The organism is Paraburkholderia fungorum (assembly GCF_902833645.1).
Lineage (GTDB): Bacteria > Pseudomonadota > Gammaproteobacteria > Burkholderiales > Burkholderiaceae > Paraburkholderia > Paraburkholderia fungorum.
Window position 1 is genome coordinate 1 of the sequence record NZ_CADFGE010000022.1, and the last position, 57,671, is coordinate 57,671.

Annotated in this window: 50 protein-coding genes and 1 riboswitch (1 of these 51 running past the window's edge); of the genes, 21 read left to right on the forward strand and 29 right to left on the reverse strand. The window is 62.0% G+C overall.

Going from position 1 to position 57,671, the window contains the following annotated elements; genetic code table 11:
- The 6 genes from HWX91_RS40080 to HWX91_RS40105 all read right to left on the reverse strand — a co-directional run.
- The coding region (locus HWX91_RS40080; RefSeq protein WP_176035694.1) for a hypothetical protein at positions 1-265 on the reverse strand (265 nt) is incomplete at its 3' end.
- Positions 262-690, reverse strand: coding sequence for a response regulator (locus HWX91_RS40085; protein ID WP_028200359.1), 429 nt, complete (start codon positions 688-690; stop codon positions 262-264). The genes HWX91_RS40085 and HWX91_RS40080, both read right to left, overlap by 4 nt.
- Before the next feature lie 20 nt (positions 691-710).
- The gene (locus tag HWX91_RS40090) at positions 711-1,343 is read right to left on the reverse strand and encodes a response regulator (protein ID WP_028200360.1); all 633 of its coding nucleotides are present in this window, start codon (positions 1,341-1,343) and stop codon (positions 711-713) included.
- Between the two features lie 183 nt (positions 1,344-1,526).
- Positions 1,527-2,099, reverse strand: a complete 573-nt coding sequence (locus HWX91_RS40095; RefSeq protein WP_028200361.1) for a ferritin-like domain-containing protein — start codon at positions 2,097-2,099, stop codon at positions 1,527-1,529.
- A gap of 85 nt (positions 2,100-2,184) precedes the next feature.
- Positions 2,185-2,346: a DUF1328 domain-containing protein gene (locus HWX91_RS40100; protein WP_006052455.1), complete on the reverse strand. Its 162-nt coding sequence runs from the start codon at positions 2,344-2,346 to the stop codon at positions 2,185-2,187.
- 94 nt (positions 2,347-2,440) lie between these two features.
- The gene (locus HWX91_RS40105; RefSeq protein WP_028200362.1) at positions 2,441-2,617 is read right to left on the reverse strand and encodes a DUF1328 domain-containing protein; all 177 of its coding nucleotides are present in this window, start codon (positions 2,615-2,617) and stop codon (positions 2,441-2,443) included.
- A gap of 268 nt (positions 2,618-2,885) precedes the next feature.
- Between HWX91_RS40105 and HWX91_RS40110 the strand changes: the two genes are divergently transcribed.
- The gene (locus HWX91_RS40110) at positions 2,886-4,331 is read left to right on the forward strand and encodes a sensor histidine kinase (protein WP_042277336.1); all 1,446 of its coding nucleotides are present in this window, start codon (positions 2,886-2,888) and stop codon (positions 4,329-4,331) included.
- Between the two features lie 231 nt (positions 4,332-4,562).
- Positions 4,563-4,697: an entericidin A/B family lipoprotein gene (locus tag HWX91_RS40115; protein WP_012433647.1), complete on the forward strand. Its 135-nt coding sequence runs from the start codon at positions 4,563-4,565 to the stop codon at positions 4,695-4,697.
- Between the two features lie 255 nt (positions 4,698-4,952).
- Here HWX91_RS40115 and HWX91_RS40120 read toward each other — a convergent pair whose 3' ends face one another.
- A complete protein-coding gene (locus HWX91_RS40120; protein ID WP_028200363.1) occupies positions 4,953-5,750 on the reverse strand; it encodes a DUF4397 domain-containing protein in 798 nt (265 codons plus the stop codon).
- 200 nt (positions 5,751-5,950) lie between these two features.
- Between HWX91_RS40120 and HWX91_RS40125 the strand changes: the two genes are divergently transcribed.
- Positions 5,951-8,050, forward strand: a complete 2,100-nt coding sequence (locus HWX91_RS40125) for an NADPH-dependent 2,4-dienoyl-CoA reductase (protein WP_028200364.1) — start codon at positions 5,951-5,953, stop codon at positions 8,048-8,050.
- A gap of 117 nt (positions 8,051-8,167) precedes the next feature.
- Here HWX91_RS40125 and HWX91_RS40130 read toward each other — a convergent pair whose 3' ends face one another.
- From HWX91_RS40130 to HWX91_RS40150, 5 genes are all read right to left on the reverse strand, one after another.
- A complete protein-coding gene (locus tag HWX91_RS40130) occupies positions 8,168-9,097 on the reverse strand; it encodes an EamA family transporter (RefSeq protein ID WP_028200365.1) in 930 nt (309 codons plus the stop codon).
- A gap of 367 nt (positions 9,098-9,464) precedes the next feature.
- Positions 9,465-9,713, reverse strand: a complete 249-nt coding sequence (locus HWX91_RS40135; protein ID WP_028200366.1) for a pentapeptide MXKDX repeat protein — start codon at positions 9,711-9,713, stop codon at positions 9,465-9,467.
- Positions 9,714-9,834: 121 nt separating this feature from the next.
- On the reverse strand, positions 9,835-10,638 hold the full coding sequence (locus tag HWX91_RS40140; protein ID WP_028200367.1) for a molybdopterin-dependent oxidoreductase: 804 nt from the start codon (positions 10,636-10,638) through the stop codon (positions 9,835-9,837).
- Positions 10,639-10,681: 43 nt separating this feature from the next.
- Entirely contained in the window at positions 10,682-11,320 is a 639-nt protein-coding gene (locus HWX91_RS40145) for a cytochrome b/b6 domain-containing protein (RefSeq protein ID WP_028200368.1), read from the reverse strand.
- Between the two features lie 45 nt (positions 11,321-11,365).
- Entirely contained in the window at positions 11,366-12,208 is an 843-nt protein-coding gene (locus tag HWX91_RS40150; protein ID WP_028200369.1) for a DUF1223 domain-containing protein, read from the reverse strand.
- Positions 12,209-12,737: 529 nt separating this feature from the next.
- On the opposite strand from HWX91_RS40150, the gene HWX91_RS40155 reads away from it, so the two are divergent.
- From HWX91_RS40155 to HWX91_RS40180, 6 genes are all read left to right on the forward strand, one after another.
- The gene (locus HWX91_RS40155) at positions 12,738-13,148 is read left to right on the forward strand and encodes a GreA/GreB family elongation factor (RefSeq protein ID WP_028200370.1); all 411 of its coding nucleotides are present in this window, start codon (positions 12,738-12,740) and stop codon (positions 13,146-13,148) included.
- A 154-nt stretch (positions 13,149-13,302) separates the two neighbouring features.
- A riboswitch (TPP riboswitch) is annotated at positions 13,303-13,421 on the forward strand.
- A 181-nt stretch (positions 13,422-13,602) separates the two neighbouring features.
- Complete coding sequence (gene thiC, locus HWX91_RS40160; RefSeq protein ID WP_028200371.1) at positions 13,603-15,534, forward strand: phosphomethylpyrimidine synthase ThiC; 1,932 nt, start codon at positions 13,603-13,605, stop codon at positions 15,532-15,534.
- 294 nt (positions 15,535-15,828) lie between these two features.
- The gene (locus tag HWX91_RS40165; protein ID WP_028200372.1) at positions 15,829-16,041 is read left to right on the forward strand and encodes a glycine zipper 2TM domain-containing protein; all 213 of its coding nucleotides are present in this window, start codon (positions 15,829-15,831) and stop codon (positions 16,039-16,041) included.
- A gap of 264 nt (positions 16,042-16,305) precedes the next feature.
- Positions 16,306-16,836 carry a hypothetical protein gene (locus HWX91_RS40170; protein WP_028200373.1) on the forward strand — a complete coding sequence of 177 codons (531 nt, stop codon included), beginning with the start codon at positions 16,306-16,308 and terminating at the stop codon, positions 16,834-16,836.
- A gap of 262 nt (positions 16,837-17,098) precedes the next feature.
- A complete protein-coding gene (locus HWX91_RS40175) occupies positions 17,099-18,697 on the forward strand; it encodes an L-lactate permease (RefSeq protein WP_028200374.1) in 1,599 nt (532 codons plus the stop codon).
- Positions 18,698-19,053: 356 nt separating this feature from the next.
- Entirely contained in the window at positions 19,054-19,980 is a 927-nt protein-coding gene (locus HWX91_RS40180; RefSeq protein ID WP_042277340.1) for a DMT family transporter, read from the forward strand.
- 872 nt (positions 19,981-20,852) lie between these two features.
- Here the strand turns inward: HWX91_RS40180 and bamC are convergent.
- Positions 20,853-22,085 carry an outer membrane protein assembly factor BamC gene (bamC, locus tag HWX91_RS40185; protein WP_028200376.1) on the reverse strand — a complete coding sequence of 411 codons (1,233 nt, stop codon included), beginning with the start codon at positions 22,083-22,085 and terminating at the stop codon, positions 20,853-20,855.
- 476 nt (positions 22,086-22,561) lie between these two features.
- Here bamC and HWX91_RS40190 point away from each other — a divergent pair, with 476 nt between their 5' ends.
- From HWX91_RS40190 to HWX91_RS40200, 3 genes are all read left to right on the forward strand, one after another.
- Positions 22,562-23,026: a DUF2844 domain-containing protein gene (locus tag HWX91_RS40190; RefSeq protein WP_028200377.1), complete on the forward strand. Its 465-nt coding sequence runs from the start codon at positions 22,562-22,564 to the stop codon at positions 23,024-23,026.
- A gap of 60 nt (positions 23,027-23,086) precedes the next feature.
- Complete coding sequence (locus HWX91_RS40195) at positions 23,087-24,379, forward strand: DUF3443 domain-containing protein (protein WP_028200378.1); 1,293 nt, start codon at positions 23,087-23,089, stop codon at positions 24,377-24,379.
- A 150-nt stretch (positions 24,380-24,529) separates the two neighbouring features.
- Complete coding sequence (locus tag HWX91_RS40200; protein WP_042277333.1) at positions 24,530-26,395, forward strand: glycosyl transferase family 1; 1,866 nt, start codon at positions 24,530-24,532, stop codon at positions 26,393-26,395.
- Between the two features lie 215 nt (positions 26,396-26,610).
- Here HWX91_RS40200 and HWX91_RS40205 read toward each other — a convergent pair whose 3' ends face one another.
- Positions 26,611-27,162: a hypothetical protein gene (locus HWX91_RS40205; protein WP_028200380.1), complete on the reverse strand. Its 552-nt coding sequence runs from the start codon at positions 27,160-27,162 to the stop codon at positions 26,611-26,613.
- 297 nt (positions 27,163-27,459) lie between these two features.
- Here HWX91_RS40205 and HWX91_RS40210 point away from each other — a divergent pair, with 297 nt between their 5' ends.
- The 3 genes from HWX91_RS40210 to leuA all read left to right on the forward strand — a co-directional run bounded on the left by HWX91_RS40210 (position 27,460) and on the right by leuA (position 31,152).
- A complete protein-coding gene (locus HWX91_RS40210; protein ID WP_028200381.1) occupies positions 27,460-28,113 on the forward strand; it encodes a cadmium resistance transporter in 654 nt (217 codons plus the stop codon).
- A gap of 127 nt (positions 28,114-28,240) precedes the next feature.
- Positions 28,241-29,110 (forward strand): class I SAM-dependent methyltransferase, encoded by an 870-nt coding sequence (locus HWX91_RS40215; RefSeq protein WP_028200382.1) that lies wholly within the window; start codon positions 28,241-28,243, stop codon positions 29,108-29,110.
- Between the two features lie 323 nt (positions 29,111-29,433).
- Positions 29,434-31,152 carry a 2-isopropylmalate synthase gene (leuA, locus tag HWX91_RS40220; protein ID WP_028200383.1) on the forward strand — a complete coding sequence of 573 codons (1,719 nt, stop codon included), beginning with the start codon at positions 29,434-29,436 and terminating at the stop codon, positions 31,150-31,152.
- Positions 31,153-31,547: 395 nt separating this feature from the next.
- On the opposite strand, the gene HWX91_RS40225 is transcribed toward leuA, so the two are convergent.
- The 8 genes from HWX91_RS40225 to HWX91_RS40260 form a co-directional block, all read right to left on the reverse strand.
- Entirely contained in the window at positions 31,548-32,324 is a 777-nt protein-coding gene (locus tag HWX91_RS40225; protein ID WP_028200384.1) for an amino acid ABC transporter ATP-binding protein, read from the reverse strand.
- Positions 32,324-33,001 (reverse strand): amino acid ABC transporter permease, encoded by a 678-nt coding sequence (locus tag HWX91_RS40230; protein ID WP_028200385.1) that lies wholly within the window; start codon positions 32,999-33,001, stop codon positions 32,324-32,326. The genes HWX91_RS40225 and HWX91_RS40230 overlap by 1 nt, the downstream gene beginning before the upstream one ends.
- 22 nt (positions 33,002-33,023) lie before the next feature.
- Positions 33,024-33,806 carry an amino acid ABC transporter substrate-binding protein gene (locus tag HWX91_RS40235; RefSeq protein WP_028200386.1) on the reverse strand — a complete coding sequence of 261 codons (783 nt, stop codon included), beginning with the start codon at positions 33,804-33,806 and terminating at the stop codon, positions 33,024-33,026.
- 353 nt (positions 33,807-34,159) lie between these two features.
- Positions 34,160-35,611: a dihydropyrimidinase gene (hydA, locus tag HWX91_RS40240; protein WP_028200387.1), complete on the reverse strand. Its 1,452-nt coding sequence runs from the start codon at positions 35,609-35,611 to the stop codon at positions 34,160-34,162.
- Positions 35,612-35,711: 100 nt separating this feature from the next.
- Positions 35,712-37,223, reverse strand: coding sequence for an NCS1 family nucleobase:cation symporter-1 (locus HWX91_RS40245; RefSeq protein ID WP_028200388.1), 1,512 nt, complete (start codon positions 37,221-37,223; stop codon positions 35,712-35,714).
- 117 nt (positions 37,224-37,340) lie between these two features.
- Complete coding sequence (gene preA / locus HWX91_RS40250) at positions 37,341-38,669, reverse strand: NAD-dependent dihydropyrimidine dehydrogenase subunit PreA (protein WP_028200389.1); 1,329 nt, start codon at positions 38,667-38,669, stop codon at positions 37,341-37,343.
- A 67-nt stretch (positions 38,670-38,736) separates the two neighbouring features.
- A complete protein-coding gene (locus HWX91_RS40255; RefSeq protein WP_028200390.1) occupies positions 38,737-40,086 on the reverse strand; it encodes an NAD(P)-dependent oxidoreductase in 1,350 nt (449 codons plus the stop codon).
- A 108-nt stretch (positions 40,087-40,194) separates the two neighbouring features.
- Positions 40,195-41,475: a Zn-dependent hydrolase gene (locus HWX91_RS40260; protein WP_028200391.1), complete on the reverse strand. Its 1,281-nt coding sequence runs from the start codon at positions 41,473-41,475 to the stop codon at positions 40,195-40,197.
- A 302-nt stretch (positions 41,476-41,777) separates the two neighbouring features.
- On the opposite strand from HWX91_RS40260, the gene HWX91_RS40265 reads away from it, so the two are divergent.
- Positions 41,778-42,542 (forward strand): TetR/AcrR family transcriptional regulator, encoded by a 765-nt coding sequence (locus tag HWX91_RS40265; RefSeq protein WP_028200392.1) that lies wholly within the window; start codon positions 41,778-41,780, stop codon positions 42,540-42,542.
- A gap of 93 nt (positions 42,543-42,635) precedes the next feature.
- Here HWX91_RS40265 and boxA read toward each other — a convergent pair whose 3' ends face one another.
- From boxA to HWX91_RS40285, 4 genes are all read right to left on the reverse strand, one after another.
- Positions 42,636-43,874: a benzoyl-CoA 2,3-epoxidase subunit BoxA gene (boxA, locus tag HWX91_RS40270; protein ID WP_028200393.1), complete on the reverse strand. Its 1,239-nt coding sequence runs from the start codon at positions 43,872-43,874 to the stop codon at positions 42,636-42,638.
- Between the two features lie 58 nt (positions 43,875-43,932).
- Entirely contained in the window at positions 43,933-45,360 is a 1,428-nt protein-coding gene (boxB, locus tag HWX91_RS40275) for a benzoyl-CoA 2,3-epoxidase subunit BoxB (RefSeq protein WP_028200394.1), read from the reverse strand.
- Between the two features lie 107 nt (positions 45,361-45,467).
- On the reverse strand, positions 45,468-47,138 hold the full coding sequence (gene boxC / locus HWX91_RS40280) for a 2,3-epoxybenzoyl-CoA dihydrolase (RefSeq protein ID WP_028200395.1): 1,671 nt from the start codon (positions 47,136-47,138) through the stop codon (positions 45,468-45,470).
- Between the two features lie 117 nt (positions 47,139-47,255).
- Positions 47,256-48,248 carry a helix-turn-helix transcriptional regulator gene (locus tag HWX91_RS40285; RefSeq protein ID WP_028200396.1) on the reverse strand — a complete coding sequence of 331 codons (993 nt, stop codon included), beginning with the start codon at positions 48,246-48,248 and terminating at the stop codon, positions 47,256-47,258.
- A 184-nt stretch (positions 48,249-48,432) separates the two neighbouring features.
- On the opposite strand from HWX91_RS40285, the gene HWX91_RS40290 reads away from it, so the two are divergent.
- The 4 genes from HWX91_RS40290 to HWX91_RS40305 all read left to right on the forward strand — a co-directional run bounded on the left by HWX91_RS40290 (position 48,433) and on the right by HWX91_RS40305 (position 53,062).
- Positions 48,433-48,912, forward strand: a complete 480-nt coding sequence (locus tag HWX91_RS40290; protein ID WP_028200397.1) for a DUF4863 family protein — start codon at positions 48,433-48,435, stop codon at positions 48,910-48,912.
- Positions 48,913-48,920: 8 nt separating this feature from the next.
- Complete coding sequence (locus tag HWX91_RS40295) at positions 48,921-50,519, forward strand: 3,4-dehydroadipyl-CoA semialdehyde dehydrogenase (protein WP_028200398.1); 1,599 nt, start codon at positions 48,921-48,923, stop codon at positions 50,517-50,519.
- A 108-nt stretch (positions 50,520-50,627) separates the two neighbouring features.
- Positions 50,628-52,217, forward strand: a complete 1,590-nt coding sequence (locus HWX91_RS40300; protein WP_028200399.1) for a benzoate-CoA ligase family protein — start codon at positions 50,628-50,630, stop codon at positions 52,215-52,217.
- An 8-nt stretch (positions 52,218-52,225) separates the two neighbouring features.
- Positions 52,226-53,062, forward strand: a complete 837-nt coding sequence (locus HWX91_RS40305) for an alpha/beta fold hydrolase (RefSeq protein ID WP_028200400.1) — start codon at positions 52,226-52,228, stop codon at positions 53,060-53,062.
- Between the two features lie 48 nt (positions 53,063-53,110).
- On the opposite strand, the gene HWX91_RS40310 is transcribed toward HWX91_RS40305, so the two are convergent.
- The 3 genes from HWX91_RS40310 to HWX91_RS40320 form a co-directional block, all read right to left on the reverse strand.
- Positions 53,111-54,481 carry a GntT/GntP/DsdX family permease gene (locus tag HWX91_RS40310; RefSeq protein WP_028200401.1) on the reverse strand — a complete coding sequence of 457 codons (1,371 nt, stop codon included), beginning with the start codon at positions 54,479-54,481 and terminating at the stop codon, positions 53,111-53,113.
- An 80-nt stretch (positions 54,482-54,561) separates the two neighbouring features.
- Positions 54,562-55,680 (reverse strand): porin, encoded by a 1,119-nt coding sequence (locus tag HWX91_RS40315; RefSeq protein ID WP_028200402.1) that lies wholly within the window; start codon positions 55,678-55,680, stop codon positions 54,562-54,564.
- 157 nt (positions 55,681-55,837) lie between these two features.
- A complete protein-coding gene (locus HWX91_RS40320) occupies positions 55,838-57,040 on the reverse strand; it encodes an aminotransferase class V-fold PLP-dependent enzyme (RefSeq protein WP_028200403.1) in 1,203 nt (400 codons plus the stop codon).
- A gap of 118 nt (positions 57,041-57,158) precedes the next feature.
- Here HWX91_RS40320 and HWX91_RS40325 point away from each other — a divergent pair, with 118 nt between their 5' ends.
- On the forward strand, positions 57,159-57,671 hold the 5' portion of the coding sequence (locus tag HWX91_RS40325; RefSeq protein ID WP_081833264.1) for an IclR family transcriptional regulator. Its footprint extends 375 nt past the window's final position; 513 of the gene's 888 nt are visible here — the first part of the coding sequence; it begins with the start codon at positions 57,159-57,161; the stop codon falls past the right edge of the window.

Below are 57,671 nucleotides of genomic sequence, written 5' to 3' on the forward strand. Positions count from 1 at the left end.
CGGCCGGCAACATGCCGCCCGCCGAATACGAAGTCACCATGCAGAAAAAGTGGAAAGCGGAAAAAGTGTCCAGGATTACTTGACCACCACATGCCGCCCCGCACAGGGGCAACGCTAATAGACCGATAACAAAGCAAGGAAAGGCCAAAAGACCAACACCAGACCAGACCACTAACAAATCAAGAAAAGCCCAAAGAGCCAGACCAACAAAAAAAAGCGCCGCGAAGGCACCCCCTGCCGGGCAGGCAAAAAACCCTTCCTTCATCCAGCGCCCCGCGCAAACGCATACTCATGTAATGCATCAACAACCCGATCAAACTCAAACGACTTGTCGTAAAAGTGCCGAACACCATACTGCTCACAACGCTCCCGATAAGCCGGCAACGCATGATTCGTCAACACGGCAGCAAAAATCGAATCGATCATCCCCTCGCGCTGCAAGTAAGCAAGCACCGGCACCCCTGACCCTCGCTTCAATTGCAAATCCACAATCACCGCATCAAAAGCTTCGTCGATCAACAAAGCAATCGCCTGATCGGCAGAATCCGCATACGCGGCCACCTGCAACAAACCCGACGCATCGATAGCCTCCACAAGGCTCCTGCGGATCAGCGGCGAATCCTCAATCAGCAGCACGCGCAACGGCGCGCGACCGGCTGGATCAACATCACGGTTCGATTCGCTGTTCATCGGCGTATCTCGATCGTCCACTATTCGATCAAACCATTCTTGATCGCGTAATAAGTCAGATCGGCATTGTTAGCCAACCGCATCTTCTCCAGCACGCGAGCCCGATAAGTACTCACGGTCTTCACGGACAAGTGCAATTCCTCGGCAATGTCGGTCGGAATCTGTCCCGCCGCGAGCTTGCAGAATATCTGGAACTCTCGCTCGGATAACGCTTCGTGCGGCCGCCCCGCCGCAGGCTTGTCGAGGTTGTCAGCCAGCGTGTCGGCCACCGCCTCCGACAGATAACGATGCCCCCGCGCTACCGCACGGATCGCCCGCACGATCTCCTCAGGCTCGCAGTCCTTGTTCAGGTAGCCGTTCGCACCCGCGCGCAGCAGGTTGATCGCATACTGACTCTCCGGATAGCCCGACAGAATCAACACGCCCTGCTCCGGCCTCACCTGCCTGATAACACGCAATGTGTCGATGCCGTTCTTGTCCGGCATCGCGATGTCGAGCAACACTACGTCGAACGCCTGCTGCCGTACGAGGCTGATGGTTTCGTCGCCGGTAGCGGCCTCGGCCGCAACGCACATATCCGGCTCGTCAGCGACGAACTGCCTGAAACCGCCTCGGACGATCGCATGGTCGTCAGCTATCAAAACTCGAATCATCGGTCTGGTGTCCCTGCTAAAGGATTGCTCCAATGCAGACATTGTAATGATCTCCGGCAATGCCTCCACCGAACAGGCAAAGCCGCAGCGGTAAATACCGCGGGCGGCGCCCGCGCCGGAAAACCTTCAGACCTTCCGGCGCCGACCAACACCAACCATCGCCGCCCGCTTCTTAACCACGTTTTACTCGCGGCCCTCGAGCAGGTCGGCCATATCGTCGGCATGCTCTTCTTCAACCGCGAGGATTTCCTCGAACAGACGGCGTGTCGTCACGTCCTTATCGCCGAGATAGCGCACGATCTCGCGATACGTATCGATCGCGATACGCTCGGCAACCAGGTTCTCGCGGATCATGTCCGTGAGATCGCCGCCTTCCTTGTACTCCGAATGCGAACGCGTCTTCAGACCGTCCGGGGCAAAATCCGGCTCGCCGCCCAACTGCACGATACGCTCGGCGATACGGTCGGCGTGCTCCTGCTCTTCTGCCGCATGCTCCGCGAATTCCGCCGCCACGGCCTCGGAGTTGATGCCCTTGGCCATGAAATGGTGCCGTTTATAACGCAGCACGCAGACAATTTCAGTGGCCAGCGAATCATTGAGCAGTTTCAGCACCGTGTCACGGTCAGCACCGTAGCTTTGCGTAACCGGGCCATCCGACATATGCTTGCGCGCGTCCTCGCGGATCTTCTTCAGGTCCATCACGAACGGATCGCTGGATTGAGAGGCTGCGCCCTGAGCGCCAGAAGATTTCGTCATTGAGGTTCTCCTTTATCCGGTATGGGGAACTGCGTATCCCGCACGAATCGCGCCTGATACGCCCGTTTAAGGGAAGGCTATTCGTCTACGTTCGAAATACGCCGAGCAGCAGCGTGACCACGAACACGACAAGGAAGATGTAAAACAGGATCTTCGCAATTTCCGCCGCACCCGCTGCGATACCGGTAAAACCGAACACAGCGGCAATGATCGCAATCACGAAAAAGACAATGGCATAGTGAAGCATGGCGATTCTCCTTGTAGATGCCTGCGAAAGAGACTCTGAGGCGAACTGGAACGAACCCGAAGCGAACCGCTCTCCGGCCCGCTCGGGAGCGGCGCTAATCGACAATTTTCTTCGTCACCACGAAACCGAGAACGAGGAACACCACGCACAGAATCACGAACACGACAAACAGAAATTTCGCAATCGCCGCTGCGCCCGCCGCTACGCCGGTAAAACCGAGCAGCCCGGCGATTATCGCCACGACGGCGAAGAACAATGCCCATTTCAACATGATGGCCTCCTCCAGAATCAGTCAATGAACGATCAGGTTCATCCTATCGGTCGTCGACAGTCGGCGCATTCCGACATGCTCCGTTTTTCGTGTGAGAATCCGCTTACATGGAATTACGGCAGCGTTACGCTGATTGCATCGGACGAGGCGCACGGAAATTGCGGCTCGGCAAGCGAGGCCGGCGCGATGCCGGCGCTCTTTTGCCTGGCCCCATGGCCGTTAGACCGATGCCCCATCCAAGGAGTCGAAGGTGCCGTACGCGTCGAAAATGCAGAAACTCCCGGCCGCAGCGCGATTGAGCGGCTGGATGCGCAACCGCAGTTGGGCAATCGCGATGACCGTGGCCATTGTCATCACGGTGGGGGGACTCGTGATTCTCGAAACCGCCCGCGAGCGCATTGCCGCGGAGTACGAAACGGCGCTCGAAGCACGCGACGTCACCGTGCAACTCAGTACGCTTGCGAGCCAGCTGTCCCGCCTGAGCGCGCATCAAAGCGATTTTCTTCTGACGAAGCAGGAGGTGGCCGCTCAGGGTTTTTGCGCGACCGCCGGGCAGATCCGGCAGAACGAACAACAACTGGGCAAGTTCTATCGCAGCGGCAAGGCGGATAGCGCCGAACTCGCGAGCTTCACGCAGATTGCCGCGTTGATCGACGCGCGCATCGGCGCCGGCGCCGCTGCGTTGCAACGCGCGGCACCGCATCCGCTGGATCTGTCTGCCTGCGGCAGCGCGAGCACGGCCAATCCCGCCGACGCCGCGTTGGTCGACAGCACGCTCACACTGCTGCGCGACAACGAGGAACGCCGGGCACAGCACGCGCTCGATGCAAGCCGCGCCGACCAGCGCATCTCCACGCTATGCGCGGCCGGCTTGTCCGCGCTGAACATCGTGCTGTTCATTCTGCTGTTTCGCAATCTCGGCATCCAGATGGACAGGCAGGTGCGCGTGCAGCGTCAACTGATCACGCAACAGGAGGAACTCGACCAGCTCGTCAACGAACGCACGCGTCAGCTCGAAGCGCTAGGCTGGCACTTGCAGGCCGTCAGCGAAAACGAGAAAACGCAGCTAGCACGCGAACTGCATGACGAACTCGGCGCGATACTGACCGCCAGCAAGATGGATGTAGCCTGGGCCCATCGCAAACTGAAAGACAACCAGCCGGACATCGCGGAGAAACTGAAGCGCGCGCTCGCCAATCTCGATCAGGGTATTGCGCTGAAACGGCGCATCATCGAAGACATGCGGCCCACCGTGTTGACGAACTTCGGCCTCGTCACCGCGCTGCGCACGCTCGCCGACGAAGCCGCGCAGCGCAACAACTGGGCGCTCGAATCGCATTTGCCGGCCGACGACATCCAGCTCGACGAGCAAACCGAAATCGCCCTCTTTCGCGTCGCGCAGGAGTCGCTCACGAACGCCGCCAAATACGCGCGAGCGTCGAAGGTGTCGATCGCGCTACAGGTCGGCGACGGCCAGGTGGCGCTGCATATCGCCGACAACGGCGTCGGCGTCACGGCCGCCGATCTGAAGCGCACCCACACCCACGGACTGCTCGGCATGCGCCAGCGGGTCGCCGCGCACGGCGGACGCTTCGATATTCAACGCGGTGTGCCGAGCGGCACCGACATCCATGTGGTGATGCCGAGTGTCAGCACGGCTACGCCGTCGATGGATTCGCCTGCATCGCCGCCATCGGAAACACCTATCCAGTAAGGCTTCTAGTGGCATCGAAGTGGGCGTGTAGGAGTGCTCCGACGCAAACACAGGATCGCGCCTACAACAAAATCGCAGCTCAACTGACAGCGCTGCCCACGCCCTTTTTTTAACATGCAATCAGACCGGATCGACTGGCGCGAGCCACGGTCGGACGATAGCTAGCCGGGCTAGCGCGCGCCCTCCAGAACGGGCACGTCAACCGATGCATTCTCGACAAGGAGAACTCTCATGAACCGACTGATCGCTTTGCTTCTCATTGCGGGAACGGCCGCTCTTGCGGGTTGCAACACGATGGCGGGAGCCGGGCAGGATATTTCGAAGGGCGGCAACGCCATCACGAATTCAGCCGAGCAGGCGAAGTAAGCTAACGACAACTCAAGGATGACCGGCGCCTCGCGGCGCCTGGGATGCCGAATCTCCATAGCCCGTCGCGGGAAACCGCGGCGGGCTTTTTTTGTCGCCGGATGCGTAAACAGGAACAGCGATCCACTCGCGTGGATCGCCGCTATACCTCCCATGGACTGCTGCTCGCTGCATGTGCCGTGTATGCCATGCAGCAAGCCGCTTCGGGAGCCTGCCGGGCTTTATAGGCCTTTTTATAGGCCTTTTATTAGCCTCTTACTGGCCCGTAAGCGTGTTCGTCAATTCGACGCTCGGCGTGCCGGTATTGCCGTTTTGCGCGACCAGCAGATGGATCTGCCCCGGTACGAGCTGGCTCAACGTGCCGCCGATCGGCACCGACGTCACCAGCCAGTCGGCGTTGTTCGACAGCGAGAAGGCCGGCGACTGGAAGATCGGCGTCTTGCTGCCCGCCACCGTCGCGATCAGCACATACTCGCCGCCGGACACGTAGATCGAATCCTGGCCGCTCGCCGGCACCGCATTCTTGAACGACACGCCCGCCATAGTCGGGCTGACGCTGGTGATGTCGGTGTTGGTCGATTGAACCAGATACAGATCGAGATTGGTCGCGTTGGCCGACGCATTGAAGCCACGCAGACGCGCGCTATTAGACAGCAGGCCCTTGTCGAACGGATCGTCGATCAGGCCGATATCCGGCGCGGCCAGGCCAGGCAACGCCAGCACCGTGTACTCGTGACCCTTGGCCACATCGGGGAAGTTACCGCTCGCCAACGCGGTCGTCGTGCCGGTGGGCGCATACGCGACCGTGGTCGAACCGGTGTTGATGTTGGTCAGGTTCGTGACACCCTTATAGCCGATGTTCGTCTGTCCCGACGGCGCGGAGCCGTTCACGAGAAAGTCGACCGACGGGCCACTGGGAATGGCATGGATGAAATGGATTTCGGGATTTGTCAGCCCGAGTTCCTTGCCTACGTCGCTGGTGCCGCCACCGCCGCATGCGCTCAAAATGGATGTAACAGCGACTACAGCCGCCATGGTTCGGATCATTTTCATTGTGTTCACCTCTCTGTGTCGAGCCCGCGGCCCGTGCATCCGGCTAGAGCAAAGCACGTGCCGCAGGGCCGGACAGGAGGCCGATGGCCGAATAATCCTTTACGGAGCAACGCGTTACGCGGATTAGAATTTTTCTTCGGATAGTTGGTGTGTTCGGCAGTGTATTGTTCGCGCACAACCCATACTTACACGGTCCCTGCATGTCTTACCAACACTTACTCGCCGAGCTCGACCTCGGCTTCACCCGTTTGCGCAACCGCGTGGTGATGGGTTCGATGCACACCGGCATGGAGGACCGTTTCTGGAATTACCCGAAGCTGGCGGCCTATTTCCGAGAGCGTGCGAAGGGTGGAGTCGGTCTGATCATTACAGGCGGAATCTCGCCGAACCGCCAAGGCTGGCTGCTGCCCTTCGGCGGCACGCTGAATTCGGTGTTCGATTTGCGCAATCACCGCTTGCTGACCGAGGCCGTGCATGCCGAAGGCGGCAAGATCGCATTGCAGATCCTGCATGCGGGACGCTATGGGTACCAGCCGTTTGTCGTGTCCGCATCCGCGCTCAAATCGCCGATCTCGAAGTTCAAACCGCGCGCGCTCACCGAAGCCGGTATCGCCCGGACCGTGCGCGACTATGCCCGCTGCGCGCGCCTTGCCCAGCGCGCCGGTTACGACGGCATCGAGGTCATGGGCAGCGAGGGCTATCTGCTCAACCAGTTCCTGTGTCCACGTACGAACCGGCGCTCCGACCGCTACGGCGGCAGCATCGAGAACCGTATGCGGCTCGCGCGCGAGATCGTCGAGCGCGTACGCGCGGCATGCGGCGAACGTTTTATCGTGGTGTACCGGCTTTCGCTGATCGATCTGGTCGAAGGCGGCAATACCTGGGAAGAAACCGTGCAGGTCGCCCAGGCGCTCGAAGCCGCCGGCGTGACGATGTTCAACACGGGCATCGGCTGGCATGAAGCGCGGGTGCCGACCATCGTGACCTCGGTGCCGCGTGCCGCGTTCGCCGCGCTGAGCGCGCGCCTGAAGGCTGCGGTCAAGGTGCCGGTCATCGTATCGAACCGCATCAATACGCCCGAAGTCGCCGAGGCACTGCTCGCCGAAGGGGCGGGCGATCTGGTGTCGATGGCAAGGCCCCTGCTCGCCGATCCCGAATTCGTAGTGAAGGCCGCCGAGGGACGCGCGCACGAAATCAACACCTGTATCGCCTGTAATCAGGCCTGCCTCGACCACACGTTCAAGAACCAGCGCGCGACTTGCCTCGTGAATCCCCGTGCGGGACGCGAGACCGAGCTGATCTACCGGCCGGTTTCGAGCCCGCAGGCAGCGCGTTCGGTTGCGGTGGTCGGCGCCGGGCCGGCGGGACTTTCCGCCGCGACTGTTGCGGCTTCGCGCGGCCATCGCGTGACGTTGTTCGATGCGAGCGCTACCATCGGCGGCCAGTTCAATCTGGCGATGCGCGTGCCCGGCAAGGAAGAGTTCAGCGAGACGATCCGCTATTTTCAGAGCCAGTTACAGCGGCACCGCGTCGACGTGCGGCTCGAAACACGCGTCGATCCGGCGCTGCTTGCCGCAGGCGGCTACGACGACGTGATCGTCGCCACGGGCATCGTGCCGCGTAGCCCGGCGATTGCCGGCATCGACGGCGCTAACGTGCTGTCTTATGTGGACGTATTGCGCGGCGCGCCGGTGGGACGGCGTGTCGCGGTGATCGGTGCGGGCGGGATCGGCTTCGACGTCAGCGAATTTTTGCTGCATCGCGCCGGCGACCCTCTGCCGATGCCGCGCGATACCTGGCTCGACGAATGGGGTGTCGATCTCACGGTCCAGGAACGCGGCGGCTTGAAAGCGCCGGCGCCCGCGCAGCCGGTCCGCGAAATCTGGCTGCTGCAGCGCAAGCCGGGCAAGCTCGGTATGGGGCTCGGCAAAACCTCGGGCTGGGTACATCGCGCGACGCTGGCAAGAAACGGCGTGAAGATGCTCGGCGGGGTGTCGTATCTGGAAATCAGCGAACGCGGCTTGAAGATCGCGCGCGAGGGTGTCGAAGAATGGCTCGAAGTTGACACGATCGTGGTGTGCGCGGGGCAGGAATCCTTGCGGGAGCTGGTGCCGGAAACTGCCGCTCAAACGGCGAGTGGATCAAGCGGCTCGAATGGGGTCAACAGCGGAGCCGGCGTTAAAGCTTCGAATGACGCGAACGCTGCGCGCTATCACGTGATCGGCGGCGCAAAGGTGGCAACCGAACTGGACGCGAAACGCGCGATTCGCGAAGGCGCGGAAGTGGCGGCGTCGCTCTGAAGCGAGGAAACGCGGTGGAACGCGACGAGGGTCGACGCGTTCCGATGCTGCGAAGCGCGCCGAGACTGAACATAGGCGCACAGGCGGCGGGCTACCTGAACAGCCCGCCGTCTGTCTTCAGGCAAGCCCCTTCTTCCGGTAATCGAACCAGAAAGACAACCCCACGCTAGCCAGAATCACGATTGTCGCGATGACCGTCGAGTGGGTGACCGGTTCGCCGAGCAACAACGCGCCGAGCGCCACGGCGACCACCGGGTTCACGTACATGCAGCTACTGGCGATGATCGGACTCGTATGCCGGATCAGGAAACCGTACGCGACGTAGGCGGCCATCGTGCCGATCAGCATCAGGTAGACGAAGGCCAGCACCGGCAGAAAATGCACTTCCATCATCCGCTCGCCGGACACCCAGGCGACCATCGTCGACATCGCGCCGCCGAGACCGATCTGCAGCGACGTCGATAGAAACAGGTCCGAGGGCAGTTTCAGCCGGCCGGCCAGGTGCGCGCCGCCGGCCCAGAACAGCGCGCCGCACAGGATCGCGAGGCTGCCGCCCGCCGATCCCGGCGCGCTATCGCCGTGACTCAGGATCGCGATGCCCACCAGCCCGAGGCCGACCGCGAACCACTCGCCCCGGCCGATCTTGCGCCCCGCCACCGCCGCGATCACGGTCGCGAACAGCGGCACCGTCGCGACCATCACGGCCGCGGTGCCGGTGCCGACGGTGCGCATGCCGTAGGCGAGCATGCCGCTCGACAAACCGACCAGCATCGTGCCGACCAGGCCCGCATTGCGGATTTCAGCGGCGCTCGGCCAAACCGGATTGCGGCGCACCGCGAAAATGAAGAGCCCTACCCCGGCAAACAGATTGCGCAGCCCCGAGAGCAGCAACGGCGGAAATGAACCAAGGGCGACGTGCACGGCGAGATAGGTCGAACCCCATACGAGATAAACGACGGCGAGCGCGAGCGCGATCTGTCCGTTGCGGGACTGCGGCAAACGGATCGGAAAACCACGCGGAAAACGGCTAGGGAGTTGCGGCGACATGCGTTCAATCCGCCCATGCCGCTCGAGGTGCTGCGCCCCCGCTGAAGACCCGGTGGCGGGATGGCGGACACCGCATCGGCGATGCGGTCTGGCGGGCGAGGCTGGCGGACATGTCGGTGGAACGGAAAGACGATAGATGGCCAATGGGGCCACAACGCCGCGGCGGTCGAAAGGAGTCGATCCGCGGCTAACACGCGCCAAATAACGGGCGCGACGCCGCATTATGCAGTAAGCGCCCACCGCACCGCTTGAAAGAATCGTAACTTTTTTGCGTACTTGCAACAGAAAAGCCGGGGACGCATCCCCGGCTTTCGTTTTGCGTGTGAAACCGGCGCCCGAACTATGCGACCGGCATCGTCGGCAACACTCAGTTGGCCATCGCGCCCGATGCCTCGTGCTTCATGCCCATCGCGTCGCCGCTCTTTTTCATCTTGTCGTGCTTCATCGTGTTCTTCTTCATGTGGTCTTTGGACATCGAATCTTTCGACATGGTGTCCTTGGACATGGTGTCCTTGGACATGGCGTCGTTGGACATCGCGCCGCTTGCCTGAGCGAACGCGGCGCCGCCGCTGGTCAGGAGGGCGACGGCCATTGCTGCGATTGCGAACTTTTTCATGGGAAACTCCGTTTCGTTATGGATGGTGAATCTAAGCCGGCGTCCAGCGGACGCCGGGGTACTTCCGACGCTTCTGCCGCCCGGGGTCGCGCGTGCGGACCGGCACGCGCCGACCCGCGCGTCAGGAGCCTCCGAACCAGTTGTAGCCTTGGTCGACCCAATAGCCGCCAGGGTACGTGTTGGTGACGAACATCTCGACGATGTGCTTCGGATTCTTGTAGCCGAGCTTGGTCGGCATGCGCAGCTTCATCGGGAAGCCGTATTTCGCGGGCAGACGCTCGCCGTCATACGAGAAGGTGAGCAGCGTTTGCGGATGCAGCGCGGTCGGCATGTCGATGCTTTCGTAGTAGTCGTCGGCACATTTGAAGCCCACGTACTTCGCGCTCGTGTCCGCGCCGATGCGCCGCAGAAAATCGGCAAACGGCGTGCCGCCCCAGCGGCCGATCGCGCTCCACCCTTCCACGCAGATATGCCGCGTGATCTGCTCGGCATGCGGCAGCGCGTACAACTCAGGCAAAGTCCAGACACGCTGACCGGTAACGAGGCCGCTGATTTTCAGCTTGTAGTCGGAGGCGTCGACGTCGGGCACGTCCTCGATACCGTAGAACGCGTTGAACGGAAACGGCCGCGTGATCTGCGCTTCGGTGTAGGTCGGCGCAAGTTGCTTCGGATCGAACAGCGCGGCCTGCGCGCGGTCGTTCAGACGCGACACGGCCGTGAGGAATGCGTTGACCGAATCGTTGTCGGTCAGCGAGCAGCCCGTCAGCATCGACAGGCCGCCGAGCGTCAGTAGCCGCTTGCCGAACAGGCGCCGCGACGGCATCGCGAGTTCGCGCCGGGCGTCGATCAGGATCGACTCGCGGTCGAGCTTGTCGTCAGGCATCGAAGCGGGCTTTCGATCGGCTCTGGATTCAGGTTTGAACATGATTCGATATCCTTAAATCTTTGCGTATCCGTGGATTGACCGCTTAGCGTCCGCGCAGCATCGCCAGCAGCGAACGCGGTACGAGCGCCACCATCACCAGATGCACGGCAATGAACGCAGCCATCAGCGACATGGCGCAGAAGTGCACGATACGTGCGTTGTCGTAGCCGCCCATCAACTCGCGCAACAGCGGAAACTGCACCGACTTCCAGATCGCGAGACCCGAGAGCACCAGCACGATCAGATCGCAGACGACAAACAGATAGGCCAGTTTCTGCACCGCGTTGTAGACGCGCAGATCGGCGTGCGAAAGCTTGCCGGTCAGCGCGGCAACGAAGTCGTGCAACACGGCACGGGGCGAAACCGGCAGGAACTTGCGCACGAATCGCCCGCTGACCAGGTTCAGCGCGAGATACAGCAGGCCGTTGAAAACCAGCAGCCACATCGCCGCGAAGTGCCATTGCAGCGCGCCGCCGAGCCAGCCGCCGAGCGTGAGCGCCGTGGGAAACGTGAAGCTTTTGAAGATCGGCGACGCGTCATAGATGCGCCAGCCGGACAGCATCATCACGATGGCCGCCAGTGCGTTGAGCCAATGCGTGATACGCACCCACACCGGGTGAATCGCGCCGCTCTTCGGCGTCGCGGGCGGAGCGGTGTCGCTAAGAGCATGAGGCGTTGCCATGAGAATCTCCGATGAAATGAGAAGCGCTGCGAGGTTGGCGCGCGATCAGTGGCAGGCGGCCAGTTCGCCGACCTGCAACACATCGCCGGTCGCGGCGTTTTCGACGAAAGCGACAACGCCGAAGGTGTCGGCGGGCGCGTTGGCGTCGGCATCGTCGATGTGGAGATCGCGGTGGATTTGCGCACGGCCGGCAACCAGTGGCACGGGGCCGATCCATTGCCGCACGACGCGTTCGTGATGCAGCGTGGCGCCGTTGTTTTCCCCGGCTTTGACCTGCGAGTTCAACGCGTTCTGATAGAGCGCGACGTAGGCATTCAATGTGCCGCTGGCGTCGGCCGCCTTGCTGGTGAATTGGGCGTCGACATTGAACGCGCCCTTCGCCTGCGGTTTCAGTTCGAGCGCGACATTCGCATGGGCCGGTTCGGCAACAAGCTCTTCGATGCGGCTCTGAAAACTGTCGCGTTGCGACCAGCCGCGCAATTCACGGCCCGATACGAAGACCTCGGGCGTATAGATCGTGTGGCCGCCGGCGAGATCGGTCAGGGTTTGCTGACGTTCGGTGAAGCGATGCTGCGAAAAGCGGTCGGTCCAGCCGAGGCTGTTCCAGTAGTCCACGTGTAAAGCCAACGGCACGATGCTTTGGGTCGCACCGCTGTTTTTCCATTGGCTCAACCAGTTGTCGGCCGGCGGGCAGCTGTTGCAGCCTTCGCTGCTGTAAAGCTCCACAAGCGCCACGCGGTGCGACGGGCTGTGCGACGCGCATACGGCACCGGCTGCGGTTGCCAGACCGCTGGCAACGAGGGTCGTCAGCGCGACGGCCAGCGCGATTGCGCGGTTGATATCGCGGCCGGCATGCCGGGTGGCGTGGCGGGTTCGTACGGTTCGCATGGCGTGCTCCATCAGGATCTGCACGTTTGTCGAACGATGAGACCACTTATGACAGCCAGTTCTGATATTTATTTTAGTTCGGGTAGCCGCCCGCGGTGCCGGCCATTTCATGCTGTCCTCGAACAGATCCATGCGATTCGGCCATGCCGCGCCTTGCCCGCACGGCCTCTGCGGGCCGCGCTTAAAGAGACATGGCGGCCCGTGCTAACATTCACCTTTCGGTCGCGTCGATCAAGCTTTCTTTGCGGCGCGTCCTACCCCAACCCTTTTGTTATCCGCCGGCAACCCCAATGCGTTTTCCGTTCTCCCGTGCTCTCACCCGTTTGCGCCCCCGCCGCGCAACCGGCTGCGCGCGCGCGGACATCGCGACGCCCCACGCCGGCCAGCCGTCCCGAACGCTCCCGCTTCTCGCCGCCCGGCGCCCGATCTGACGCAGCTCCCTCCATTACCGGAGCCGCGTTGTCGGGCTCCGGGCTGATCTCATCCGCACGCAGTCCCTTTACATGCAGATCGAATTGGAGAACCCGTCATGAAAAAGACGAAAACCTGTTATCTCACCGAGCTCGACGTCGCCCGTCTTGAAAAGCATGCGGCCGCGCCCGGCGCCGAAGCCAAATTGCAAGACATGCTCGACGACGTGCTCGAGCGCGCCGTGATCGTCGAATCGCGCGACATTCCCGCGAACGTCGTGACGATGAATTCGCAAGCCACGCTGGTGGACGAAACCAGCGGCGAGCAGATGACCTGGACCGTGGTCTATCCGCCCGACGCGGATTTCGCTCAAGGCCGCCTGAACGTGTTCTCGCCGGTCGGCCTTGCACTGCTCGGCGCCAAGCGCGGCGAACGCATCCGCTTCACGCCGCCGAGCGGCACGGAGAAAGTGCTGAAGCTCGAAAAAATCCTGTTCCAGCCCGAAGCCGCCGACGACTTCACGCTCTAGGCAACACGCATTCGCGACGCAGAACTGCTGCGCCGCATCATTCCCGGCAGCCCTTTCACCATAAGAATAGAGCGCGGCTGACCGGTGTTATCTCCGCTATCTGACTTTTTCAAGACGGGTTGCCAAGCAACGCCCGGGCGGTGTATCGTGTGCGCTGCTAACGCGGGGGTCCTGCGTCGCACGGAGGTTGGAGGTCCGTGTTGCGTGGGTGAGAAATACCCTTTGAACCTGATCTGGATAATGCCAGCGCAGGGAAGCGTACGGATTTCGCAGCTGGTCTACCGTTTCATCTCTCGCGAATCCGACAACTTCCATCTCGTCTCCTGCTTAGCCGCCCCACACCTGGGAAACCGGGGGTCGGCGCCAAAGCGCCAACTCTCGTTGACCGCAACAAGTTGCTTGGGACCGGAGTAAGGCGATAACGCGCCGATTCTGGTCGACAGAGGAGATACGCATGAACGCCAATCCGAAGTTTCTTTCCGCCGACGCCCACGTCGACGCCGCCGCTGTCGCCCCGCTGCCGAATTCGCGCAAGGTCTACGTGACCGGCTCGCGGCCCGACATTCGCGTGCCGATGCGCGAGATTTCCCAGGCGGATACGCCGGATAGCTTTGGCGGCGAGAAGAACCCGCCGGTCTACGTCTACGATACGTCGGGCCCCTACTCCGATCCGGAAGCCAGGATCGACATTCGCGCCGGCCTGCCCGCGCTGCGTCAGGCGTGGATCGAAGAGCGCGGCGACACGGAAGCGCTTACGGGCCTGTCGAGCGACTTCAGCCGCGAGCGCGCCGCCGATACCGCTACTGCCGATCTGCGCTTCAAGGGCCTGCACCGCACGCCGCGCCGCGCAATCGCCGGCAAGAACGTCTCGCAGATGCACTACGCGCGCAAAGGCATCATCACGCCGGAAATGGAATACATCGCGATTCGCGAGAACCAGCAACGCGCCGCGTATCTGGAAAGCCTGAAAACAAGCGGTCCGAACGGCGAAAAACTCGCCGCGATGATGGGCCGCCAGCATCCGGGTCAAGCGTTCGGTGCGAGCGCATTCGGTCCCGACGGCCTGAAGGAAATCACCGCGGAATTCGTGCGCGAGGAAGTCGCCCGCGGCCGCGCGATCATCCCGAACAACATCAACCACCCGGAAAGCGAGCCGATGATCATCGGCCGCAACTTCCTCGTGAAGGTGAATGCGAACATCGGCAACTCGGCGGTGACCTCCTCGATCGGCGAAGAAGTCGACAAGATGACGTGGGCGATCCGCTGGGGCGGCGACACGGTGATGGATCTGTCCACCGGCAAGCACATTCACGAAACGCGCGAGTGGATCATCCGCAATAGCCCGGTGCCGATCGGCACGGTGCCGATCTATCAGGCGCTCGAAAAGGTCAACGGCAAGGCCGAAGACCTGACGTGGGAAATCTTCCGCGACACGCTGATCGAACAGGCCGAACAAGGCGTCGATTACTTCACGATTCACGCGGGCGTGCGTCTGCAATACGTGCCGCTCACGGCGAAGCGCATGACGGGCATCGTCTCGCGCGGCGGCTCGATCATGGCGAAGTGGTGCCTCGCGCACCATAAGGAAAGCTTCCTGTACGAGCACTTCGAAGACATCTGCGAAATCATGAAGGCGTATGACGTGGCCTTCTCGCTCGGCGACGGCCTGCGTCCCGGCTCGATCTACGACGCCAACGACGAAGCGCAGCTCGGCGAACTGAAGACGCTCGGCGAACTCACGCAGATCGCGTGGAAGCACGACGTGCAAACGATGATCGAAGGCCCGGGTCACGTGCCGATGCAGTTGATTAAGGAAAACATGGACCTGCAACTGGAATGGTGTGACGAAGCACCGTTCTACACGCTAGGACCGTTGACCACGGACATCGCACCGGGCTACGACCACATCACGTCGGGCATTGGTGCAGCGATGATCGGCTGGTTCGGCACGGCGATGCTCTGCTACGTCACGCCGAAGGAACACCTGGGCTTGCCGAACAAGGACGACGTCAAGACCGGCATCATCACGTACAAGCTCGCCGCGCACGCCGCCGATCTGGCGAAGGGCCATCCCGGCGCGCAGGTGCGTGACAACGCGTTGTCGAAGGCACGTTTCGAATTCCGCTGGGAAGATCAGTTCAATCTCGGCCTCGACCCGGACAAGGCGCGCGAATTCCACGATGAAACGCTGCCGAAGGATTCGGCCAAGGTCGCGCACTTCTGTTCGATGTGCGGCCCGCACTTCTGCTCGATGAAGATTACGCAGGACGTACGCGAGTTCGCCGCGCAACAAGGCCTCTCCGACGACGACGCGCTGAAGAAAGGCATGGAAGTGAAGTCGATCGAGTTCATGAAGAAGGGTGCTGAGATCTATCAGCGGCAGTAAGGTGGGATCGTGGGCGCGTTAGCATGCGCCCGCCATCGAGACCTTCCGCAGCACCGCACTGCAGCACCGAAGCCCGCCACTGGCGGGCTTTTGCGTTTCTGCGCGGCGGGCACGCCGCATGCTGACAAAAGGGAAACATTTGATTACGAAACCGACAATCCACTGACAAGCTCACACATCTGGATACGGATTGCGGCGATAAGATCAAGTGTAAGGACGGCATGATCCGTCCATTTACAGGCAACCCCTATTTACAGGCAACCCCTTCCAGACACAATGAACGGAGTCAGCATCATGAAATCGATTCGTCAACTCGGTGCGCTCGCGACGATCGTCGCTGTTGTCGCAAGTCTTTCCGCGTGCGACAACATGACGACCCGGCAACGCGATACGGTGATCGGCGCCGGTGTCGGCGGCGCCGCAGGCGGTCTGATCGGCGGCAATGCCCTGTCGACGCTGGGTGGTGCGGCGGCAGGCGGCATCATCGGTAATCAGGTCGGCAAATAAGCGGTAAGGAGGCGTTCTCGATACGACGGCGCACGGGGCCAACTGTTTCAGCCCATCATGAAGAACGAAGCTACACGCAGCAACGAACCGGCGGGCGCGGCACATCGTAAAGGCGACCGGCGCCATGCCGGCCGCGCCGAACAACGTTTTTGCAATGACGTGAAATAAGCCGTTACGGTTTTGCAATCCTGCGAACGCGACGGGGGCGTAAGCTCAAGGCAATACGCCCCGCATGGCGGCGTCGGTTTGCAACAGGAGCGCGTCATGAAGTCCCGCAACATCACCACGCCTGGCATGATCGGCCAGCCACTGCCGCGCCGTTTCTCCTGTATTTCACACACCAGGCTCGCGCTCAGCGCAGCAGTCAGCGTGCTGACGCTGTCCGGCTGCTACTACCCATACGGTTACTATCCGGGTGGCTACTATCCGTATTACGCCACGGTCCCCGCCACTACAACGCAACAGGACGTGCAGGTCGGCCCGCCTGATCCACAGGCGGCACAACTGACGCAGCAATCGTCGGCGCAGCAGCAAGCCCAGCAGGCGCAAAACGCGCAGCAAAATCCGCCGCCGGCTTATACCGTTGCTGCCGCCCCGCCCGTCTACGTGGCGCCGGCCTACCCCGCCTATCCCGCCTACTATCCGCCGGTGTATCCCGCTTATTACGGCTACCCCGGCTGGTACGGCCCGTCAGTCTCGATCGGCGTAGGCTTTGGCGGCTATTGGGGCGGCGGCCATGGCTACTGGGGTGGCGGACATGGCTATTGGGGCGGCGGACACGGCCACTGGCACTGAAGCTCCTCCGTCTCGCGTTCGTCGCGCCGCAACGATCCCCGCTCACAGGCCCCCGGCGCGGCCGTCTCTCGTTCGCCCGTACTTACCCTTCTTGACGCTTCCCAACCGGGCTCTATGCTTGGGAAAGCCACACGCAGTACTTGTTTAAATAAGCGACCCGGCGCGTCCTGTATGCGCCGCCGGCGCCCATCCGTCCTGCCAGAGCGACGCGCCCCGCAATGCGTAGTCCGCGTCGATTTCGAACAACAACGAAGGAGACGTGATGTTTCACCAACTACTCACTCCAGTCGGCAATTCGCTATTGCTGTCGTTCCTCGTCGCGGCCTTGCCGATCATCGTCGTGTTGCTGTTGCTCGGCTGGGCCCGTCGGCCGGCCTGGCAGGCGTCGCTCGCGGGCCTGATCGTCGGGCTGATCGTGGCGATCTTCGTCTGGCAGTTCCCGGTCGGACTCGCGGCCGCCTCAGTGGCCAACGGCGCGGTGTTTGCGTGCTGGCCCGTCATGTGGATCGTGTTCACCGCGATCCTGCTCTACAACATCTCGCAGCGCTCGGGCCGCTTCGCCGCCTTTCGCATGTGGATGATCGATAACCTGCCGAACGACCGCCGCGTCGTGCTGGTGGTGATCGGCTTTTCTTTCGGCGCGCTATTCGAAGGGATTTCCGGATTCGGCACGCCGGTCGCGATCACCAGTTCGCTGCTGATCCTGCTGGGTTTCCCCACACTCGAAGCACTCACCTTCACGCTGATCTTCAATACGGCGCCGGTCGCGTTCGGCGCGCTCGGTGTCCCGATCACAGTGCTCGGCGCGGTTACTCACCTGCCGGCAGACTCGCTCGCCAAGATGGTCGGACGGCAGTTGCCGTTTTTCGCGTTGCTGCTGCCGTTCTACGTGATCGGCGTTTATGCCGGCTTTCGCAACATGCTGCGCGTCTGGCCGGTGCTGCTGGTGTCGGGTGCAAGCTTCGCGCTGACCCAGTTCATCACGGCGAATTACGTCAACTACAGTCTGACCGACGTGCTGTCGTCGTTGGTTTCGCTGATCCTGACGATCGCGTTCCTGCGCGTATGGAAGCCCGCCGTCGATCCGAAGTTCGCGATCAACATCGATCGCGTGGGCGAGGTGCGCGGCAAGATCAGCGGCGGCCAGGGCTGGTATCCGTGGATCATCGTCTCGGCGGTGGTGATCGTCTGGACCATCGCCAAGATCTTCCTGATCGGCGACGTCAAGGTTCCGTGGCCGGCCCTCGACAAGGCGGTGTACATCACCCTGTACAACACACCGTACGGCGCGATCTGGGACTTCCAGCCGCTGGCCACCGGCACGGCGATTCTGGTCGCCGCCATCATCACGTCGCTCGTGACGGGTCTCGGGATCGGTGAATTTGGCAAGGCCATTGTCGACACCTGGGTCCAGACACGCATCGCGATTCTGACCGTGGCGACCATCGTCGCGCTCGCCTATCTGATGAACTACTCGGGGCTCACCTACACGCTCGGGCTTGGGGCGGCGTCGGTCGGACCGTTCTTCCCGCTGATATCGGCGTTCCTCGGCTGGGTGGCCGTGTTCCTGTCCGGCAGCGACACGTCGGGCAACGCGTTGTTCGGCAACCTGCAGGTGGTAGCGGCCCATCAACTGAACCTGAACCCGATCCTGATGGCGGCGACCAATTCGTCGGGCGGCGTGATGGGCAAGATGATCTCGCCGCAAAACATCTCGACCGGCGTGGCGACGACCGAACTCAAAGGCAAGGAGGGCGTGGTGTTCGCCAAGACCTTCAAGCATTCGATTCTGTTGACGGTCATTCTCGGCGTGCTGGTGTGGGTGCAGCAGAACTTCCTGCAAGGGATGATTCCGCACTGAGGCAGGCATTCGAGCCGCGCGAGGCAGCATGGGTGGTTGCCGCCGCGCGCGGCGGGATCCGTTTGCGGAGCTCGCCGCAGCATCTGCGCGGCCGCAAAATAACTCATGCTCAAAGGGCGCCAACCGCGGCAGGGTTGGCGGCGCCTTCTCTTTCATCCCTCTCTCATCGCAATTTTTCTCACATCAGCGTGAGAATTGCTCGTTTTGCGGCCGGCTCGTTCGCGCTTAGCATCACGATAGCCCGACGCCGGCCTCTCCCCGCATCTTGCTGTTTCACTCCAGCCTGAAACGTTTTGCGCAATCGCGCTGCTACGATGTCCATGCGTCTCGACTCTACCGCGCGCGACGCCACGATAATGAATACCAGAAACCTGCTCCAGTTGCTGATCCTCGCCGCCCTATGGGGCGCATCGTTCCTCTTTATCCGCGTCGGCGTGACTGACTTCGGCGTCGCGCCGCTGATGGCGTTGCGGGTCGGCATCGGCGCGGTCTTCCTCGCCATCGTGCTGGTCGCGCGGCGGCCGCTGCAGCAGTCCGCAACGATCCTGCGCCGTCACGCCTTCCCGCTGTTGGTGGTTGGCATTCTGAATTCGGCGGCGCCGTTCTGCCTGTTCGCGTATGCCGAGCTGACGCTGTCGGCGGGCGTGACGTCCGTGATCAATGCGACGACACCGCTGTGGGGCGCACTCGTCGGCTTTCTATGGCTGCGCGATCGCCTGAGCGCGCTGCGCACCGCCGGGCTCGTGATCGGCTTTCTCGGCGTCCTGATGCTGGTGTGGGATCAGATCGCCGCACCGAACGGCTCGGCCGCCACTCCGCTGAGCACCGCGCTCGCGGCCGCCGCGGCACTCGGCGCCACCCTGCTGTACGGCATCGCCGCCAATTTCACGAAGCGCCACCTGACCGGCGTCGACGCGTTGACCGTCGCGACCGGCACGATGACCGGCGCCACCATCGTGCTGCTGCCGCTCGCCGTCATCTACTGGCCGGCCGCACCGATCTCGCTGCACGCATGGGGCGCGGTCATTGCGCTGGGTGTCGCGTGTACCGGTGTCGCTTACATGCTGTTCTTCCATCTGATCTCGGTGGTCGGGCCGGCACGCACGATTACCGTGACCTTCGTGATTCCGGTGTTCGGCATTCTGTGGGGTACGCTGTTTCTTGGCGAAACCGTGTCGCTGGGCATGCTGGAAGGCTGCGGCGTAATCCTCGTCGGTACCGCGCTCGCCACGGGTGTAATCAAGCGTCTGCCCTGGACCGGAGCGCGCCGCGCCGACACCTGAAAACCGCCTCGCGCGACGCCTGCCCTGGCGTCGCCGCTTTCCCGTCCCGCCCCGTGCCGCGCCGTTCGCCGCCCCGGCAGCCTGGCATCTCATTTCAACGACCCAAAAAAATAGCCCGCACTCCGTTGGAGTGCGGGCGAAACCGTCGCCCTACGAGGATAGGCGACGGGGCCACCGAGGCCGCGCGCCACGCGCGCCGGCCATCATCGGGCTAAGCACCGGTTCGTTCGCCGGTGCTGAAAAGGTCCGGGGCTCGCTGTTTCGCAACTCGCCGCTGACTCACGTCATTCATGTCGAATGTTACGAATCCGGCCCCATGAGTCTTTAAGAGCAGATTGCGTGCCAGTTACGCAGTTTCACGAGAAATCGCCCGCAATCTATTGATTATTATTGTTAATTTTTGCGCCGAAAGGGATGGGAAAGGATTGGCGGGAGGGGTTTTGCGAGTTACGTCACCGGGGTAACGTCACGTTACATGCGGCCGCACAGTGGCGGCCGCGCGAGCCCGCTTCATACGTTTGAAGCGGGCCGACCATCACGGCGCCGGCCATTTCGTGCGATGCGACGCCCTATGCCTGACCCGCAGACCCATTGGCCGCCGCGTCTCGCGCGGCGCCAGCGCGGCCCCGCACACAAGCGCCAGGATGAGCAGGCTCGCTGCCCACATCCAGTAAGGAATCACGTCGAACATAGCCATCTCCCCGTTGAGCGCCGGTTCATACCGGTGTTTCAGACAAGAAGCAAAACACGTGCGCGTCATCAGGGCGTCTGAACGGCTTGCGGGACAAGAGGCTGCGCGGTCATAAAAAAACCCGCCCGGGCTACGCACCGGGCGGGTTTTCTGACAGCGTTCGCTGCTTGCTACGAATCGGTCAGTGCAACTGGTCGACCATCAGGCTCATGATCTGCTTGGCCTGCGGACTTTCATCGATCGCGCCCTTGCTGTCGACCACGGCCACGCGGGTCTGGTCAGGCGTTACCGCGCGGACGTTCACGAGATACTGCTTGGCGACCTTTTCCTTCTTGCCGTGGAACACCTGGCTCCAGAAGCCCTGTTCCGCCGAGCTCAGATCCTTCGGATCGACGTAGCGCACGAAGTACAAACCGCGGCTTGCATCGCGATCGTCAACCGTGAAGTTGCTGCGGTCGAGCGCAAGGCCCACACGCAGCCACGCACGGTCATACGGCTCGCCGAGCGTCAGCTCGGTGGACGAGAACTGTGCCGACGTGTTGTTGCCCGAGTCGTCCGGCATTGGCTGTTGTGCCGACAACGCGACGTTCTGCGCCGCATTGGCCGCAGCCGCCGACTTCGCACCAGCCGTAGCCGCGTTCGGCGCAGCTTGCGCCCCCGCCGGCGAGAGATCGGCGCTTTGCGTATCGGCCGGCTTCGCACGCGAATCGGCCAGCGCCAGCGCCGCCATCAGCCGTTTCAGATATTCCTGTTCGAGCCCTGGATCGTTCGGCTTGGCTTCCCACTTGGTCGAATCGTTGTTAGTGCCGGTGATCGCCTCGCGCATGCCCTTCTGGCTGATGAACACATAGGTGCCGCCGTTCGGCGCTGCTTCGAGACGCGTACGGTACTTGTTGCGCTCGGAACTCACATAGCTGTTGCCCATTGCCTTGGACAGCGTGTTGCGGATCAGGCCGTCGTTGATCTGCGCGTGGGTTTCGTTCCAGTCCGTTTCCATCACGCCTTTGTCGCGCTGGTCGACCACCAGCAGGAAGCCTTGTTCCTGCCAGAAACGGCGGATTTGCGCCCAGGCCTGGTCGGGCGCCTTGTTGTCGATCACGAGCCAGCTTTCGGTGCCGTCACGCTGGATGTGCATGCCCTTCACCGGCGGCACGACCGTCAGGGTGTTGGCAGCGGGGGCTTGCGCCTGGACCTGCTTGAGCGTGGACAGCGAGGTTTCGCCGCCTTGCGGGGGCAACGAACGCTGATCGGACGTCTCATCGATCATGTTCGGCGGTACGGCAAGTGACACTTGCTTCGACTTGGAGTCGCTTTTGTAGTCGATTTTGGTCGGCGACGAGGTGCCGCAGCCGGCGACCAGACCGCCTGCCATCAGCATTACTGCAAACCGCTTGGTAAGACGAAGATCAGTCATGTTCGAGGAATCCTTCCGCTACGCCACGGCAAGTTTCCGTGGATCAACCCAACATTTTACCGATCCCGGCGAGACATGTGCAAAAACCGGGGTTTGCTCACGAAATAGGCAGCACGCCGCCGGCACATCCCACCTCGCGGCGAACGGCCCGGATACCGGTGGATCGCTGCGCGGCGCAAGCCTGCGGCTAACGAAAATCGCCCCACCGGGCGGTGGCGACCCACCCCTCCAGGCGCGAATTTAACAGTTCACAACACTTCTCAAGCACTTGTAGGAAGTGCCCTACTTTATTGTCAGACCTTTGTTTTAAAAGACACTTTTCGCGCTTTTCACATCCTATTTTTGAGATCAACCGCCGCGCCGCATCGTGCTTCTGATAACGATCAGGAAACCTGAGTGTTATCTTGAATTGGACATCTCAATAAGACTTGAACGGTCCCAGTGTTTCGGGCTCTCCAATAGCGAGGCAGGTTGCCATGCGAATTCCCTGTTTTTCACCGGCCTTCGCCATTCGCACCGTGATGGCTGCCCTGCTGTGTTTCGGCACAGGCGCGCGCGCCGAATTGGGCGGCACGATGCCCATCCCGACGGACTCGACCGGTGCCGCGCCGCAAACCTTGCTGAACGGCGCCTTACGCCTGCGCACGCTGACCGATGCGGGCAATACCACCATCAACGAGTACGCCACCAGTACTGGCCAGATCATCGCCTACACGTGGCAAGGCCCGACCATGCCGGATCTGCGCGCGTTGCTGGGGCCGTACGCCGGCTCCTACCGCACGGGCGCCGCCGGGTTGGCGCCGGACGGCAATCTGCACGCGTCGCGGGTGGTGCGCCCCGACGTGATCGTGGAATCCGGCGGTCCGATGCGTGGCTATGTGGGTCGCGCGTGGCTGCCGGCGGCCTTGCCGCCCGGCGTCGCCGCCAGCGATTTGCGCTGAGTTTGCGCCGCATCGCACGCAATCAAGAAAACGCTTCGACGATTCGACTGCCGGAAAATCATGAATACCTCTTCTCATCTCCACGCCCTGCTGCTCCTCAGCGCGGCGCTCGCCGGTTGCGGCGGTGGCGGCGGCAGCAGCAGTACCGACTCGTCACAGGCAGGGGCAGCCAGCCCGGCCAGCAGCCCGGCCGCCGCCCCGTCAGGCGCCTCGTCAGGCGCCAGTGCACCGTCCGCGGCGCCCAATGCCGGCACGGGCACGAACGTGCCGCAGTCGAACACGCCAAACGTTCAGCCGATCGCAGTCACTACGGCGCCGGGTCTGACGCGCAATATGCTGACGACCAGCGTCACCGTCTGCCAGCCCGGCACCAGCAACTGCGCGACGATCGACAATATTCAGGTCGACACCGGCTCGCAGGGCTTGCGGATCCTCGCCTCCGCACTGCCGGCCAGCCTCCCGCTCGCAGCGCTGAGTTCGGGCGGCGGCTTGAGCGGTGAGTGCGCGGTATTCGGCGGCGGCTATGCGTGGGGCTCGGTGCGCAGCGCGGACGTGCGCATGGCCGGTCAACTGGCCGCCTCGATTCCGATCCAGTTGATCGCCGACCCCGCGCTGCCCACGGTGCCCAGCGGCTGCGCCGGTTCCGGCCCGTCGATGCTGAGCGTCGCGAGCCTGCGCGCCAACGGTATTCTCGGCGTCGGCCTATTTGCGGCCGACTGCGGCAGCGGCTGCGTCAATACCGCTTTGCCCCGGTGGTATTACAGCTGCGACAGCAGTGGCGCCTGCGTCGCGACTACGCAAGCGCTCGCGCAACAGGTCACCAATCCAGTGAGCCAATTCCCGCTCGACAACAACGGCGTGGTGATCGACCTGCCGGCAATCGCCGACGCGGGCGCGGCCAACGTATCGGGTTCGATGATTTTCGGCATCGGCACCCAGGCGAACAACACGCTCGGCGGTGCAAGTGTGCTCACGGCCAATCCGCAGACGGGTTACGTAGCGACCAGCAGCGCCGGACAGACGTATGCGCTGAGCTACATCGACAGCGGCTCGAACGCACTCTTCTTGCGCAATACCCAGTTGCCGCAGTGCGGCTACTGGTATTGCCCGGGCTCGACGCAAACCGCAAGCGCCTCGATCATGGGTACCGATGGCGCGTCACATACCGTGTCGTTTGCGATCGGCAATTCGAGGGCGCTGTTTGCATCCGCGAATAACGCGTTCAACAATCTGGCTGGAATCGCCAGCAATAGCTTCGGCTGGGGGCTGCCGTTCTTTTTTGGACGGCGGGTCTATACGGCGATCGCGTCGCGCGCCACCTCGGCCGGCCCGGGTCCGTATTACGCGTTCTGAGTGCTTGATATCAAATCGGATTTTCGCGCGCGGAAAATTCCGCAATCATCATCCACGACTTAATTGATACGCCCCGACTGCAATAATCATCGTTTCTGGCTAACGCCATCTCAATATCGTTAGTCCTGCATAGCTAATATTAGTCAAACGATGGAAACCACTTTTTCACTCGACCATTTCGAGCAACTCGTCTACACGCAACAGCATGTTCAGGCCTCGCTCCAGCTCGTCACCCTGCTCGCACGCCTCCAGCAAACGCGCGGCGAGCTGGATGAAAGTTTCCAGGCCTCGGGTCTGATCGACCTGTCTCCCGAAGAGCAACGTCAACGTTTCTGCACGCGTCTGACGAGCGCGGTGTCAACGCTGTTCGCCGACCCGGACTTTCAGTTGCCACCCGCGTGCTTTAAATTACTGCTCACGCTGCACGAATGGATTGGCCTGCTGTTCTCGGCCACCGCGTCAGGCAATGCGGACCACGTCGCCCGTTACCTGAATCCTCGTGGCCCGGCGAACGCCCAGTTTCTGCCGGGCGACAGCTTCATTGAGAAGCTATGCGTGCTCTATTCGACCGAGTCCGAACTGGAACTCGACTTTGCCGCCCTCTGGGCCTACGACAAAACCCTCGCGGCCTCACTCGCGCTCGTTTTATTGGCGCCGGTCTCCAAGGGCACCCCGAGCGCGCATCTGAAGCGCGAGGCGCTGCTGGAGTGGCTGCCGGGCAAACTGCAGCAAATCGACGACCTCGACGACCTGCCCTCCGCCGTGCTGCACAACGCCTATATGTTCTGCAGCTATGCCGATACGCCGCGGCGCCATGCGATCAAACAGGACATCAATGTGCTGGTGCGCCGCAAGCTCGCGCAACTCGGCCTCACCGACCTGCCCAAGCTGCCCGCACCGAAACGCACGCCCGCCAAGGGCAAATCGCGGCGCGGCAGGAAGCCCGTGATGCTAGTCATGCTCGAGTGGTTCACCGGCGCGCATTCGATCTACCGCACGCACTCGCGTACGCTCGAAGCCGCGCGCGAACATTTCGAGGTGGTGGGCTTCGGCTTCGATTACGCTGTCGACGAAGCGGGACGGAAAATCTTCGACCGCTTCATCGAACTGAAGGAGCCGGAATACATCGGCGAATGCCTGAAGACGATTCGCGACTTTGCCGAGGCCGAACAACCGGACGTGCTGTATATGCCGAGCGTCGGCATGTTCGTGCTGACGGTATTCATGTCCAATCTGCGCATTGCGCCATTGCAGATCGCCGCGCTCGGCCATCCGGCCACCACGCACTCCGACAAGATCGACTACATCAGCGTCGAAGAGGATTATGTCGGCGACCCTGCCTGCTTCAGCGAACAGTTGATGAAGCTGCCTAAAGACGGACAGCCGTATCGGCCGTCCGTCGCGCTGCCGGACATCGTCGCGCGGATTCCGCCGTCGCGCGAGACACTGCAAGTCGTTGTCACGGCCAGCGCGATGAAGCTCAATCCCGGCTTTCTCGACGCGTGCCGTGAGATCGGTACGCGCGCCGTGACGCCCGTCGAGTTTCACTTCATGACGGGCGTGCCCTCAGGTCTGCAGTTCCATCATCTGCGCAACGTCGTCGTGCGAGCGGTGCCAGGTGCCGTCGTACATGACTTTCATGGCTACGCTGAATATCTGGCGCGCGTCAATCAATCCGACCTGTTCCTCAGCCCGTTTCCGTTCGGCAACACCAACGGTATCGTCGATGCTTTGACGCTCGGCTTACCGGGCGTATGCAAACGCGGGCCCGAGGTATTCGAGCAGATCGACGGCGCGCTGTTCGAGCGCGTGGGCATGCCGTCGTGGACCGTCACGGACAGCGTCGAGGCTTACATCGCCACGGCCGTGCGCATGATCGACCAGCACGACGAGCGCACTGCATTGCGGCAGCGCCTGATCGATACACACGCCGTACAGCGCTGCTTTGAAGGGCGGCCGCAGGCATTCGGCGAAAGTGTGCTGAAACTGCTGGACAAAACGAAAGCCGCCTCATGAATGGGGCGGCTTGACGGTTGGCCGGGGGCTTGACGGTTGGCCGGGGGCTTGAGGGTTGGCGGGGGGCTTGACGGTTGGCCGGAGCTTGAGGGTTGGCCCAGAGGATGGCCTGAGGGACGCATCGACACTCGTCCGGCGCCAGCGGAATCGGAATCGGACCTTACGCGTTGTGCACAGCATGAAGTACCCGGACCGGCCGGACCGCAATTGCCTTGTTACTCGGTGGCTTCGCTGGCCGGATCAGGCGGCGAGGCCAGCTTTGCCGGCGCCAACCAGCTGAACAAGGCCAGTGTCGAGCCGTGGAACGTGCATTCGGCGGCCGCGGCCGTGGTGGTCTTTTTCGGCTTCACCGGCTTCACCGAGGTCACGACGGCGCTCGAAGCGGCCATAGCGTCCGAAGCCACGCCAGCCATCGCGCTCGACGCAGCCACAGCGCCTGAGGCCGCGGAAACCACCGAAACGGCGGACGCCCCGTGCGCACCGGAGGCCGGACGCGGCGCCTTCGCCGCCTGTGCGGCGGAAGCGGCCGCCGAAGCCGCAACCTCGGAGGCCGTCACCACATGCTCGATCGATCCTTCGACAACCACCCGCGAACCATCGATGCCGACGCCCTTGTGGCTGACCTTGAGTGTATCCGGCGACGATTCAGCCAGCTTGCTTCGCATCAACTGCTCGCATGCATCCGAGTTCTTGTAGACGGCCGTGCAGGCCGCCAGCAAAGCGGCAGCGGTCGTCATGCAAGCGATAGAGATAATCCGAATCTTCATTGATGTTCCGTTTTTCAAGCCGTCGGCAATTGTAGCTTACGGGCTGACGGGCCGGCATTCCTCCAGCCATGAAAACGGCTCAGGCGCGACACGGCACAGTACGCAGACGCATCGAGCCCAAGACGCACACATCGCGCCGGACAAAGAGACGGCTTGACCACAACGCCCGGCATCGGCATCGTGTTGACCGGCCCCGTGCCCGCGGCGCGCTGTTGTTTTCGCTGTTTCTCCGGCTGAAGCTGCTTCGCGGGTGCAGATCCGTTTTTCCACCGTGATTGACCCGCTTCCCTTTCCCGCATGCTCAGCCTTGCCCTGCTCTCGGTGGCGGCCTATGCCGCCACCAATATCGACAACCTTTTCGTGCTGCTCGCTTTCCTTGCGGAAGCAGGCGGCCAGCGGCGACGCGTGATCACCGGCCAGTTCGCCGGTTCGCTCGCCCTGATTGCGGGGGCGATGCTGTTTGCCGCGCTGCTGGAACGGTTACCCACCGGCTACGTCGGCCTGCTCGGCATCTTGCCGATCGGCGTGGGAGTGAGCAAAGCCTGGACGCGCTTTCGGCCCGGCAACGCGGATCGCGAGATCGAGGCGCGCACCGTCGCGCGCACGAATGCACCGGCCAGACCGACTACTTCGACCAAGGCAGCTTCGTCCGGCGCCGGCTCGTCATGGTGGACCGTGGCTTGCGTCGCGCTCGCCAACGGCTCTGACAATGTCGCCGTCTATGTGCCGTTGTACGCAAGTCATTCGCATAGCGAGGGCATGTTCATCTCGCTGATCTTCGTCGTCATGATCGGCATCTGGTGCGCGGGCGCGGTCTGGCTGGTGGAGCATCCACTGCTGGGCGCGCCGATCCGGCGCTACGGTACCGCATTGCTGCCGCTGATCCTGCTGATGATCGGCGTCTCTGTGATCGTGGAAAACGATACGTTGCGGATTGTGTTCGGAATCTGAACCGGGCGTGGGGCGGGTGTGGAACAGGCGTGGGGCGGGCGATGCGGTCGCGGCAAATAGCGTCAGCGCATATCGTTATGCCGATTGGCGATTTCTTTCCGGGCGGATCGCACCCGATAATGAGCCCATGAACCTCTACCCCACGCCCCAGGCTCGCACACTGCGCGCCACACTCGCAACCCTGAGCGCAGCGCTATTGCTGGCCGCCTGCGCCGCCCCGGCCACGTCGAACTCTTCCACGGCGGCCGATTCCGCCGCGCTCGATGCGGCAATCTCCGGGCCACAGCGCAGCGACAGGAACCGTGCGCGCGATATCTACCGCCATCCGAAAGAAACGCTGCAATTCTTCGAAGTGGCGTCGTCGCAAACCGTACTGGAGATCGCGCCGGGCGGAGGCTGGTACACGGAAATACTCGCGCCCTATTTGCACGACCACGGCAAACTGTACGAAGCCCAATACGACAGCCCGGACGCCGCATCGGCGGCCGAAGAACAGGCCGGCCGGGCCTTTTTCGCCCAAAAGTTGGCGAACGCGCCCGCCATCTACGGCAATGTGGTGGTCGGCACGCTGCGCGCCGGCCAGTTCAGTGGTTTTCCGGCCAATGGCAGCGTCGACGAGGTGCTGACGTTCCGCAATATCCACAACTGGATCAAGGACGGCGAGATCGACGCGAACCTGCGCGCCTTCTACACGGCACTTAAACCGGGCGGCATTCTCGGTGTCGAAGAACATCGCGCGGCGCCGGGCACCTCCCTGCAACAGACCATCGACAGCGGCTATGTGACCGAAGCCTATGTCATCGAGCACGCCCGCGCGGCAGGGTTCGAACTGGCCGCCCAAAGCGAGGTGAACAGCAATCCGCGCGACACGAAAAATTATCCGAATGGCGTATGGTCGCTGCCGCCCACGTATAAAGGCCATGACGTCGACCGGGCGAAATATGCAGCGATCGGCGAATCGGACCGCATGACCTTGCGTTTCGTGAAGCCCAGGTGACGGGCTTGCCGCGCTCGGGTTTCAGAGCGGCCCCGGCTCCATAAGCCCCTCCGGCCGGCCCACGCCTAGGCGCGCTCCGCTTGACGCGATCTCAATAGTATGTTCTTATTGCCCACTATGTACCGCGCCCAGACCACCCTATCGCTACTACTAGCCCGCTCTACCGGGCTAGGTCTGCTGCTGCGCGCTTCCATCTGAAACACCCGAAGCACCGCTCAATTCCCCAGTAACTGACCCAGCCCCGGTTTCCGACCGGCGGCCATGCTTTTGTCTGTTCGTCGTCCGGTCGACACCCAGGTTGATCGATCCCAAGGATGATGAAAATGTTGAAAAACCCTGCTACCAAATATCGCTCGTTCAAGCCCATCAACTTGACGGACCGCCAGTGGCCGTCGCGCAGCATTACGCGTGCGCCGATCTGGATGAGTACCGATCTGCGTGACGGCAATCAGGCGCTGTTCGAGCCGATGAACGCGCAACGCAAGATGCGCATGTTCAAGACGCTGGTGCAGATCGGCTTCAAGCAAATCGAAGTCGCGTTTCCGTCTGCGTCGCAAACCGACTTCAATTTCGTCCGCGAGTTGATCGAAGGCGGTCATATCCCCGACGACGTTACGATCGAAGTATTGACGCAAGCCCGCGACGACCTGATCGAACGCACCTTCGAATCCTTGCGCGGTGTACCGCGCGCCATCGTCCATCTGTACAACGCCACCGCGCCCGAATTCCGCCGTATCGTATTCGGCCTCGACAAGAGCGGCGTGAAAGAACTCGCACAGAATGCGGCGCGCACCATGAAGCGTCTCGCCGATGCCGCGCCGGAAACCCACTTCACGCTGCAATACAGTCCGGAAGTGTTCAGCGGCACCGAACTCGAATTCGCCAAGGAAGTGTGCGACGCGGTGTTCGATATCTGGCAGCCGACGCCCGACCACAAAGCGATCGTCAACCTGCCCGCTACCGTGGAAATGGCGACGCCGAATGTCTACGCCGACCAGATCGAATGGATGCACCGCAATCTTGCGCGTCGCGATTCGTTGATCGTTTCGGTGCATCCGCATAACGATCGGGGTACCGCGGTGGCTGCCGCGGAGCTGGCTGTGATGGCTGGAGCGGATCGGATCGAAGGCTGTTTGTTCGGCAACGGCGAGCGCACCGGCAATGTCGATCTCGTGACGCTGGCGTTGAATCTCTACACGCAGGGCATCGATCCTGAACTCGACTTTTCGAATATCAATGAAGTCGCGCGTACCGCCGAGGAATGCACGCAGTTGCCGGTGCATCCGCGTCATCCGTATGTCGGCGATCTCGTGTTCACCGCGTTCTCCGGTTCGCATCAGGATGCGATCAAGAAGGGTTTTGCTGTGCAGAAAGCGGATGCGATGTGGGAAGTGCCGTATATGCCGATCGATCCGAGCGATCTCGGTCGCACCTATGATTCGGTGATTCGCGTGAATAGTCAGTCCGGTAAGGGCGGGATTGCCTACTTGCTCGAGCAGAGCTATGGGGTGGTGCTGCCGCGGCGCTTGCAGGTCGATTTTAGCTCTGCTGTGCAGCGGTTTACCGATGATAGCGGTCAGGAAGTTACACCCTCGCAGATCTGGGAATTGTTCCAGCAGGAGTATGTGCGTAGTTCTGCGCCGATTCACTATGTTGGGCATAGTCTGTCTGAGCACGATGGGCGGGAGCATATCAAGCTCACCGTCGAGATCAATGGCTCGCGGCGCGTGCTGAATGGCGAAGGGAATGGGCCGCTTGATGCGTTGATGCACGCGATTGGTGTGCCTGTGCGGATTCAGCACTATGAGGAGCGGGCTTTGACTCAGGGTGCCGATGCTCGTGCTGTGGCTGTCGCAGAGATGGCGGGGGCTGATGTGGTTGGGAGTGCTTTTGGAGTTGGCATCGATGCCAACCTTGTGACGGCTTCGATTCGGGCTGTGATTAGTGGGGTTAATCGGGCTTATGTGAGGGCTGGTGCTGAGGCACAAGGGCGGTTTTTTGATGTTGCGTTGAGGGATGATGTGGAGCGGGTGGTGGTTTGATTTATCGGTTCTGGCCTTTGGTGTTTAGCCTTTGGCCTTTCCTTGCTTTGTTCGTGGTCTATTAGTGTTGCCCCTGTGCGGGGCGGCACCTACTTTTCTTTGCCTACCGCAAAGAAAAGTAGGCAAAAGAAAGCGGCTTTACACCGCTAGCTCATAAGCGGGTCCCCCGCACAGCCGCGGTAGTGGTGCATCTGGAATCTGTCTCCTCGCACATTCCACCTCAGTGACAAAGCAGTCATACCTCCCGACTCGCACTGCGCGCTCGCCGGAAAGGTCTGCCAGCAAACCGGTCGTTGCCGGTTTCGTGCTGTCGTATTTTTTGGGGCGCTTCGGCGCCCCGCTTATTTTTTACCGGTGGCTGATTCGGGCGTTCTCGTTCTGGTTTTGCCCCCCCGTCAGCCTCCCTGCGCTGTCCATTCGTCCGGCAAGCTGTGCGTCAGCGTCGACACAAAACGCTCCGTCTCCCGTTCGCCCGGCCGCATGAATATGTCCCTCGACGGACCCGCTTCTACCACCACACCATTGCTCAGAAACACCACGTCTCGCGCAATCGTCGCGGCAAGCCGCAGGTCATGCGTCGCCATCAACATCGTCATGCCTTCTGTGGCCAGTTGCTTCAGAACATCCACCACCTCCGCTGCGAGGCCAGGGTCGAGCGCCGATGTCGGCTCGTCGCACAACAATACCTCCGGTGAGGGTGCCAGCGCGCGTGCAATGGCGACCCGCTGTTGCTGCCCACCGGACAGCGTCGAAGGCCATGCGTCCGCCTTTTGCGCAATGCCAACTTTCTCGAGCAATTCGTCCGCCCGTAAGCGCGCCCTCTGCTCGTCCCACTTCAGTACGGTCAGCAAACCCTCCATCACGTTCTGCCGGACCGTCAGATGCGGAAACAATTGGAAATTCTGGAACACCATGCCAGTGCGGCGGCGAATCGTTAGCACCGTCTCCCGCGATGGCTTGTGGTCCCGGCTGAATTCAAGGCGCTGGTCGCCCAGCTCAAGTGATCCGGACTCCGGAATCTCCAGTAGATTCACGCAGCGCAACAACGTACTCTTGCCGCTGCCGGACGGCCCGATCAGCGCAGTCACATTGCCCGGCTCAAGTTGCAGGTTCACTGAACTCAGTACGCGGTTCTCGCCGAAGTACTTGTCGATGTTCTCCAGTCGAATCATCAGTTGCTCGCCTGAAAAAGTGCGTGTCGGCCGAACTTCCGCTCGAGCCGCACTTGCGCCGACGACAACACCGAACTGAACACGAGATACACCAGTGCCGCTTCGGTGTACAGAATCAACGGCTCATACGTTACCGAGGCAATCCGCTGCGCCGCCTGAAACACCTCGGGCACAGTCAGCACCGCGGCAAGCGAAGTGTCCTTCACCAACGCAATGAACGAGTTCGACAACGGCGGCAACGCAACCCGCGCCGCCTGCGGCAGGATCGCCCGGCGCAGCGCCTGCTCCCGCGTCATCCCCATCGAATATGCCGCTTCCCACTGCCCCTTCGGAATCGACTCGATCACGCCGCGAATGACCTCCGAGTTATACGCGCCGACATTCAGCGAGAAACCGATGATCGCCGCCGTCAATGGGTCAAGCACAATGCCCACGTTCGGCAGTCCGTAGAAAATCACGAACAGTTGCACCAGTAACGGCGAGCCTCGGAACAGCCACACGTAAAAGCGCACGCACGCTATCGCCCAGCGCGGTCCAAATAACCTGACTAACGCGACGGTGAACGCGAGGACGATTCCAATCGCAAACGATGCCAGCGTGAGCGGCACGGTAAAGACCAGCCCCGCATACAGCAGGGGCCACAGCGACTGCGCCATCAGATGCAACCATGCCGGCATGATTCAGACTCGCGGGTAGCGCTTATTGGGAAACGTCTTTACCGAAGTACTTCTCCGAGATCTTCAGGTACGTGCCGTCTTTCCTCATATCGGCAAGCGCCTTATTGATCGCCGCCTGCAAATCAGGACTGCCCTTGCGGATCAGCACCGCGGACTTGTCGCTGCTGTCCGCCGACGTATCGAGCGCGGCGATCTTCACCTTCGCGTCCGGCTTGTGCTTCTTGAAGTCGAGGAACGACAGCGAATCGTTGACGGTCGCGTCGACGCGGCCCGACGTCAACAGGTCGATCGATTCGTTGAAGCCCTGCACGGGAATCACATCCGCGCCGTGCGCGGCCGCGATCTTGCCGAAGTTGCTGGTCAACGTATTCGCCGACTTCTTGCCCTTCAGATCGTCAAACGTCTTGATCGTGGTGTTGTCCGAACGCACGATCAGCGCCGCGTGCGAAGTGATGTACGGGTCCGAGAAATCGTATTTGGCTTTGCGCGCGTCGGTGATCGCAACCTCGTTGATCACCGCATCGTAGCGGTTCACGTCGAGGCCGGCGATCAGGCCGTCCCACTTGCCTTCGACGAATTGCGGCTTGACGCCCAGGCGTTGTGCGATCGCCGTGCCGATCTCGACGTCGAAACCCGTGAGCTTGCCGGATTCATCGTGGTACGTGAACGGCGCGTAAGTGCCTTCGGTGCCGATCTTGAACACGCCCGCGGACTTGATCTGCGCGAGCTCGTCAGCAGCGAATGCCGGGCTCAGGGCTACCGCTTGCAGCAGTGCGATCAGCAGAATGGAACGAATCGACTTCATCAGGTGGCTCCGTAAAGTGTGCTACGTCGTTTGCATGGTTTGGTGTGCGGCATTCCGCCGGCGTCCAGGCCGGACAGAGTGGGCGGACTGTAGCAAACGGTCCGCGTTTTTACAAAGGATCAGGTTTCCGATCAATATGCGCGTGCGTGCTAAGCGAACAGCCAGAACATCTCATGCAACGTCGAATTCGGCTTTACAGCAGATATTGAAGACGCGGCATGCATCGCACCACGGAACACGTGCCGCACGCCATCGGGGAAAACGCGGGAGGGGTGTCGCCGCGGCGAACGCGCGGCGTCGAAAAGGGTCGGTCCGGGCGGCTCCGGCAAGCCGCCCATGAGATTGCAAACGGCTTACCGTTCCACCGGATGCGGCTCCTTGCGCTTGTTGGCCACCCGGATCGCATCGAAATAAGCCGGATTCGGCGGGCGCTTCAGATAACGCCCGGCGCCACGCACGGCCCGCAACTCGCCATCGGTCCATGCCAGCGCGCCACGCGTGAGCGTGTGCATCGCCACGCCCTGCACCGTCATTCCTTCGAACACGTTGAAGTCGACCTTCTGATGATGCGTCTTCACCGAGATCGTTTTGCTGGCCGCCGGGTCCCACACGACCAGGTCGGCATCCGCGCCCACCTGCACCGCACCCTTGCGCGGATACAGGTTGAAGATCTGCGCGGCATTGGTCGACGTGATGCGCACGAACTCATTCGGCGTGAGACGCCCCGAATTCACCCCGTGATGCCACAGCACGGCCATGCGATCTTCAACGCCGCCGCAGCCGTTCGGGATCTTTGTGAAGTCATCGCGCCCCATCGCCTTCTGCGACGCACAGAACACGCAGTGATCGGTCGCGGTGGTGTGCAACTGCCCTGCCTGCAGCCCCCGCCACAGCGATTCGCGATGCTCCGCGGAACGGAACGGCGGGCTCATGACATGCGCTGCGGCTCGGGTCCAGTCGGGATCGCGATACACGGCTTCGTCGATCACCAGATGGCCCGGCAGCACTTCGCCGAACACGCGAAGGCCTTCGCTGCGGGCGCGCGCAATCGCGTCGACCGCATCTTTCGAGGAGACATGGACGATGTAGACTGGTACGCCCAGCACCTGGGCGATGCGTATCGCGCGGTTGGCAGCCTCGCCCTCGACTTCCGGCGGCCGTGACAGCGGATGCGCCTCCGGGCCCGTAAAGCCTTTTGCCAGCAACTGACGCTGCAACTGAAACACCAGTTCGCCGTTTTCCGCATGCACGGTAGGCAGCGCGCCGAGTTCGAGCGAACGTGAAAAGCTGTTCACCAGCACTTCGTCGTCGGCCATGATCGCGTTCTTGTAGGCCATGAAGTGCTTGAAACTCGACACGCCATGTTCGTGCACCAGGGTGCCCATGTCGCGATAGACCGAATCGTCCCACCATGTCACCGCGACGTGAAAACCGTAATCCGCCGAAGCCTTCTCAGCCCAGCCGCGCCATTCCTTGAACGCCTCCATCAACGGCTGCTTCGGACTCGGGATCACGAAGTCGATGATGCTGGTCGTGCCGCCCGATAAACCCGCGGCCGTACCGGTATAGAAATCGTCGCTGGCCGTGGTGCCCATGAACGGCAATTCCATGTGCGTATGCGGATCGATGCCGCCGGGCATCACATACTGCCCACCCGCATCGACGATCGTGGCGCCGGCCGGCGCTGCCAGGTCCGCTCCGATCTGCAGGATCGTGCCGCCATCCTGCGGGTCCGCACACAACACGTCCGCACGATACGTGTCGTCCGCGTCGATAATCGTGCCGCCGCGAATCAGGGTCGTCATGTTGCCGCCTCCTTATGAACTGCTGGTTTCGGTGCTACGTATTACCTATTTCGTCTGCTGCGCGCCTGGTTCATGCGCATGCATTCAAGCATTCGTCCACTCACGCACTCGCCACGCGCGCGCTCGGCCCCTTGCTCAGCTTCATCCATGCGCTGTATACGATCGACGCCAACGCGAGCCCGACAAACCAGGCATAGGTATAGAGCGTATTGAAAACGGCCGGAACGTTCGGGAACGATGCCGGAAACGCGGTATGCAAAAAGCCGGGCAGATTGGGCAGCACGCCGATCACAAGCGCCACCACCGCACCGATATTCCAGCCGCCGGTGTAGCTGTACTCCCCGTGCTCGTCGAACAGTTCACGCGCGTTCAGGCGCGTGCCGCGAATCAGGAAATAGTCAACCATCAGAATGCCCGCCACCGGACCGAGCAACGCCGAGTAGCCGACCAGCCAGGTGAAGATATAGCCCTGCGTGGTGGCGAGAATCTTCCACGGCATCATCACGATGGCGATGGTCGCGGTAATCATGCCGCCGACGCGGTATGAAATACCCTTGGGCCACAGGCTCGAAAAGTCATAAGCCGGGCCGACGAGATTCGCCGCCAGATTGCAGCACATCGTATCGAGCGTCAGGATAATCAGTGCAAGGCCGACGCCGATGCCGGTCATCCGGCTCGTCAGGTCGATCGGGTCCCAGATCGCCTTGCCGTAGATCACCACCGTCGCCGAGGTCACCACCACGGAGATCACCGAGAGCAGCGCCATCGGAATCGGCAAGCCGATTGACTGGCCAATCACCTGATCGCGCTGCGTCCTGGCAAAGCGGGTGAAGTCGGGAATGTTCAGCGCCAGCGTGGCCCAGAAACCGACCATCGCAGTGAGACCAGGCCAGAAAGTCACCCAGAACATGCCCTCCTTCTTGCCGCCGGGCACGAACTGCGACGGCGCCGACAGCATCGAGCCGAGTCCGCCTGCCTTCGAGGTCGCCCACCACACCAGCGCGATACACATCACGATCTTGATCGGCGCGGACCAGCTTTCGAGCCAGCGGATCGAATCGGTGCCGTGAATGATGAAGTAGATCTGCAGTGCCCAGAACACCAGGAAACACGCGAGTTGCGCGAGCGAGATGTCGAGAAACGGCAAGGCCGCGCCGTGCAGCGCGTTGCCGGTCAGAATGTTCAACAGCGTGTAGATCGCGCTGCCGCCAAGCCATGTCTGAATGCCGTACCAGCCGCACGCGACGATCGCCCGCAGCATCGCCGGCAATTTCGCGCCTTGCGTGCCGAACGAGGAGCGCACCAGCACCGCGTAGGGAATGCCGTGCTTCGCGCCTGCATGCCCGATCAGCAACATCGGCACCAGTACGATCAGATTGCCGAGCAGCACGGTCGCCACCGCCTGCCACGGTGACATGCCTTCCTCCGTCAAACCGGCCGCAAGCATGTATGACGCGATGTTCATCACCATCCCGACCCAGAGCGCGGCAAAGTGATACCACCGCCACGTACGCTGCGCGATGCCGGTGGGCGCGAGGTCGTCGTTATAAAGACTGCTGCCCTGCGCGCCGGCCGCAAACTGCGGATCGACGGGTTGCGCTGTCTGCTTCATCGAAAGATCTCCACTGATCGTTGAGGCCCGCGCGGCTTCTGATGGCGCGTCGGGCCTTGGGAAAACACCAGGTTCAGTACAAGCGCTGCGTTTCCTTTCTTACAGATAGCCCATGTTTCAGGCTGCCTTTGCGGCATGAGCGTGCTCGACCGCTTCAGCCGCATCCGACGTGTCGCCTGCTCCAGCATTGACCCGCGCAGGGTTGTTCGGATGCGTGGTCCAGTTCGCGTACTCGCCGCTGTCCACCCGCTCCATCGTGATGCACTGCTCGACCGGGCACACATGCATGCACAGATTGCAGCCGACACATTCGGAGTCCATCACTTCAAAATGCCGAACGCCATCTTTTTCTTTCATGATCGCCTGGTGAGCCGTGTCCTCGCAGGCGATATGGCAAAGGCCGCACTGGATGCACTTGTCCTGATCGATGCGCGCCTTGATGTCGTATTTGAGGTTCAGGTATTGCCAGTCGGTGACGTTCGGTACCGCACGGCCGCGAATGTCGTCGAGCGTCGCGTAACCTTTCTCGTCCATCCAGTTCGAGAGGCCATCCGCGAGATCGGAGACGATGCGAAATCCGTAATGCATCGCCGCGGTGCAAACTTGCACGCTGCCCGCGCCGAGCACCATGAATTCGGCCGCATCGCGCCACGTCGAAATACCGCCGATGCCGGAGATCGGCAGATTCGGCGTTTCCACGTCGCGTGCGATTTCTGCCACCATATTCAGCGCGATCGGTTTGACCGCCGGTCCGCAGTAGCCGCCGTGCGTGCCTTTGCCGTCGACCATCGGCAACGGCGACATAGCATCGAGATCCACCGCGACAATCGAGTTGATCGTGTTGATCAGGGACACGCCGTCCGCGCCGCCTTTATAGGCCGCCCGCGAACCGAGGCGGATGTCGCTGATATTCGGCGTGAGTTTGACGAGGCACGGCAGCTTCGAGCCTTCTTTCACCCAGCGCGTAACCATTTCGATGTACTCGGGCACCTGGCCCACCGCTGCCCCCATACCCCGCTCGCTCATGCCGTGCGGGCAGCCGAAGTTTAATTCCACCGCATCGGCGCCGGTATCTTCGACGAGCGGCAAGATCCACTTCCAGTCGCGTTCGTTGCACGGCACCATCAGTGAAACGATCATCGCTCGCTCGGGCCAGTCGCGTTTGACCTGCGCGATTTCCTTGAGGTTGACGTCGAGTGGACGGTCGGTAATCAGTTCGATGTTGTTCAGGCCCGCGATGCGCTGGCCGTTCCATTGCACGGCGCCGTAGCGCGAGCTGACGTTCACCACATGCGGGTCGAGGCCCAACGTTTTCCATACCACCCCGCCCCAGCCCGCCTCGAACGCGCGGTTCACGTTATAGGCTTTATCGGTCGGCGGCGCGGAGGCGAGCCAGAAAGGATTCGGCGACGTAATGCCGGCAATCGTACAGCGCAGATCGGCCATGTTCGGCTCCTTGGGGGACTGCTGTTTTATCTTGTGTGAAGCGTGGCTAAGGCAGGTTTATGCCGCCTTACGCGGCTTTGACGGCCGTGCGGGCGAACTCGGCGTCAATCGCGGCCGCAGCGGTTTTGCCGTCCTGCACCGCTTGCACCGTCAGATCGATCCCACCCGTTGCCGCGCAATCGCCGCCCGCCCACACGCCGCGCAACGAGGTTTGTCCGTTTGCGTCGACGGCAATGCGGCTGCCGTCGAGCGTCAGCAGCTCGCGCGCGATACCGACGGGCACGAGGGTCTGCCCAATTGCCTTGAGCACCATATCGGCTTCGACTACGAAGCGTTCATGATCGCCATCGCCTGACGTACGTTCAAATTCGACGCCGGTAACTACACCGCCGTCTCCGATCAAACGCACGGGCGTCGCGTGCGTGACCAGCGTGACGCCGCTGGTCTGCGCGAAGTCGCGTTCCGCCCACGTCGCGCTCATCGACTCGACGCCGCGCCGATACACCATCGTCACCGAACTCGCGCCGAGCTTGCGGCTTTGCACGGCGGCATCCACGGCCGTATTGCCGCCGCCGATCACAACGACCCGGCGGCCCACCGGCACCGTGCCGAGGTCGTTCGCGGTGCGTACCTGCTCGATGAAATCCACCGCGTTCATCACGCCGCTCAGGTCTTCGCCTTCCATTGCCAACGCGCGCACACCCGTCAGACCAATCGCGAGGAAGACCGCGTCATGCTGCTTGCGCAGCGTGTCGAGATCCACGTCGCGTCCAAGCGTTACGCCATGCCGGATCTCGATGCCGCCGATCGAGCACAGCCACGCCACTTCGCGCTGAGCGAAATCGTCGACGGTTTTGTAAGCGGCGATGCCGTATTCGTTCAGGCCGCCCGCTTTCTCGCGCGCGTCATAGATGGTCACGTTATGGCCGGCCAACGCGAGCCGATGCGCACACGCGAGGCCGGCAGGTCCCGCACCGACCACCGCGACATGCCGTCCTGTTTCGGCCGCGCGTTTGAATAGCACTTCACCGCGCGCCATCGCCCAATCGGTCGCATGCCGTTGCAGCGCGCCGATCGCCACCGGCTTCGCATCCTGGTGGTTGCGCACGCAAGCGCCCTCGCACAGGATCTCGGTCGGGCAAACGCGCGCGCACATGCCGCCTAACGGATTGGCCGACAGAATGTCGACGGCTGCGCCCTTCAGATTGCCGTTGCCGATCTTGCGAATGAAACTGGGAATATCGATTTGAGTCGGACACGCGTTCACACAGGGCGCGTCGTAGCAATAATGGCAGCGGCTCGCCGCCGCAGCCGCCGCACTTGCGTCGAGCAGCGGCGCGATGTCCGAGAACTCGCACGAGAGTTGATCGGCCGATAGACGGTGAGCTGCAATATCGCCGGTTTGCTTGATGGCCATACACGTTCCTTCTTCGATGTGAGGACGTAGCCGGTCCTGCCGGCTGCGCTGAAGCGGAGCCGGGACGGCTTGTTTTATGGGCACTACGGTGAGGCTACCGCTAAAGCGTTATGAAACCGGCTCGCACGCTCGTTCCAGCATCGCGTGCAGCAACACGTTGGCGCCCGCCTCGATCCATTCGAAGGTGGCGTCTTCGATCTCGTTGTGACTGATCCCGTCGACGCAGGGCACGAACACCATCGAGGTGGGTGCGACTTGCGACAGATAGCAGGCGTCGTGACCCGCCCCGGACACCATGTTGCGATGCGGGTAGCCGAAGCGTTCGGCCGCGGCCCGCACGGACTTCACGCAGGCTTCATCGAAAGCCACTGGCGCGTAATAAAAGATCTGTTCGAGTTCGGTTTGAAGACCAATCGCGCCAGCGATATCCGCCACGCCTTGACGCAACGCGGCATCCATCTTCGCGAGCACGGCATCGTCCGGATGACGAAAATCGACCGTGAAGAACACACGACCGGGAATCACATTGCGCGAGTTCGGATAGACCTGCATCATGCCGACCGTCGCGCAACCGAACGGCGCGTTATCCAGCCCGATGCGATTGACCAGATCGACCACGCGCGCGGCGCCAAGCAAAGCATCGCGACGGCGCGGCATAGGCGTGGGACCTGCGTGGGCCTCTTGCCCCGTCAGCGTGATTTCGTACCAGCGCTGACCTTGCGCGTCGGTCACCACGCCAATGGTTTTTTGCTCGGCTTCGAGAATCGGCCCTTGCTCGATGTGCAATTCGAACGCGGCGTGCAAGGGGCGGCCGCCACACGGAAGATCGCCGGCATAGCCGATCCGCTTGAGTTCCTCGCCGATGGTCTTGCCGTCCACGTCCTTGCGCGAGAGACCGTACTCCAGCGTGAAGACGCCGGCGAATACACCGGAGGCCACCATAGCAGGCGCGAAACGCGAGCCCTCTTCGTTAGTCCAGATCACCACTTCAATGGGATGTTCCGTCTCGATGCCATGATCGTTCAGACTGCGAATTACTTCGAGTCCGCCGAGCACACCGTAGATTCCGTCGAAGCGGCCGCCAGTCGGCTGCGAGTCCGCGTGCGAACCCGTCATGACCGGCAACGCAGCGGGATTGCGGCCGGCGCGGCGCATGAACACATTGCCCATCTGATCGACACTGATCGTGCAGCCGGCTTCCTTCGCCCAGCTCACGATCAGATCACGTCCCTGTTTGTCGAGATCGGTCAGCGCCAGCCGGCAGACGCCGCCTTTGGGCGTCGCGCCGATCTTCGCCATCGTCATCAGGCTGTCCCACAACCGCTTGCCGTCGACCTTGATCGACGTAGTGGGTTCTGCGCTCTTCAGCGCTTCGGATACCGCGTTCATTCGTCTCGCTCCTTTCGGTGAACCGACATGAAACTGGTGCAGGGGCGGCGGGTTTTGGGGCATGGCCGCACGGCGGCGGTGCACGTTTGATGCCTTCGATCGCCCCCTGTTCAGAGGGCAAACCCTGGGGCATCGCCCGCTCTCTCAATCCTGTCCAGTTGGACAGGTTGTAGACGATTAAGCCCGCCAAATCAATACCTTTCGTACGGCGGAAAACATAGCGAGAAGCGTGCCATTGCAGTGCAGCACGCGTTTATCGGCGGCATCGAATGCGTGCGCCCATCCGCGCTCAAACGACTAGAATGAAGCCCGACGCGGCACACATGCCGATGAAGGCCAACATGAGAGACGACAACGTGGCTGCCGACATCACGGAAAACAACGAGACACAGGACGAAACGCCCGCACCTTTGCGGCGGCGCAAGGCGCACATTCGCGAGTCGAATGAAATGCATTTGTTGGCGTGCGCCGAAGCCGTTTTCGCGGAACGAGGACTCGACGGCACCAGCACCGCGATGATCGCGGAACGCGCAGGCTTACCGAAAGCCAACGTGCACTACTACTTCCCAACGAAGCTCGCGTTGTACCGCCGTGTGCTGGAAGACCTGTTCGAGGACTGGCACCGCGCGGCCGATACGTTCGAATGCAGCGACGATCCGGTCGAAGCGATCGGCGGATACGTACGCGCGAAAATGGAGTTGTCGCGCCGCCGGCCTTTAGGCTCGAAGGTATGGGCGAGCGAGATCATTCACGGCGCGGAACACATGGAGGACATTCTCACGGGACGCGTGAAGCCCTGGCTGGACAGCAGGGTGAAGGTGATCGACAACTGGATCGCACGCGGACTGCTGGCGCCGGTGAATGCGCAAACATTGATGTACATGATCTGGGCGACCACCCAGCATTACGCCGACTTCGACGCGCAGATTCGCGCGCTCAAAGGCAAGCGCGCGCTGACGCAGAAGGCATTCGAAGCAACCACGGAGGAAGTCGTGCAGTTGGTGATCCGCGCGTGTGGCGCGGTGTCGCCGGCGCAGCACGAGGACGGCGCGGACCCGTCCAGATAGAAAGCAAAAAAACCGGCTGCGTTTTTCACGGTCAGCCGGTTTTCATACTAGTGCGTGAGATCGCTTTAGCGGTTTAGCTCCTCCCTTACCCGTTCAATACGTCTCCAGATGCAGCCGCCCTTCCCGCTTCAGCTTCAGCCATAGCGCTTCCCAGTCGAGTTGATGCTGCTCGCCGATTTCCTTGAGCGCCTGCAGCACACCATCTTCCATACCCTTCAATCCGCACACGTAGATATGCGTGTTGTCGTCCTTGAGCATATGCGCGACGTCCACCCCACGCTCACGCATCGCGTCCTGCACATAGCGCTTGGGCTGACCCGGCGTACGCGAGAACGCCAGATTCGTATCGATGAAATCCTTCGGCAGATTCGTCAACGGTCCGAAGTACGGCAACTCTTCTTTGGTGCGCGCGCCGAAGAACAACATCAGCTTGCCGGTCGCGCCTTTCAGGCGACGCCGCCTGCGGTACTCGGTCATCGCGCGCATCGGCGCCGATCCGGTACCCGTGCAAATCATCAGCAGATGCGAGTTCGGATGATTCGGCATCAGGAACGTGCCGCCGAATGGGCCGATCACGCTCACGACGTCGCCCTTCTTCAGATCGCACAGATAGTTTGAGCAGACTCCGTCGAGCGCGTCGCCGTGCTGTCGGGAAACCCGCTTCACGGTAAGCGAAACGTTGTTATAGCCTGGGCGTTCGCCGTCGCGTGGGCTCGCAATCGAATATTGCCGCGCGTGATGCGTGCGGCCATCGGCAGCGGCTCCAGGCGGCAGGATGCCGATCGACTGGCCTTCCAGAACCGGGAAAGGCATCGAACCGAAATCGAGCACGATGTGATGGATATCGCTATCGGTCGACGCGTCGGTGAGCCGGTAGTTGCCGACCACCGTTGCGGTAGTCGGCGCCTTGTGGGTATAGAGATTCACGTAGGGCTTCGCGGCAGACCACGGCGGCACGACCGAGCCGCGCACGGTATCGACTTCGATACCGCTCGCGTCTGCAGCCGCATCGCCTGGTGCGCCGGTGTCGCCCTCTTCCGGCGCCGGCACGGCCATCGTGTTCTGCTCCGGCAGCACGTCCCATTTGAGTTGCTCGTCAATGGGATATGCATCGGCCTTCAGCACGGTGCGCCAGTTATCGATCGCGCCGGTGGGACATGGTGGCACGCATGCCATGCAGCCGTTGCAAACATCCGCCTTGACGACATAGTTGTTCTCGTCGTGCGTGATCGCATCGACCGGGCAAGTCTCTTCGCAGGTATTGCAGCGAATGCAGATTTCCGGATCGATCAGATGCTGCCTGAGAACTTCGATCGATACTGGGCCGTTCATGACTTCCTCCACCCTATATTCGCGCGAATACGACACCGCGCTTTTCCAATCACCGTACTTAGTTAAAGCGCACGTACTCGAAATCGACCGGCTGACGGTTCACACCCATGGCCGGCGGCGCAATCCAGTTCGCGAACTTGCCGGGCTCGACCACCCGGCCCATCAACGAGGCGACATACGCGCGGTCTTCCGGCGTTGCGAGCCACTTCGCTTCGTTGGCAGCCCACTCGGTTTCGCTGACCACCCGGCCATCGGGCGACACACGAGTGCCCGCAAAGGTGCCGATCTGACGGTTGAACGCTTTATGCGGCACCGTCATGCGGAAATCGATGCCGGCCTTCTCGAGCACCTTGTTCCAGCGGCCGACGCCCGCCACCGAATCCTTAATGTAGTCGTCGCGCAGCACTTCGTTCATCGCGTTGAGCATCGGCACTTCGCGCTCTACCAGTTTGCCGTCCTGCACGTCGAGCAGCTTGTAGCTTTGACCGTTCAATTGATGATCGTCGTCGCGCTTGTTCTCTTCATAGCGGCCCTTCAGGCCCGAGCTATAGAACGTGGCCGCATTCGACGAATGGTCGGCGCCGAACAGGTCGATCGTCACGGAATAGTGGAAGTTCAGATAACGCTGGATTGTCGGCAGATCGATCACGCCGGCCGCGCGAATCTTCGCGACGTCGTCCGTGCCCAGTTCGTTCATCACCTGCGCGGTGCGCTGGATCACGCGCGACACACCCGATTCGCCGACAAACATGTGATGCGCTTCTTCGGTCAGCATGAACTTCGTGGTGCGTGCGAGCGGATCGAAACCCGATTCCGCGAGCGCCGACAACTGGAACTTGCCGTCACGGTCGGTGAAGTACGTGAACATATAGAACGCCAGCCAGTCCGGCGTTTTCTCGTTGAACGCGCCGAGAATGCGCGGATTGTCATCGTCACCCGAGCGGCGACCGAGCAGTGCTTCGGCTTCCTCACGACCGTCGCGGCCGAAGTAACGGTGCAGCAGGTAGACCATCGCCCACAGGTGGCGGCCTTCTTCAACGTTCACCTGGAACAGGTTGCGCAGGTCGTACATGGACGGCGCGGTCAGACCCAGATGCCGCTGCTGTTCCACCGAAGCCGGTTCCGTATCGCCTTGCGTCACGATAATGCGGCGCAGATTCGCGCGATGCTCGCCGGGCACGTCCTGCCACGCCGCCTCACCCTTATGCTCGCCAAAATGAATCTTGCGGTCCTGCTCGCCGGGTGTTAGGAAAATGCCCCAGCGATAGTCCGGCATCTTCACGTGATCGAAATGCGCCCAACCGCCCGCGTCGACGCTCACCGCCGTGCGCAGATACACGTCGTAGCCATGCGAGCCTTCCGGGCCCATATCGCCCCACCACGACAGAAAATTCGGCTGCCATTGTTCGAGCGCGCGCTGCAGTGCGCGGTCGTCGGCGAGATTGACGTTGTTCGGAATCTTTTCGCTGTAATTGATCGTAGACATGGTCGGTTCCCTGGTCGGAATACAGAGCTTGCGGATGAGAGGCGCGCGCCGGGCAGGTGGCGTCGCTAAACGTTACGTCGTGTCGTGTGGTGTCGTGTCAAAGAAACTCAAACACGCGAGACGTCGAATTGCGCCTTGCTGCCTTTGCCGTACACCTTGAGCGCGCCCTTCTCGCCCACTGCGTTCGGCCGGTTGAAGATCCAGTTCTGCCATGCAGTGAGACGCCCGAAAATACGCGTCTCCATGGTTTCCGGGCCGTTGAAGCGCAGATTCGCTTCGAGGCCGGTCAAGGCATCCGGCGACATGGCCGCACGTTCTTCGAGCGCGATGCGGATTTCATCGGCCCAATCGATATCGTCGGGCGAAGCGGTCACGAGGCCCAGACGCTCGGCTTCAACCGGTTTGATCGCCTGACCGATCTTCGAGCGCACCGCGTCGAGCGGCTCGACTTCTTCATAGAAGCGCCGCGCAAGGCGCGATTGATGCGTGACCATCGGATAGAGACCGAAGTTGACTTCCGACAGCGTGATGGCCGGCTCTTCGTCTTCGTTGCTCGGCAGTGCCGCCATATAGCTGCGGTCGCAGGCAAACGCGAGTTCCGCGAAGGTGCCCGCAAAGCACGAGCCCGGTTCGATCAGCGCGAACAGCGAACGCGACGACACGTCGATACGCGCCAGCGTGCGGCGCAGGAGACCGATGGTCTCGCGCACGAACCAGTGGTCCTTGTGCTGCATCAGCGTGGCGTCGGCGGCAAGCAGATTGCGTGCATCGCCTTCGGTCTTGAAGACCCAGGTACCGACGTCGAGCTCGTTGGTGCGCATCGACAGGATCGCGTCGTCGAGTTCGCGGGCGAACTGCAGCGGCCACCAATTCGTGCCGGCGGCGACGATCGCGTCGATTCCGGTGGGTTGTCCGGCTTGCGGCGCTTTGGCCGTAAAAGTGGCGATGCGTTTCGCACGATCGATCGTCACGTCGAGCGTTTTGTAAGTCAGGCCGTCTTCGCGATCGGTGCGTTCGATACGCGTAAGCATCACGCCTTGCGCATCCGACGGGCGATCGCTCTGTTCGGCGAGTTCAAGCGCGCGTGCCTGAATCGTCTGATCGAACTGATTCGGCTTCACGACTTCATCCACGAGACGCCATGCTTTCGCGCGTTCACCGCGAATGCCTTCCACCACCGTGCAGAAGATGTCCGCACGATCGTGACGCACCTTGCGTTTATCGGTGACGCGCGTCAGGCCGCCGGTGCCCGGCAGCACGCCCAGCAGCGGCACCTCCGGCAGCGATACCGACGACGAGCGGTCATCCACCAGATAGATTTCATCGCAGGCGAGCGCGAGTTCATAACCGCCGCCCGCGCACGCACCATTCACGGCAGCGAGAAACTTCAGACCTGAATGACGTGACGAGTCTTCGAGACCGTTGCGCGTTTCGTTGGTGAACTTGCAGAAGTTGACCTTCCACGCATGCGTGGAGAGGCCCAGCATGAAGATGTTCGCGCCCGAGCAGAACACGCGGTCCTTGAGACTCGTCAGCACGACCGTCCTGACTTCGGGATGCTCGAAGCGGATCCGTTGTATCGCGTCGTGCAGTTCAATATCGACCCCGAGGTCGTATGAATTCAGCTTCAGCTTGTAACCGTCACGGATGCCACCGTCCTCGGCGATATCGATGCCGAGGGTCGCGACCGGACCGTTGAAACTCAGCTTCCAATGCTTGTACTGCGAGGGATCGGTGCGGTAATCGACCGGCGCGATTGCGGTTTCTGCTGTGGACATGGGGCGTCTCCTGACTGGACGATGCGAAACTTGTTTCTCGAACAATAGTGCATCGCCAACCCCGTGTAAAGCACTTTAGTTCATGTTTGCTAGTAAACCCTGGAACTCTGCTGCACGTCAGCTCACCCGTGCCTCATCCGGCGATTCAGCCGCGAGCCTTGCTGCAAGCCGGTCACGCAGTTGCAAGTAGGCGTCGGCCAAAGTTTTTTCGCTGGTGTCGAAGGTCATGTCGGCGCGGCCGTACAGTTCGCTGCGCCCCGCCAGGATGCGCTTGAGGTCGTCCATCGCCTCCTTGTTGCCGGACATCGGGCGCAGGTCGCCTTGCGCGACGACACGGCGCATATGCTCTTCCGGCGTGGCCTGCAGCCATACGGTGAAGCAGTGCGACAGCAATGCGTTGAAAGTGCCGGACTCCGATACCAGCCCGCCCGGCGACGCGATCACCGCGCGCTCATGTTCCTGAATCACCGCCTCGAGCGCGCGATGCTCATAGCGCCGGTATGCGCTCGCACCATAGAGAGAATGAATCTCGGACGGTGGGCAGCCAGCCAGTTGCTCGATCACGCGCGTGAGTTCGACGAACGGCACCTTGCGCTCCTGCGCCAGCATCCGCCCGAGGGTCGACTTGCCGGCCCCACGCAAACCGATCAGCGCGATCCGGTCCTTGCGATGCGGGTCGCGCGGTGCCTGCGCGAACATCTCGGCAAGCGCCACGCGGGCGCGCTGCAGCGCCGCCTGGTCGCGCCCTTGCAGCAATTCGCGGATCAGCAGCCATTCGGCGGATGCGGTGGTTTCGTCGCCGATGACTTCAGCCAGCGGACAGTTCAGCGTCGCCGCGATTTGCCGCAGCACCAGCACCGACGCGTTGCCCACCCCGGACTCCAGATTCGCCAGATGACGCTCGGACAAGCCGGTTTCGGTCGCCAGCGTCTTGCGCGTCATGCCGCGGCGCGCGCGCAGCAGGCGCACACGCTCGCCCATCGCCGTCAGAAAAGGATCGCGCTCCTCGCGTTCGCCGGCGCGCTCAGTGGCGCCGGCGGCCCGTTCCGTGCGGCTTGCGTCTTCATCGGCAGAATCATCCAGCGATGTGGAAGAGTAATTTTGGTTCATGTTTAACTGCCTCTCGAATACGTTACATGTACTATAGTGCTTGACAGGCGCAGAGTGAACGGTTAATTTTCGCCAAATATTGATCCAATAACAAACGCTGTCGAAGTTTTTCGGCAGCGTCACGGAAACGGCGCGGCGACACGCATGAATTAACGTGCGTGCGCGCGTCGATCTGGAGGCTTGCATGTCCCCACACACCTTCCAACGCCTGATTGCCGGCGTCACCGAGCAACTTGCCGGACGGCCGCTCGACAGCACGCTGGCCGCATGGCTCAACGACACGTATCCCGCGGATAGCGCGACCTTCCGCAGTCTGACGGAGGCCTGCCGCACGGGCGTGGCTGAAGGCTGGCTGTGCAACCGCGAAGGCGGCGGAATTCGCTACGGCCGGATCTTCAAGGCCTTGCCGGAAACCCACGGTTTTTCGGTGGACGTCGTCGATATGAAGGATATTGCCGGTCCGCACCACGTACACCCGAACGGCGAAATCGATCTGATCATGCCGCTCACCGAAGGCGCCACCTTCGACGGTCATCCGGCCGGCTGGTGCGTGTACGGCCCCGGCAGCGCGCATCGTCCGACCGTCGCGAACGGCCAAGCCCTGGTGCTGTATCTGCTGCCGCAAGGCGCAATCGAATTCACCGCCCCGCCTCCTTCCGCCTGAGACTCGCCATGACCGAACTATTGAAAAACTACGTGGCAGGCCAATGGGTCGCGGGCAGCGGCGACGGCGTCACATTGACCGACCCGGTCACCGGCGAAGCGCTCGTGCGCGTCTCCAGCCAGGGCCTCGATCTCACCCATGCATTCGCTTTCGCGCGAGAAGAAGGCGGCGGCGCCTTGCGCGCGCTGACCTATGCGCAGCGCGCCGCCCGCCTCGCCGAGATCGTCAAAATGCTGCAGACGAAACGCGACGACTACTACGCGATCGCAACCGCGAACTCAGGCACCACGCGCAATGATTCGGCGGTCGACATCGACGGCGGCATCTTCACGCTGTCGTATTACGCGAAACTCGGCGCCTCGCTCGGCGACGTGCATGCGCTGCGCGACGGCAACGCCGTATCGCTGAGCAAGGACCAGTCGTTCAGCGTGCAGCACGTGCTCACGCCGACGCGCGGCGTCGCGCTCTTTATCAACGCGTTCAATTTTCCGTCGTGGGGTTTGTGGGAGAAGGCAGCGCCGGCTCTGCTATCCGGCGTACCGGTGATCATCAAGCCCGCCACGGCGACAGCATGGCTTACGCAACGAATGGTTGCCGACGTGGTCGACGCGGGCATTCTTCCGCCCGGCGCGCTATCGATCATCTGCGGCAGTTCTGCGGGTCTGCTCGATCAGGTTCAGGCCTTCGACGTGGTGTCGTTCACCGGCTCCGCGCAAACCGCTGCAACCTTGCGTGCGCATCCCGCTTTCGTCGAGCGCGGCGCACGGCTGAATGTCGAGGCCGACAGCCTCAACAGCGCGATTCTCTGTGCCGATGCAACGCCCGATACCCTCGCCTTCGAACTGTTCATCAAGGAGGTAGTGCGGGAGATGACCGTGAAGTCCGGCCAGAAATGCACGGCGATCCGGCGTGCATTCGTGCCGGAAGCATCGCTCGAAGCGGTGCTCGAAGCCCTCAAGGCAAAGCTCGCGAAAATCACTGTCGGCAATCCGCGCAACGAGGCCGTGCGAATGGGCTCGCTCGTCAGCCGCGAGCAACGCGACAACGTGCTGGCCGGCATCGCCGCGTTGCGCGAGGAAGCGGTGGTCGCCTACGACGGCTCGGCGGCACCCTTTGTCGATGCCGATGCAGCGATTTCGGCTTGCGTCGGACCGCATCTGTTCGTGGTCAACGATCCCGATAGCGCGACGCTGCTGCATGACATCGAAGTGTTTGGGCCAGTCGCAACCGTGGCGCCGTATCGCGTCGCTGCGGCAGCAAGCGGGACTCTCCCGGAAGCGCACGCCATCGCGCTCGCGCGACGCAGCCAGGGCTCGCTTGTCGCTTCGATCTATTCGAACGACGACGCCCATCCTGGCAAGCTCGCACTGGAACTCGCCGATACGCATGGACGTGTCCACGCGATCTCGCCCGCGGTACAGCAGAGCCAGACCGGCCACGGCAACGTGATGCCGATGTCGCTGCATGGTGGACCGGGCCGCGCGGGTGGCGGCGAAGAGCTCGGCGGCATTCGTGCCCTGGGTTTCTACCACAGGCGCTCAGCCGTTCAGGCAGCGGGCGCCGCACTCGACGCATTGACGCAAGCCACGCATTTGCCCGTGGCATAGCGCGCACGAGACAGGCACGAAGCGAAGAAGGAAGCAATCAGGCAGTAAGCATCGCGCGGATCATGAGCACATAACCGCCGGACCGCCCCCACCCGTTGGAGGAGACATATGGAAGCCCTGCTGGAACCGGCTGCTCATCAGCCCGCCGTGACGGCCGAACCGCCGCCCGCGGTATTCAATTTCGCGGCCTATCTGTTTCGACTGAATCAATCGCGCGCCGGCAAGACCGCTTATATCGACGACACCGGCAACACCACCTACGGCGAACTGGAGGACCGGGCCCGGCGTTTCGCGAGCGCATTGCGCACGCTCGGCGTGCATCCGGAAGAACGCGTGCTGCTGGTGATGCTCGATACCGTCGAACTGCCGATCGCGTTTCTCGGCGCGCTCTATGCGGGCGTGGTGCCGGTCGTTGCGAACACGCTGCTCACCGCTGCCGACTACGTGTATATGCTGACGCACAGTCACGCGCGCGCCGTGATCGCGTCGGGCGCGTTGCTGCCAACTGTCGTTCAGGCGCTCGATACGGCCGAACACGACGGTTGCCAGTTGATCGTCTCACAGCCCGAGAACGAATCCGTAGCCACTCCATGCCTCAAAGATCTGCTCGACGTGGCCGCTCCGGCTAGCAAAGCATGCACGACCGGTTGCGACGATATCGCGTTCTGGCTGTACTCGTCAGGTTCTACCGGCAAGCCGAAAGGCACGGTGCACACACACGCGAATCTGTACTGGACCGCTGAGTTGTACGCGAAGCCGATTCTCGGCATCGTCGAAAGCGACGTGGTCTTTTCCGCGGCCAAACTGTTCTTCGCGTACGGTCTGGGCAACGGCCTCACATTCCCGCTCTCGGTCGGCGCCACGGCCGTGTTGATGGCCGAGCGTCCCACCGCGGACGCAATTTTCAAACGCCTCGTGCGGTATCGCCCGAGCGTTTTCTACGGCGTGCCGACGCTCTACGCCAGCATGCTCGTCTCGCCCAATCTGCCTGCGCGTGCCGATGTCGCGATGCGCGTGTGCACGTCCGCGGGCGAAGCGTTGCCGCGCGAAATCGGTGAACGCTTTACCGCTCACTTCGGCTGCGAGATTCTTGACGGCATCGGCTCGACCGAGATGCTGCACATCTTCCTGTCCAATCGCGCGGGGGCTGTCGAATACGGCACCACCGGCCGCCCTGTACCCGGCTACGAAGTCGAGCTGCGCGACGAAGCCGGTCTCCCGGTGCCCGACGGCGAAGTCGGCGACCTGTACATCAAAGGACCGAGCGCGGCGCTCATGTACTGGAGCAATCGCGAGAAAACGCGCGCCACGTTCCTCGGCGAGTGGATTCGAAGCGGCGACAAATACCGCCGGCTTGCGAACGGCTGCTACGTGTATGCGGGCCGTAGCGACGATATGCTGAAAGTGAGCGGCCAGTATGTCTCGCCCGTCGAAGTGGAAATGGTTCTGATGCAGCACGACGCCGTGCTGGAAGCGGCGGTGGTCGGCGTCGATCATGGCGGCCTCGTGAAGACCCGCGCGTTCGTGGTGTTAAAGCGTGAGTACGCGCCGTCTGAGATACTTGCGGATGAACTGAAGGCTTTCGTCAAGGAACGGCTCGCGCCGCATAAGTACCCGCGCGATATTCTGTTCGTCGACGATTTGCCGAAAACCGCTACCGGCAAGATTCAACGCTTCAAACTGCGCGAACAGTCATAAGGTGATCCATGCAGAACCCCGTAACCGCGGCCCCGGTCTCGACCAGCAACTTTGCGGAACTGGCCGCCACACCCTCGCACGGGCCGTTGCGCATCGAATACCGCTGGCTGAATCAGGCGGCAGCCCATGCGCCCATCGCCGTATTCCTGCATGAAGGGCTCGGATCGATTGCGATGTGGCGCGACTGGCCGCAGGCCTTGTGCGAGCGTCTCGGCATGCGCGGTCTCGTCTATTCGCGGCCCGGTTATGGCTTGTCCACACCGCGCGCGCACGAGGTCAAATGGCCGGTCGATTTCATGACCGCACAGGCGCGCGATATCCTGCCCGCATTATTCGATGCGCTCGATATCGGCGCGCAGGAACGCAAACGCATGTGGTTGATCGGCCATAGCGACGGCGGCTCGATCACGCTGCTCTATGCGGCGCTGCACCCGGACGAATTGGCCGGCGCGGTCGCCATCGCGCCGCATGTATTCGTCGAAGACATTTCGGTGCAGAGCATCGCACAAACCCGGCAGCTCTTCGAAACCACGGATCTGCGAAGCAAGCTCAGCCGCTATCATGCCGATGTCGATTCCGCGTTCTATGGCTGGAACGATATCTGGTTGAATCCGGCGTTCAGGGAATGGCGCATAGTCGACGAACTGGGCGAGATCAGGCGGCCTCTGCTCGCGATACAAGGCCGCGACGACAACTACGGCACGATGGCGCAGATCGATACGATTGGCGAGCGCGTGCCGCACGCGCAACTGGTTAAGCTTGACGCTTGCGGACATTCGCCGCATCGCGACGCGCCGGACGCGCTGAATGATGCGATTGCGGCCTTTATCTCGCGGCAGCGCTGAACAGAATCGCGGCGCGTCCTCAAGACGCGCCGCGACAAGACTCCCCGTTCAAATCACGGTCGAAAGGCCCAACGTCAAGACCAGCGCCGTCACTGAAATAATCGTTTCGCAGACGGTCCACGTCTTGAAGGTTTGCGGCACTGTCATGCCGAAGTACTCCTTCACGAGCCAGAAACCGCCGTCGTTCACGTGCGACAGGATCAGCGAACCTGCGCCCGTGGCCAGCACCAGCAACTCGGGCCGCACACCGCCCACCGTGCCCGCCGCCGCTGCGGCAATCGGTGCGATGATGCCGGCCGCCGTCGCCATGGCGACAGTTGCCGAACCGGTCGCCACGCGAATCAACGCCGCCACCAGCCACGCGAGAATCAGCAGCGGCACGTGCGCGCCCGTCGCGACATCGACGATCGCCTTCGATGCGCCACTGTCGATCAGGATGCGTCCGAAACCCGCGCCCGCTCCCACCACCAGCGTGATACTCGCGGTCGGCGCAAGACACTCGTTGGTAAACTTGAGAATCTGCTCACGGTTAAAGCCGCGCGACTTGCCGAACGTGTAGAAGCTCAACAGCACGGCCAGCAGCAGCGCCATATCCGGATGGCCGATCAGACGCAGTGCATTGTTCAACGACGATTTGGCCGGCACGATCAGATCGGCCCAGCTGCCAACCAGCATCAACAACACCGGCAGCAGGACCGTCAGCAGCGTGATGCCGAAACCCGGCAGTTCCTGCTGCGAGCGCTTCGCATCCTGTTCGATGAACTGCTGCGCCATCGGATTGACGCCATCCAGCACGACAAAGCGCGCGATCAGCCTGGAGAACAGCGGGCCCGCAACGGCCGCGGTCGGAATGCCGACGATCAATGCGTAGAAAATCGTATGACCGATATCCGCGTTGTACGCCGTGACCGCGAGCAGCGCAGCCGGGTGCGGCGGAATCAGACCGTGCACGACGGACAAACCCGCCACCATCGGAATACCGACGCGTATCATCGACGTGCCGGTTCGCTGCGCCACGTTGAACGCGATCGGAATCAGCAGCACGAAACCGACTTCGAAAAACACCGGCAGGCCGACGAGGAACGCGATGCACATCATCGCCCAATGCACGTTTTTCGGCCCGAACAGGTCGATCAGCGTACGCGCGATACGCTCCGCGCCGCCCGACTCGGCCATCATCTTGCCGAGCATCGTACCGAGCCCGACCACGATGGCAATGTGACCGAGCGTGCCACCCACACCGGTTTCGAACGACTTGAGAATCGACGTCGCCGGCATGCCGACGGCGAGCGCCAACGCTACCGACACCATCATCAACGTGATGAACGGATTCATCTTGAAGCGCGCAATCAGCACAACCAGCGCGATGATGGCAATCAATGCATAGACGAGTAACAGACTTCCTTGAACGGTCGCCATAGGTGCTCCTGAAGAGATAGAGCCGCGCCGCGGCTTCCGTTAAGCGGAATGTTGTATGAGCAGCGGCGCGGGCGGCGGACTTAGAACTTGTGGCGGATGCCGGCGACGGTCACGAACTGGCCGTTGTTGCTCGACGGATTCGAAATGCCTTCGACCCAGGCGTGCGAACCGGAGCCGCGCTGGTAGATGCCGTTCAGGTAGAGGTCGGTGGTCTTCGACAGGAAGTACTCGCCGCCGAGACTCAACTGGTTGTAGTGCGCATTGGTGGCCGTGGTGCCGCTGGCGTTCTGCGTCGTGTAGATGTAGCCCAGCGCGAGCAGCGCGGCCGGCGTGAGTTGATACTTCACCGCGGCTTCATAGTTGGCGAAATGCAGGCTGCCGCCGTTGAGCAACCGGAATTGCGAGTTCGTGTACAGCAGCAGGACGGTGGCCGGCCCGAACACGTACGAGCCGCCCGCGCCCCACACCTGGTTGCGCTGCACGCCGCTGATGATCGACGAGCTGGTGCCGTAGTAGTTGTCCGACGGCGCCGCGCCGGCGGTATTGCTGGCCGGCTGATTGACCAGCGAGTAGGCCGCGTCGAGACGCAGCGGACCATTCACGTAATCGGCGCCGACGCTCCATGCACGATTGTTGGCGAACTGGCCCGCCGTATTCGAGAACGCGTACATTGCGTTCGCGGTAAGCCCTGCATAGGTCGGCGAGGTGTACTTGATCGCGTTATCGGTACGGTACGTATTGTTGATATCGTCGTTGTCGTAGATCGCGTTGCCGTACTGACTCATCGCGCCAATGCCATTGATCTGCATGTTCGACAGATAATCCTGCACGCTGTTGTACTGACGGCCGAGCGTGATCGTACCCGCCGTTTTGTTGGACAGCGCCACCCATGCGCTACGGCCGAACATGCGGCCGCCCTGACCGGATGCGCCGCTCTCCAGGCTAAAACCGTTCTCGAGCTTGAACATGACCTTGTTGCCGCCGCCCAGATCCTCGGTGCTGAGCAGGCCCCAGCGCGAGCCCTGCACATTGCCCTGGGTCGCCTGATACGCCTTCTCGCCCTTCTGGTTATTGGTGAAGGTAAAGCCGGCATCGACAATGCCGTACAGCGTCACGCTGCTTTGCGCATGGGCGGCCTGCACGGCTAGCCCAGCGGCAGCGAAGGCAATGGCTGTGCGAAGAATCTGTTTGTGCTTCATGGTTTCCTCAAGTCGAAAGAGAGACAAATGCCGGTTACACAACGATGTTCCAGCTATATAAGTAGTACTGATCAGACAAGTCAAAGCAACACCGGGTCGCGATCCGGTGCTACGGTCAAACAACGGTCATCGATGAATCGATATGGGCCGGGGAAAATCAGTCAGGCCAGTTCCGGCGCGCGGCAATGCGGCGTGCGTCGCGCAGATGGAACGGTGTGACGACCGGTTCTGGCGACTGCCGCGCACGCTCGAGTTCGGCGGTAAGCCGCGCCAGGACGATCTGCTCCTCGCCCGGATGCAGATTGCACGGGTCGAGGAAGAAGAAACCCAGCTCGGCTTCGTGATCGCGCACGATCACCGGCGCCTCGCCTGCGGGCGGCCGCGCGAGCGCATCGGCGAGATCCCACGCGGTGATGCGAGCTTGCGCGGGATCGATATGCAGTTTCAGGCGGTCGAGCGGATTGCCGGTCGGGTCGGCGTCGATCTCCGCCCAGACGCCGTCGTAGCGATTCAAGGTTTCGCGCCACAGCGTGAGGTAGCCGCGTTCGCGGGCGCGAATCGCGACAGGGTCGCGCCGCTGCCATTGTTCGAGCGCGGCGATTGCGCCCACGATACCTTCCTTGCCGACCTTCATGCCGCGGCCAATACCGCCATTCTGGAAATAGGCGGCACGTACCAGCGCTTTCTTGCCCGCGACAATACCCGCGGTCAGTCCACCGAGAAATTTGTGCGCCGAGTAAAGCGCGAAATCGGCGCCCGCTGCGATGAAACGCTTGAGGTCGTATTCGGAAGCCGCGTCGACGATCACGGGCACGCCCTTCGCATGCGCGACGGCAATGAATTCTTCAAGCGGAATCATGCCGAATTGCACCGTATGATGCGAAACCACATAAAGTGCCGCGGCGGTGCGTTCGGTAATGGCGGTATTCAACTGATAGCCGTGCGCCTCGGTCGACGCCCCCACCGGCACGACCCGCGCGCCGGACAGACGGATCGCCTGGTCCACCGGTGCGCCATAATTGACGAGGTGGCCGGTTTGAATCACGACTTCATTGCGCGGCATGGCGCTCGTGTCCGGGAGCCGTTCAATCAGGCCGTGGTCGTCGCCCGTCATGATCGCGGCGATGGAAAGCGTGATCGCCGCCGAGCACGACGCGGTGATATAGCCGGCTTCGCTGCCGCATGCAGCGGCGATCGCCGCCGAGGCGCGACGCTGCAGATCGTCGATTTCGACGAATTGCGGCAGGACTTGCGCTACTGCGTCGATTACCGCTGCGCTGACACTGGACGCGCCAAGACTCGTCATCGTGCCCGAAGCATTGATGACAGGGCGTAAGCCAAAGCGAGAGCGAATGTCCATGAAGCGCCTCCAACCCGGTATTTCTTAATTATGGAATATATGTTGTAATTGCGGATCAGTCTAGCATACAATCGACCTGCGTCAACTGGACAAAAACATCTCGCGTCAGAGGAGCACGATGGCTCGCACGTCCCGACCTTCCGCGTCTGAAGCAGTACCCGCCGCAGTGCCGGCCGCGGCAACCGCCGGCACCGCAACCCAGGCTGCAAGCCGTGAAGAAAGCGCGGCGCCGCGCACCCGCACCAGCGCGATCGATCGCGCCGTGCAGATTCTCGACGCGCTCCAGCAGGCGAACCGTCCCGCCACCGCGTATGAAGTCGCGCGCATGGTCGGCGCGCCACTCTCCACCGTGTATTCGATCATCAACGATCTGGTCGAGAAGAACCTGCTGGCCCGGCGCATGGACGGCACGATCTGGCTCGGCTCGCGTCTGTATGGTTATGGTTTGACGTACGCGAGTTCGCTCGACTACCTTGCGGTCGCGCACGAAGAAATGCAGCGGCTCTCGGCGGAAGTCGAAGAGACCGTGCAGGTGTGCGGACTCGAAGACGGCATGATGGTCGTGCAGCAAATGGCCGAAGGCCCCGGGCATTTTCGGGTAACTTCGCGAGTGGGCAGCCGCGTGCCGCTC

What these genes read in the sequence shown, in the direction of transcription:
- HWX91_RS40255 (WP_028200390.1), bottom strand. Translation starts at nt 40,086, where the DNA reads ATGGCCATCAAGCAAACCGGCGATATTGCAGCTCACCGTCTATCGGCC.
- HWX91_RS40125 (WP_028200364.1), top strand. Translation starts at nt 5,951, where the DNA reads ATGTCTTACCAACACTTACTCGCCGAGCTCGACCTCGGCTTCACCCGT.
- HWX91_RS40310 (WP_028200401.1), bottom strand. Translation starts at nt 54,481, where the DNA reads ATGGCGACCGTTCAAGGAAGTCTGTTACTCGTCTATGCATTGATTGCC.
- HWX91_RS40175 (WP_028200374.1), top strand. Translation starts at nt 17,099, where the DNA reads ATGTTTCACCAACTACTCACTCCAGTCGGCAATTCGCTATTGCTGTCG.
- thiC (WP_028200371.1), top strand. Translation starts at nt 13,603, where the DNA reads ATGAACGCCAATCCGAAGTTTCTTTCCGCCGACGCCCACGTCGACGCC.
- HWX91_RS40300 (WP_028200399.1), top strand. Translation starts at nt 50,628, where the DNA reads ATGGAAGCCCTGCTGGAACCGGCTGCTCATCAGCCCGCCGTGACGGCC.
- HWX91_RS40135 (WP_028200366.1), bottom strand. Translation starts at nt 9,713, where the DNA reads ATGAAAAAGTTCGCAATCGCAGCAATGGCCGTCGCCCTCCTGACCAGC.
- HWX91_RS40105 (WP_028200362.1), bottom strand. Translation starts at nt 2,617, where the DNA reads ATGTTGAAATGGGCATTGTTCTTCGCCGTCGTGGCGATAATCGCCGGG.
- boxC (WP_028200395.1), bottom strand. Translation starts at nt 47,138, where the DNA reads ATGTCCACAGCAGAAACCGCAATCGCGCCGGTCGATTACCGCACCGAT.
- HWX91_RS40320 (WP_028200403.1), bottom strand. Translation starts at nt 57,040, where the DNA reads ATGGACATTCGCTCTCGCTTTGGCTTACGCCCTGTCATCAATGCTTCG.
- HWX91_RS40195 (WP_028200378.1), top strand. Translation starts at nt 23,087, where the DNA reads ATGAATACCTCTTCTCATCTCCACGCCCTGCTGCTCCTCAGCGCGGCG.
- boxB (WP_028200394.1), bottom strand. Translation starts at nt 45,360, where the DNA reads ATGTCTACGATCAATTACAGCGAAAAGATTCCGAACAACGTCAATCTC.
- HWX91_RS40180 (WP_042277340.1), top strand. Translation starts at nt 19,054, where the DNA reads ATGAATACCAGAAACCTGCTCCAGTTGCTGATCCTCGCCGCCCTATGG.
- bamC (WP_028200376.1), bottom strand. Translation starts at nt 22,085, where the DNA reads ATGACTGATCTTCGTCTTACCAAGCGGTTTGCAGTAATGCTGATGGCA.
- HWX91_RS40290 (WP_028200397.1), top strand. Translation starts at nt 48,433, where the DNA reads ATGTCCCCACACACCTTCCAACGCCTGATTGCCGGCGTCACCGAGCAA.
- HWX91_RS40095 (WP_028200361.1), bottom strand. Translation starts at nt 2,099, where the DNA reads ATGACGAAATCTTCTGGCGCTCAGGGCGCAGCCTCTCAATCCAGCGAT.
- HWX91_RS40150 (WP_028200369.1), bottom strand. Translation starts at nt 12,208, where the DNA reads ATGCGAACCGTACGAACCCGCCACGCCACCCGGCATGCCGGCCGCGAT.
- preA (WP_028200389.1), bottom strand. Translation starts at nt 38,669, where the DNA reads ATGGCCGATCTGCGCTGTACGATTGCCGGCATTACGTCGCCGAATCCT.
- HWX91_RS40155 (WP_028200370.1), top strand. Translation starts at nt 12,738, where the DNA reads ATGAAAAAGACGAAAACCTGTTATCTCACCGAGCTCGACGTCGCCCGT.
- HWX91_RS40205 (WP_028200380.1), bottom strand. Translation starts at nt 27,162, where the DNA reads ATGAAGATTCGGATTATCTCTATCGCTTGCATGACGACCGCTGCCGCT.
- HWX91_RS40120 (WP_028200363.1), bottom strand. Translation starts at nt 5,750, where the DNA reads ATGAAAATGATCCGAACCATGGCGGCTGTAGTCGCTGTTACATCCATT.
- leuA (WP_028200383.1), top strand. Translation starts at nt 29,434, where the DNA reads ATGTTGAAAAACCCTGCTACCAAATATCGCTCGTTCAAGCCCATCAAC.
- HWX91_RS40245 (WP_028200388.1), bottom strand. Translation starts at nt 37,223, where the DNA reads ATGAAGCAGACAGCGCAACCCGTCGATCCGCAGTTTGCGGCCGGCGCG.
- HWX91_RS40285 (WP_028200396.1), bottom strand. Translation starts at nt 48,248, where the DNA reads ATGAACCAAAATTACTCTTCCACATCGCTGGATGATTCTGCCGATGAA.
- HWX91_RS40190 (WP_028200377.1), top strand. Translation starts at nt 22,562, where the DNA reads ATGCGAATTCCCTGTTTTTCACCGGCCTTCGCCATTCGCACCGTGATG.
- boxA (WP_028200393.1), bottom strand. Translation starts at nt 43,874, where the DNA reads ATGAACGGCCCAGTATCGATCGAAGTTCTCAGGCAGCATCTGATCGAT.
- HWX91_RS40295 (WP_028200398.1), top strand. Translation starts at nt 48,921, where the DNA reads ATGACCGAACTATTGAAAAACTACGTGGCAGGCCAATGGGTCGCGGGC.
- HWX91_RS40130 (WP_028200365.1), bottom strand. Translation starts at nt 9,097, where the DNA reads ATGTCGCCGCAACTCCCTAGCCGTTTTCCGCGTGGTTTTCCGATCCGT.
- HWX91_RS40225 (WP_028200384.1), bottom strand. Translation starts at nt 32,324, where the DNA reads ATGATTCGACTGGAGAACATCGACAAGTACTTCGGCGAGAACCGCGTA.
- HWX91_RS40090 (WP_028200360.1), bottom strand. Translation starts at nt 1,343, where the DNA reads ATGATTCGAGTTTTGATAGCTGACGACCATGCGATCGTCCGAGGCGGT.
- HWX91_RS40230 (WP_028200385.1), bottom strand. Translation starts at nt 33,001, where the DNA reads ATGCCGGCATGGTTGCATCTGATGGCGCAGTCGCTGTGGCCCCTGCTG.
- HWX91_RS40165 (WP_028200372.1), top strand. Translation starts at nt 15,829, where the DNA reads ATGAAATCGATTCGTCAACTCGGTGCGCTCGCGACGATCGTCGCTGTT.
- HWX91_RS40215 (WP_028200382.1), top strand. Translation starts at nt 28,241, where the DNA reads ATGAACCTCTACCCCACGCCCCAGGCTCGCACACTGCGCGCCACACTC.
- HWX91_RS40115 (WP_012433647.1), top strand. Translation starts at nt 4,563, where the DNA reads ATGAACCGACTGATCGCTTTGCTTCTCATTGCGGGAACGGCCGCTCTT.
- HWX91_RS40235 (WP_028200386.1), bottom strand. Translation starts at nt 33,806, where the DNA reads ATGAAGTCGATTCGTTCCATTCTGCTGATCGCACTGCTGCAAGCGGTA.
- HWX91_RS40110 (WP_042277336.1), top strand. Translation starts at nt 2,886, where the DNA reads ATGCAGAAACTCCCGGCCGCAGCGCGATTGAGCGGCTGGATGCGCAAC.
- HWX91_RS40100 (WP_006052455.1), bottom strand. Translation starts at nt 2,346, where the DNA reads ATGCTTCACTATGCCATTGTCTTTTTCGTGATTGCGATCATTGCCGCT.
- HWX91_RS40265 (WP_028200392.1), top strand. Translation starts at nt 41,778, where the DNA reads ATGAAGCCCGACGCGGCACACATGCCGATGAAGGCCAACATGAGAGAC.
- HWX91_RS40145 (WP_028200368.1), bottom strand. Translation starts at nt 11,320, where the DNA reads ATGGCAACGCCTCATGCTCTTAGCGACACCGCTCCGCCCGCGACGCCG.
- hydA (WP_028200387.1), bottom strand. Translation starts at nt 35,611, where the DNA reads ATGACGACCCTGATTCGCGGCGGCACGATTATCGACGCGGACGACACG.
- HWX91_RS40260 (WP_028200391.1), bottom strand. Translation starts at nt 41,475, where the DNA reads ATGAACGCGGTATCCGAAGCGCTGAAGAGCGCAGAACCCACTACGTCG.
- HWX91_RS40140 (WP_028200367.1), bottom strand. Translation starts at nt 10,638, where the DNA reads ATGTTCAAACCTGAATCCAGAGCCGATCGAAAGCCCGCTTCGATGCCT.
- HWX91_RS40200 (WP_042277333.1), top strand. Translation starts at nt 24,530, where the DNA reads ATGGAAACCACTTTTTCACTCGACCATTTCGAGCAACTCGTCTACACG.
- HWX91_RS40210 (WP_028200381.1), top strand. Translation starts at nt 27,460, where the DNA reads ATGCTCAGCCTTGCCCTGCTCTCGGTGGCGGCCTATGCCGCCACCAAT.
- HWX91_RS40170 (WP_028200373.1), top strand. Translation starts at nt 16,306, where the DNA reads ATGAAGTCCCGCAACATCACCACGCCTGGCATGATCGGCCAGCCACTG.
- HWX91_RS40315 (WP_028200402.1), bottom strand. Translation starts at nt 55,680, where the DNA reads ATGAAGCACAAACAGATTCTTCGCACAGCCATTGCCTTCGCTGCCGCT.
- HWX91_RS40305 (WP_028200400.1), top strand. Translation starts at nt 52,226, where the DNA reads ATGCAGAACCCCGTAACCGCGGCCCCGGTCTCGACCAGCAACTTTGCG.
- HWX91_RS40085 (WP_028200359.1), bottom strand. Translation starts at nt 690, where the DNA reads ATGAACAGCGAATCGAACCGTGATGTTGATCCAGCCGGTCGCGCGCCG.